This window comes from Paraburkholderia sp. BGA-UO-ETr-F12, from assembly GCF_059567945.1.
The window spans coordinates 113,290-169,008 of sequence record NZ_JCAQOZ010000024.1 but is presented as its reverse complement, the minus strand read 5'-3'; the positions used below and the strand labels follow the sequence as shown (position 1 = coordinate 169,008).

General features: G+C 61.1%; 54 protein-coding genes and 8 pseudogenes (1 of these 62 only partly in view). 45 read left to right on the top strand and 17 right to left on the bottom strand.

Features of this window, described 5'->3' with window-relative positions:
- The 5 genes from merA (AC57B6_RS09925) to bufA1 (AC57B6_RS09905) form a co-directional block, all read left to right on the top strand.
- Nucleotides 1–386: the 3' end of a mercury(II) reductase gene (merA, locus tag AC57B6_RS09925; protein ID WP_496421298.1), read on the top strand. Its footprint begins 1,312 nt before the window's first position; 386 of the gene's 1,698 nt are visible here — the last part of the coding sequence; the start codon falls outside the window, past its left edge; its stop codon occupies nt 384–386.
- Nucleotides 387–525: 139 nt separating this feature from the next.
- Complete coding sequence (gene merB, locus AC57B6_RS09920; RefSeq protein ID WP_496421154.1) at nt 526–1,164, top strand: organomercurial lyase MerB; 639 nt, start codon at nt 526–528, stop codon at nt 1,162–1,164.
- A gap of 663 nt (nt 1,165–1,827) precedes the next feature.
- Nucleotides 1,828–2,262 (top strand): organomercurial transporter MerC, encoded by a 435-nt coding sequence (merC, locus tag AC57B6_RS09915; RefSeq protein WP_496421153.1) that lies wholly within the window; start codon nt 1,828–1,830, stop codon nt 2,260–2,262.
- A gap of 35 nt (nt 2,263–2,297) precedes the next feature.
- A complete protein-coding gene (locus AC57B6_RS09910) occupies nt 2,298–3,266 on the top strand; it encodes a LysR family transcriptional regulator (RefSeq protein ID WP_496421152.1) in 969 nt (322 codons plus the stop codon).
- Nucleotides 3,267–3,558: 292 nt separating this feature from the next.
- Nucleotides 3,559–4,263, top strand: a complete 705-nt coding sequence (gene bufA1, locus AC57B6_RS09905; protein ID WP_496421151.1) for a BufA1 family periplasmic bufferin-type metallophore — start codon at nt 3,559–3,561, stop codon at nt 4,261–4,263.
- Between the two features lie 216 nt (nt 4,264–4,479).
- On the opposite strand, the gene merR is transcribed toward bufA1 (AC57B6_RS09905), so the two are convergent.
- A complete protein-coding gene (gene merR / locus AC57B6_RS09900) occupies nt 4,480–4,893 on the bottom strand; it encodes a mercury resistance transcriptional regulator MerR (RefSeq protein WP_496421150.1) in 414 nt (137 codons plus the stop codon).
- Nucleotides 4,894–5,079: 186 nt separating this feature from the next.
- Between merR and merP (AC57B6_RS09895) the strand changes: the two genes are divergently transcribed.
- Nucleotides 5,080–5,367 (top strand): mercury resistance system periplasmic binding protein MerP, encoded by a 288-nt coding sequence (gene merP / locus AC57B6_RS09895; RefSeq protein ID WP_496421149.1) that lies wholly within the window; start codon nt 5,080–5,082, stop codon nt 5,365–5,367.
- A complete protein-coding gene (locus AC57B6_RS09890) occupies nt 5,364–5,588 on the top strand; it encodes a heavy-metal-associated domain-containing protein (RefSeq protein ID WP_496421148.1) in 225 nt (74 codons plus the stop codon). The genes merP (AC57B6_RS09895) and AC57B6_RS09890 overlap by 4 nt, the downstream gene beginning before the upstream one ends.
- Nucleotides 5,589–5,644: 56 nt before the next feature.
- On the opposite strand, the gene AC57B6_RS09885 is transcribed toward AC57B6_RS09890, so the two are convergent.
- A complete protein-coding gene (locus AC57B6_RS09885; protein WP_496421147.1) occupies nt 5,645–5,803 on the bottom strand; it encodes a hypothetical protein in 159 nt (52 codons plus the stop codon).
- An 86-nt stretch (nt 5,804–5,889) separates the two neighbouring features.
- On the opposite strand from AC57B6_RS09885, the gene AC57B6_RS09880 reads away from it, so the two are divergent.
- Both AC57B6_RS09880 and AC57B6_RS09875 read left to right on the top strand, forming a co-directional pair.
- On the top strand, nt 5,890–6,522 hold the full coding sequence (locus AC57B6_RS09880) for a hypothetical protein (RefSeq protein WP_496421146.1): 633 nt from the start codon (nt 5,890–5,892) through the stop codon (nt 6,520–6,522).
- A 3-nt stretch (nt 6,523–6,525) separates the two neighbouring features.
- Nucleotides 6,526–7,551, top strand: coding sequence for a Vgb family protein (locus tag AC57B6_RS09875; RefSeq protein ID WP_496421145.1), 1,026 nt, complete (start codon nt 6,526–6,528; stop codon nt 7,549–7,551).
- A gap of 1,392 nt (nt 7,552–8,943) precedes the next feature.
- Here AC57B6_RS09875 and AC57B6_RS09870 read toward each other — a convergent pair.
- Both AC57B6_RS09870 and AC57B6_RS09865 read right to left on the bottom strand, forming a co-directional pair.
- Nucleotides 8,944–9,138 carry a MerR family transcriptional regulator gene (locus tag AC57B6_RS09870; protein ID WP_496421144.1) on the bottom strand — a complete coding sequence of 65 codons (195 nt, stop codon included), beginning with the start codon at nt 9,136–9,138 and terminating at the stop codon, nt 8,944–8,946.
- 61 nt (nt 9,139–9,199) lie between these two features.
- A pseudogene (locus AC57B6_RS09865) lies at nt 9,200–9,277 on the bottom strand (hypothetical protein); the annotation flags it as partial.
- A gap of 78 nt (nt 9,278–9,355) precedes the next feature.
- Here AC57B6_RS09865 and AC57B6_RS09860 point away from each other — a divergent pair.
- From AC57B6_RS09860 to AC57B6_RS09845, 4 genes and pseudogenes are all read left to right on the top strand, one after another.
- Nucleotides 9,356–9,703, top strand: a complete 348-nt coding sequence (locus AC57B6_RS09860; protein ID WP_496421143.1) for a mercuric ion transporter MerT — start codon at nt 9,356–9,358, stop codon at nt 9,701–9,703.
- A 28-nt stretch (nt 9,704–9,731) separates the two neighbouring features.
- The gene (gene merP, locus AC57B6_RS09855; RefSeq protein WP_496421142.1) at nt 9,732–10,022 is read left to right on the top strand and encodes a mercury resistance system periplasmic binding protein MerP; all 291 of its coding nucleotides are present in this window, start codon (nt 9,732–9,734) and stop codon (nt 10,020–10,022) included.
- Nucleotides 10,015–11,715 (top strand): annotated as a pseudogene (gene merA / locus AC57B6_RS09850) (mercury(II) reductase). The gene merP (AC57B6_RS09855) and the pseudogene merA (AC57B6_RS09850) overlap by 8 nt, the downstream one beginning before the upstream one ends.
- Before the next feature lie 58 nt (nt 11,716–11,773).
- Nucleotides 11,774–12,184, top strand: a complete 411-nt coding sequence (locus AC57B6_RS09845) for a MerR family transcriptional regulator (RefSeq protein ID WP_496421141.1) — start codon at nt 11,774–11,776, stop codon at nt 12,182–12,184.
- A gap of 55 nt (nt 12,185–12,239) precedes the next feature.
- On the opposite strand, the gene AC57B6_RS09840 is transcribed toward AC57B6_RS09845, so the two are convergent.
- Nucleotides 12,240–12,695, bottom strand: a complete 456-nt coding sequence (locus AC57B6_RS09840) for a hypothetical protein (protein WP_496421140.1) — start codon at nt 12,693–12,695, stop codon at nt 12,240–12,242.
- Between the two features lie 103 nt (nt 12,696–12,798).
- Here AC57B6_RS09840 and AC57B6_RS09835 point away from each other — a divergent pair, with 103 nt between their 5' ends.
- From AC57B6_RS09835 to AC57B6_RS09735, 21 genes and pseudogenes are all read left to right on the top strand, one after another.
- Complete coding sequence (locus tag AC57B6_RS09835) at nt 12,799–13,827, top strand: patatin-like phospholipase family protein (RefSeq protein WP_496421139.1); 1,029 nt, start codon at nt 12,799–12,801, stop codon at nt 13,825–13,827.
- A gap of 85 nt (nt 13,828–13,912) precedes the next feature.
- Nucleotides 13,913–14,158 (top strand): broad-spectrum mercury transporter MerE, encoded by a 246-nt coding sequence (locus tag AC57B6_RS09830; protein WP_496421138.1) that lies wholly within the window; start codon nt 13,913–13,915, stop codon nt 14,156–14,158.
- Nucleotides 14,159–14,576: 418 nt separating this feature from the next.
- Nucleotides 14,577–16,214 (top strand): mercury(II) reductase, encoded by a 1,638-nt coding sequence (gene merA, locus AC57B6_RS09825; protein WP_496421137.1) that lies wholly within the window; start codon nt 14,577–14,579, stop codon nt 16,212–16,214.
- A 46-nt stretch (nt 16,215–16,260) separates the two neighbouring features.
- Nucleotides 16,261–16,365 (top strand): DUF3330 domain-containing protein, encoded by a 105-nt coding sequence (locus AC57B6_RS09820; RefSeq protein ID WP_496421136.1) that lies wholly within the window; start codon nt 16,261–16,263, stop codon nt 16,363–16,365.
- A 124-nt stretch (nt 16,366–16,489) separates the two neighbouring features.
- On the top strand, nt 16,490–16,903 hold the full coding sequence (locus tag AC57B6_RS09815) for a MerC domain-containing protein (RefSeq protein ID WP_496421135.1): 414 nt from the start codon (nt 16,490–16,492) through the stop codon (nt 16,901–16,903).
- A gap of 87 nt (nt 16,904–16,990) precedes the next feature.
- Nucleotides 16,991–17,650 carry an organomercurial lyase gene (gene merB / locus AC57B6_RS09810; protein ID WP_496421134.1) on the top strand — a complete coding sequence of 220 codons (660 nt, stop codon included), beginning with the start codon at nt 16,991–16,993 and terminating at the stop codon, nt 17,648–17,650.
- An 18-nt stretch (nt 17,651–17,668) separates the two neighbouring features.
- Entirely contained in the window at nt 17,669–18,562 is an 894-nt protein-coding gene (locus AC57B6_RS09805; protein ID WP_496421133.1) for a patatin-like phospholipase family protein, read from the top strand.
- 497 nt (nt 18,563–19,059) lie between these two features.
- Nucleotides 19,060–19,290, top strand: a pseudogene (locus AC57B6_RS09800) (hypothetical protein); the annotation flags it as partial.
- A gap of 511 nt (nt 19,291–19,801) precedes the next feature.
- Nucleotides 19,802–21,676 (top strand): glycoside hydrolase family 15 protein, encoded by a 1,875-nt coding sequence (locus AC57B6_RS09795; RefSeq protein WP_496421132.1) that lies wholly within the window; start codon nt 19,802–19,804, stop codon nt 21,674–21,676.
- Between the two features lie 26 nt (nt 21,677–21,702).
- Nucleotides 21,703–23,052 carry a dihydrolipoyl dehydrogenase family protein gene (locus tag AC57B6_RS09790; protein ID WP_496421131.1) on the top strand — a complete coding sequence of 450 codons (1,350 nt, stop codon included), beginning with the start codon at nt 21,703–21,705 and terminating at the stop codon, nt 23,050–23,052.
- Nucleotides 23,053–23,077: 25 nt separating this feature from the next.
- Entirely contained in the window at nt 23,078–23,245 is a 168-nt protein-coding gene (locus AC57B6_RS09785) for an SDR family NAD(P)-dependent oxidoreductase (protein ID WP_496421130.1), read from the top strand.
- Nucleotides 23,246–23,310: 65 nt separating this feature from the next.
- Complete coding sequence (locus tag AC57B6_RS09780; protein WP_496421129.1) at nt 23,311–23,448, top strand: sigma factor-like helix-turn-helix DNA-binding protein; 138 nt, start codon at nt 23,311–23,313, stop codon at nt 23,446–23,448.
- Between the two features lie 58 nt (nt 23,449–23,506).
- The gene (locus AC57B6_RS09775) at nt 23,507–24,166 is read left to right on the top strand and encodes an NrsF family protein (protein ID WP_496421128.1); all 660 of its coding nucleotides are present in this window, start codon (nt 23,507–23,509) and stop codon (nt 24,164–24,166) included.
- Nucleotides 24,167–24,328: 162 nt separating this feature from the next.
- Nucleotides 24,329–24,607 (top strand): annotated as a pseudogene (locus tag AC57B6_RS09770) (BufA1 family periplasmic bufferin-type metallophore).
- A gap of 164 nt (nt 24,608–24,771) precedes the next feature.
- Nucleotides 24,772–25,791 (top strand): IS110 family RNA-guided transposase, encoded by a 1,020-nt coding sequence (locus AC57B6_RS09765; RefSeq protein WP_496416442.1) that lies wholly within the window; start codon nt 24,772–24,774, stop codon nt 25,789–25,791.
- 279 nt (nt 25,792–26,070) lie between these two features.
- Nucleotides 26,071–26,274: pseudogene (locus tag AC57B6_RS09760) on the top strand (IS5/IS1182 family transposase); the annotation flags it as partial.
- Between the two features lie 220 nt (nt 26,275–26,494).
- Entirely contained in the window at nt 26,495–28,024 is a 1,530-nt protein-coding gene (gene istA, locus AC57B6_RS09755; protein ID WP_496421297.1) for an IS21 family transposase, read from the top strand.
- 5 nt (nt 28,025–28,029) lie between these two features.
- A complete protein-coding gene (gene istB, locus AC57B6_RS09750) occupies nt 28,030–28,818 on the top strand; it encodes an IS21-like element helper ATPase IstB (RefSeq protein WP_496421296.1) in 789 nt (262 codons plus the stop codon).
- 227 nt (nt 28,819–29,045) lie between these two features.
- Nucleotides 29,046–29,255, top strand: a pseudogene (locus AC57B6_RS09745) (IS5/IS1182 family transposase); the annotation flags it as partial.
- Between the two features lie 556 nt (nt 29,256–29,811).
- On the top strand, nt 29,812–30,009 hold the full coding sequence (locus AC57B6_RS09740; RefSeq protein WP_496421127.1) for a hypothetical protein: 198 nt from the start codon (nt 29,812–29,814) through the stop codon (nt 30,007–30,009).
- Nucleotides 30,010–30,106: 97 nt separating this feature from the next.
- Nucleotides 30,107–30,211 (top strand): annotated as a pseudogene (locus AC57B6_RS09735) (IS5/IS1182 family transposase); the annotation flags it as partial.
- A gap of 89 nt (nt 30,212–30,300) precedes the next feature.
- On the opposite strand, the gene AC57B6_RS09730 reads toward AC57B6_RS09735, so the two are convergent.
- The 7 genes from AC57B6_RS09730 to AC57B6_RS09700 all read right to left on the bottom strand — a co-directional run bounded on the left by AC57B6_RS09730 (nt 30,301) and on the right by AC57B6_RS09700 (nt 37,772).
- Nucleotides 30,301–31,449: a porin gene (locus AC57B6_RS09730; RefSeq protein WP_496421126.1), complete on the bottom strand. Its 1,149-nt coding sequence runs from the start codon at nt 31,447–31,449 to the stop codon at nt 30,301–30,303.
- A gap of 221 nt (nt 31,450–31,670) precedes the next feature.
- Nucleotides 31,671–32,573: a LysR family transcriptional regulator gene (locus AC57B6_RS09725; RefSeq protein ID WP_496421125.1), complete on the bottom strand. Its 903-nt coding sequence runs from the start codon at nt 32,571–32,573 to the stop codon at nt 31,671–31,673.
- A gap of 312 nt (nt 32,574–32,885) precedes the next feature.
- Nucleotides 32,886–33,452 carry a phasin family protein gene (locus AC57B6_RS09720; RefSeq protein WP_496421124.1) on the bottom strand — a complete coding sequence of 189 codons (567 nt, stop codon included), beginning with the start codon at nt 33,450–33,452 and terminating at the stop codon, nt 32,886–32,888.
- Between the two features lie 361 nt (nt 33,453–33,813).
- Entirely contained in the window at nt 33,814–34,620 is an 807-nt protein-coding gene (locus AC57B6_RS09715) for an HvfC/BufC N-terminal domain-containing protein (RefSeq protein ID WP_496421123.1), read from the bottom strand.
- The gene (gene bufB, locus AC57B6_RS09710) at nt 34,604–35,494 is read right to left on the bottom strand and encodes an MNIO family bufferin maturase (protein ID WP_496421122.1); all 891 of its coding nucleotides are present in this window, start codon (nt 35,492–35,494) and stop codon (nt 34,604–34,606) included. Before bufB (AC57B6_RS09710) ends, AC57B6_RS09715 begins: the two co-directional genes overlap by 17 nt.
- 18 nt (nt 35,495–35,512) lie before the next feature.
- On the bottom strand, nt 35,513–35,833 hold the full coding sequence (gene bufA1 / locus AC57B6_RS09705; RefSeq protein WP_496421121.1) for a BufA1 family periplasmic bufferin-type metallophore: 321 nt from the start codon (nt 35,831–35,833) through the stop codon (nt 35,513–35,515).
- A gap of 652 nt (nt 35,834–36,485) precedes the next feature.
- Nucleotides 36,486–37,772: an IS701 family transposase gene (locus AC57B6_RS09700; protein ID WP_496421120.1), complete on the bottom strand. Its 1,287-nt coding sequence runs from the start codon at nt 37,770–37,772 to the stop codon at nt 36,486–36,488.
- Nucleotides 37,773–37,966: 194 nt separating this feature from the next.
- Here AC57B6_RS09700 and AC57B6_RS09695 point away from each other — a divergent pair, with 194 nt between their 5' ends.
- Nucleotides 37,967–38,320 carry a DUF4148 domain-containing protein gene (locus tag AC57B6_RS09695; protein ID WP_496421119.1) on the top strand — a complete coding sequence of 118 codons (354 nt, stop codon included), beginning with the start codon at nt 37,967–37,969 and terminating at the stop codon, nt 38,318–38,320.
- 292 nt (nt 38,321–38,612) lie between these two features.
- On the opposite strand, the gene ku is transcribed toward AC57B6_RS09695, so the two are convergent.
- Nucleotides 38,613–39,416 carry a non-homologous end joining protein Ku gene (gene ku / locus AC57B6_RS09690; protein WP_496421118.1) on the bottom strand — a complete coding sequence of 268 codons (804 nt, stop codon included), beginning with the start codon at nt 39,414–39,416 and terminating at the stop codon, nt 38,613–38,615.
- A gap of 66 nt (nt 39,417–39,482) precedes the next feature.
- Nucleotides 39,483–41,996 (bottom strand): DNA ligase D, encoded by a 2,514-nt coding sequence (gene ligD / locus AC57B6_RS09685; protein WP_496421117.1) that lies wholly within the window; start codon nt 41,994–41,996, stop codon nt 39,483–39,485.
- A gap of 600 nt (nt 41,997–42,596) precedes the next feature.
- On the opposite strand from ligD, the pseudogene AC57B6_RS09680 reads away from it, so the two are divergent.
- The 6 genes and pseudogenes from AC57B6_RS09680 to AC57B6_RS09655 all read left to right on the top strand — a co-directional run.
- Nucleotides 42,597–43,097, top strand: a pseudogene (locus AC57B6_RS09680) (tyrosine-type recombinase/integrase); the annotation flags it as partial.
- Nucleotides 43,098–43,255: 158 nt separating this feature from the next.
- On the top strand, nt 43,256–44,500 hold the full coding sequence (locus tag AC57B6_RS09675) for a tyrosine-type recombinase/integrase (RefSeq protein WP_496421116.1): 1,245 nt from the start codon (nt 43,256–43,258) through the stop codon (nt 44,498–44,500).
- Nucleotides 44,497–45,432, top strand: a complete 936-nt coding sequence (locus tag AC57B6_RS09670; protein ID WP_496421115.1) for a tyrosine-type recombinase/integrase — start codon at nt 44,497–44,499, stop codon at nt 45,430–45,432. Before AC57B6_RS09675 ends, AC57B6_RS09670 begins: the two co-directional genes overlap by 4 nt.
- A 1-nt stretch (nt 45,433) precedes the next feature.
- Entirely contained in the window at nt 45,434–46,273 is an 840-nt protein-coding gene (locus AC57B6_RS09665; RefSeq protein WP_496421114.1) for a tyrosine-type recombinase/integrase, read from the top strand.
- A 711-nt stretch (nt 46,274–46,984) separates the two neighbouring features.
- Complete coding sequence (locus AC57B6_RS09660; protein WP_496421113.1) at nt 46,985–49,918, top strand: Tn3 family transposase; 2,934 nt, start codon at nt 46,985–46,987, stop codon at nt 49,916–49,918.
- A gap of 23 nt (nt 49,919–49,941) precedes the next feature.
- Nucleotides 49,942–50,199: a DUF6429 family protein gene (locus AC57B6_RS09655; RefSeq protein ID WP_496421112.1), complete on the top strand. Its 258-nt coding sequence runs from the start codon at nt 49,942–49,944 to the stop codon at nt 50,197–50,199.
- Here the strand turns inward: AC57B6_RS09655 and AC57B6_RS09650 are convergent, their stop codons facing one another.
- From AC57B6_RS09650 to AC57B6_RS09640, 3 genes are all read right to left on the bottom strand, one after another.
- Nucleotides 50,200–51,510 (bottom strand): site-specific integrase, encoded by a 1,311-nt coding sequence (locus AC57B6_RS09650; RefSeq protein ID WP_496421111.1) that lies wholly within the window; start codon nt 51,508–51,510, stop codon nt 50,200–50,202.
- A 147-nt stretch (nt 51,511–51,657) separates the two neighbouring features.
- Complete coding sequence (locus tag AC57B6_RS09645) at nt 51,658–51,963, bottom strand: hypothetical protein (RefSeq protein ID WP_496421110.1); 306 nt, start codon at nt 51,961–51,963, stop codon at nt 51,658–51,660.
- A gap of 100 nt (nt 51,964–52,063) precedes the next feature.
- Nucleotides 52,064–52,390 carry a DUF4148 domain-containing protein gene (locus tag AC57B6_RS09640; RefSeq protein ID WP_496421109.1) on the bottom strand — a complete coding sequence of 109 codons (327 nt, stop codon included), beginning with the start codon at nt 52,388–52,390 and terminating at the stop codon, nt 52,064–52,066.
- Nucleotides 52,391–52,884: 494 nt separating this feature from the next.
- Between AC57B6_RS09640 and bufA1 (AC57B6_RS09635) the strand changes: the two genes are divergently transcribed.
- From bufA1 (AC57B6_RS09635) to AC57B6_RS09620, 4 genes are all read left to right on the top strand, one after another.
- Nucleotides 52,885–53,202: a BufA1 family periplasmic bufferin-type metallophore gene (gene bufA1, locus AC57B6_RS09635; RefSeq protein WP_496421108.1), complete on the top strand. Its 318-nt coding sequence runs from the start codon at nt 52,885–52,887 to the stop codon at nt 53,200–53,202.
- An 18-nt stretch (nt 53,203–53,220) separates the two neighbouring features.
- Entirely contained in the window at nt 53,221–54,108 is an 888-nt protein-coding gene (bufB, locus tag AC57B6_RS09630) for an MNIO family bufferin maturase (protein ID WP_496421107.1), read from the top strand.
- A gap of 52 nt (nt 54,109–54,160) precedes the next feature.
- Nucleotides 54,161–54,895, top strand: coding sequence for an HvfC/BufC family peptide modification chaperone (locus tag AC57B6_RS09625; RefSeq protein ID WP_496421295.1), 735 nt, complete (start codon nt 54,161–54,163; stop codon nt 54,893–54,895).
- Nucleotides 54,896–55,111: 216 nt separating this feature from the next.
- Nucleotides 55,112–55,678: a phasin family protein gene (locus tag AC57B6_RS09620; protein ID WP_496421106.1), complete on the top strand. Its 567-nt coding sequence runs from the start codon at nt 55,112–55,114 to the stop codon at nt 55,676–55,678.
- The last annotated feature ends 41 nt before the right edge of the window (nt 55,679–55,719 follow it).

Genomic DNA, 55,719 nt, shown 5'->3' with positions numbered 1-55,719 from the left:
TCGATGCCATGCCGGCCGTGGTGTTCACCGATCCGCAGGTAGCCACGGTGGGATACACCGAAGCGCAAGCCCACCATGCCGGCATCGAGACCGACAGCCGCACGCTGACGCTGGACAACGTACCGCGCGCGCTGGCCAACTTCGACACGCGAGGTTTCATCAAGCTCGTCGCCGAGGCCGGTTCCGGTCGTTTGCTCGGTGTGCAAGCAGTCACGCCGGAAGCCGGCGAAATCATCCAGACCGCCGTGATCGCGATTCGTGCCCGGATGACCGTCAAGGACCTCGCCGACCAGCTCTTCCCCTACCTCACCATGGTGGAAGGCCTGAAGCTCGCCGCGCAAACCTTCGTGAAGGACGTGAAGCAGCTTTCTTGCTGTGCCGGTTGATCAATCGCGCAAGAATCGAGCAACCCGCAACACTCGTGACTTAGGGTACGGCAAGCTCGCGCGCCGGGCACGCCGGCGCGAGCGTTGCGATCCATGCCCGGTCACCGCTGTGATTAATTCGACGACGTATCGGTGAACTATGAAAGCCACCTCCTACATTACCGCAGTCGCGGAACGCCTTGCACCGACCAATCGGCCCGAAGGTTTTCCGGAGCTTTTTGTGGCACTCCTTCGGGAGCTCGCTATCGGAAGTCCCGTTTCACCGGACGCGCTCGCGGCCGTGCTCGGTTGGCCGGCCAAACGTGTCGCGGCGATACTGGAGCAGGCGCCCAATACCGAGTATGACGACGACGGAAACATCGTCGGCTATGGCCTCACGCTGCGCGAAACCCCGCATGTCCTGGAAGTCGACGGCCAACGTCTCTACACGTGGTGCGCGCTGGACGCCTTGATGTTCCCGGCTTTGCTCGACAAGAGCGCACGCGTCCTCTCGCGCTGCCCGGCAACGGGTGCGCCGGTATCGCTTACGGTTGCGCCGGATGGGCTGCATCAGCTCGACCCGGCAGGCGCGGTTGTGTCACTGGTGCGACCGGACGCGACATCCGATATTCGCGACGCCTTCTGCTGCCACGTTCACTTTTTCGCCAGTGCTGTTGCGGCAGACGGTTGGATCGCGCAGCACGAAGGCGCCGAGGTGGTGAGCGTCGAAAACGCGTTTCGCCTCGGGCAAGAACTCGTTCGACAGTTGTCACCGTCCAGCGAGTCAAAACCGACGTGACTCGATACTCGAATTTGAGCCCGGCGGCGCACGCCGGGCGTCAGCCCCCTGCGCACGTTGCCGGGGAAGCGAAGGTGACGCGAGATGCGTCATCAATGGCGAGCGCCGTTGGCTACTCGGCACCATCCGTTGCACAACGCGAACAAGCGCGCATACGCCATGCTCGACCAGCCGTGGCCACGTTGCGTAGGTCGCGGGCGTGGATTTGTCGGCCACGTCGCGCAGACGGCGACGCACATCGAAGAAGCGGTAACGCTCGGCGCCGTGAGCGTTCGTATGACCGAACACCGGTCGGCGCGGTTGGCGCGGTGCCGTCACTTAGTTTGAAAGTCGTACCGAGTGCTTGACCCCGTACCTTGGTACAGGTCTACACTTGATTTTGGGCGGTCCCCGCGCTTGCTTTTTTTTCGACGCGTCCGGGCGGACCGGTACCGCAGCCGTGACGCTGTCGGTGACAGGCAAGACCTGCGCGGTTGGTCCGGTTACGCCGAGAGCACGCTGTCCGCGAACTCGGGGGCGTCGACCGAACCGGGGTGGATTTCGAAAAGAGGCAAGTCTAGGCGGCATTTGACACGACGACAGGCGTGCAAGCCGTGACCACGGCTACGGAAAACGCCGGTTATCCGCCCCAGCGATAAACATTAACTGTCCACGGAGCATCACATGTCCTTTATTACACGAGTGGCCGACAAGAGCGGTGCGGTGGGTACCATCGTATCGGCGATGGGCTGCGCGATGTGCTTTCCCGCCCTCGCGAGCCTAGGCGCGGCGATCGGCCTCGGCTTTTTGAACCAGTACGAAGGGCTGCTGTTCAATACGCTGCTGCCCCTGTTTGCGGGCATCGCGCTGGTAGCCAATGCGCTCGGCTGGTTGAGCCACCGGCAATGGCATCGCACCGCGCTGGGCATGCTCGGCCCGGCGCTCGTATTGGTTGCCCGCTATCCGCTGTGGCACTTCGGCTGGCATAACGATGTGTTATACACCGGCCTGGCGATCATGCTTGCGGTGTCGGTTTGGGACATCGCGTCCCCGGCAAACCGGGTTTGCGCGACCGGGCCAGCCGGTGCTTCTGGCGCCCGTAACCGTTCGAAATGTTGACCGGACACGGGCGAGTCTGACCTCTCGACGCCATCATGGACCGCTTCGACAGCATGACCGCCTTCGCCAGAGTGGTGGAGTGCGGCACCTTCAGTAGCGCGGCGCGACGCCTGGATGTTGCGCCTGGGGCAGTCACCAGGCGCGTACAGGACCTGGAAACCCACCTGGGGGTCCGGCTGCTCAATCGCACGACTCGTAGGATCAGTCTCACCGAGGTGGGCCAGACGTTTTACGAGCGATGTACGCGCATTCTCGCCGAACTGGCGGACACCGAAAATGCCGCGAGCGCACAGCAGGCGGCCCCGCGCGGGGTGTTGCACGTCAACGCGTCGCCGTCTTTCGGGATGCGACACCTGGCGCCTGCGATAACCCGTTTCACCGCGCGCTATCCAGAGGTTTCGGTCGAACTCACGCTCACCGATCGCGTGGTCGATCTGATCGAGGAGGGGTTCGATCTCGCTGTGCGTGCCGAGTCGCTGCCGGATTCCAGCCTCATCGCCCGCCAGCTTGCCCCTTGCCGCTCGGTGGTGTGTGCCGCGCCGAGCTACCTTGCCGAGCGAGACATACCCCGAATGCCCGCGGAGCTGAGGAACCACAACTGCCTCACGCTCAGCACCTCACTGAACTCCAGTGAATGGGTTTTCATTAGCGCCGACGGTAGCCAGGAGCGGGTTCGCGTGGCCGGGAATCTGCGCGCGAACAGCTCGGGCGCACTGGTTGCCGCGGCAATCGAAGGGCAGGGGATGATTTTGGAGCAGACCTGTACCGTCGGCGAGGATCTGAAGGCGGGCCGTCTAGTTGCCGTGCTGACCGATTACACGCTACCGGAGGCGGCCATTCGCGCGGTCTTCCCCCACACGTTGCGCCTGTCTGCCAAGGTCCGCACATTTGTCGACTTCCTGGTTGCCCGCTTCGGTCACGATCCTGATTGGGACGACTGGCGTCGCGATGTGTCGCAACAGCGCGCGGTCGAAGCAACGTGTGATTGCGGTGCCGGCGATTGAGCCCTGGCCTGTGCCGCCAAGCCGGACACCGGGGCAATCAGATTGGCATGCTGCACGGCAAACGAGACAAAAATTCAGCTATGCGATGTTCTATTGCTAGCTAAAGACCAGTGGTAGCGATGAATATGTCGTGGTTGAACGCGTGTGGCGACGGTTGCAACGGGATCGGCAACAGTTCGCTACGTTCTCGGCGTTGGTCCTCGCGCGCAGGAGCACCGCTGACGGTGACTTGCATGGGCGCGCGGCGACATGATGACCGGGCTGTTCGATATGTGAAGAGGAGGCCAAGACGATGTGGAACCTGTTGAAGCAATTCGGCGGTATGTTCGGTGCCGGTGTGGCTGCGGCGTGCTGTCTGGGAATTCCAGCCGTCCTGGCAGCGATGGGGGCAGTTGGCCTCGGATTTCTGGTACGGGATGCCTATCTGTTCCCGCTCTTCGTTGGCTTCGAGACGGTGAGCCTGTGGCTTCTGTTCCGCTCGGCGCGCGGTCACGCCTTTTTGGCGCCCTTCTGGCTTGGTCTGGCGGGGGCCATCGTTGGCGCGGCAGGACTTTGGCTGCTTGTGACCGGCCTTTATCCGGTGCCCGCCCTCGTCTACGCGGGGTTAGTCGTGCTCGTTGCGAGTAGCGGCTGGGATGTTCTGAGGGGGCGCAAAGCCACGGCATGCGCAATTGAGCCCGCATGCGAGGCACCGCATAGGGTCCAGCAGATCGACCCCGTCAGGCGGATTACCACCGGTGCGGCCCTCAGCGTCACTGCGGCAGCCGCATTGTATGGCATGTACAAATTGGCCGAGGTGTATGCGCCAGCGCCAGCCGCGTCGGCGAGCGCAGGCGGTCAGACTGAGAAATGCTTTGGCGTGGCTCAGGCCGGCAAAAACGATTGCTCGACCGCCAGGCATGCTTGCAACAGTCAAGCCAAGGTCGACTTTGCGCCCGATGATTTCAAGCTCGTCCCCAGCGGAACCTGCTTGAAAATCGGCGGGAAGCTCAGCTAGGGCCCGCACCACACAGCGTGGAACGAGGATGACTTGCAACAACGCAACGGCCACTGCCGCTTCCTCAGTCCAGGCGTCCTGCCGGCGACACTCAATCCGCTGGTTGACGGTATGCGATCGGCTGCCCAATCAAAGAACGCGAGCGCTATACGCGGTGCGGCGGATCTGAACCGCCCTCAGCAAACGCCGAGCCCCCTGGAACATTGCGTACAGCCGCTATTCGTTAGCCACGAGCGCGGCGATGAGCGGACAGTGCTGTTCGTCGGAAGCGGTGTCGCACGCCACTGCGAACTCCGTCAAAGTGGTTTCAATGGCCTGCAGGTCCGCGAGCTTCTGGTGCACCAGCAGCAGCTTCTGCCCGGCGAGCGCTTTAGTCTCTGCGCAATGGGTGCCGTCGGCCAGTTGCAGCAGTGCCGCCACCTCATCCAACGTGAAGCCGAGCCCCTGGGCGCGTTTGATAAAGCGCAGGCGCTGAAGCTCCACGGCCGAATACCGTCGGATGCTGCCGAACTGCCGTTCCGGTACCGTTAATACGCCGATCCGGTGGTAGTAACGCACCGTTTCGACATTCACGCCAACCGCCTGCGCCAGTTGTCCGATCGTGTAGGTCGTTTCATGGTCCACGATCATCGAAATTCCTCCCCGCGTCCTTACCGGACTCCGTTTATAAGCTTAATACATCTTCCAACGTTGCTGGTCGGCGCGCGTTCCACAAAATCATTTTCGGGATCGGCGTCGCGCTCGTCGTTGCGTTGCGATTTTACTTTGTGCCTAAGCTTTTCTATTAACTTTCAGTCTCGGCGAAGGAGTCGCATCATGAAAAAACCGCTCGGCGCGTTGCTTGTCAGCCTTGCCTGTTCCGCACCGGTTTGGGCAGCCAATCAGACCGTCACGCTGGCGGTACCTGGCATGACCTGCTCCGCGTGTCCCATTACGGTCAAGCATGCACTGGGTAAGGTGCCCGGCGTCTCGAAGGTTGACGTCAGTTTCGAGCAAAAGCAGGCAGTGGTGACGTTCGACGACAGCAAAACCAACGTCAACACGCTGGTCAAGGCGACCGCCGACGCCGGTTACCCCTCGCAGCCGACGGGAGCCGCCCAATGAATGAACTACGGCTCGCAGTCAGCGGCATGCAGTGCGTTGATTGCGCAAGCAAGGTTGAGCGTGCGCTCAGGGCGATTGAAGGCGTGCGGCATGTGGCGGCGGACTATATCAAGAGAACGCCTATGTCGAGGCGACGCCTGCGCTTGACAGCCCGCGGCTGCTCGATGCAGTGCGCAACCAGGGTTACGGTGCGCGCCTGCTTGACACCAGCCCACCTATAGCGAGCCCTGCTGCGATAGCGATACACCCTCTGTCGCCCGAAACACCGCGCCCTGCCTTAAGTGCCAGCCTCACGCTTGAGCAGCGGCTCGACGTCGTTGAGGCTAAAAATCCAACCGTTGCGCTCCGATTCGAGCAGCCGCCGCCTGCTCAGATAGAGCCGGGTGGTTACCATGACGTTGACCTCGGCTGCCTTGGCAGGGGCGCCGATGCTCACATGCTCGGGACCATTTCCGATACCGCTTGCGTCCGTACCTGACTACGGAAGTATTTTACGCTTGTTGGACTCCTTGAGAGAAGACTATGCCTCAGTACGTTGGTTTCTATTTGGCACCGCTCGTGTGCGAGGCAGCGCCGCAAATTGGCTGTGGATGCCGGGCGAAGCCTGTCTTGGCGCGCCTGGAGGGTGAGCCTTCGATCGAGCGCGCTTGGTTGCACCGCTGCGGTAATGTGATCGCGATCGAATGGCAGCGCGAACTCGACGTCGGTCAGCAGTTCGATTTGCTGCGCGCCGCCTTCGGGGATGTCGGCGACATGGCTGCCCTTCACCCTGCGCAGTCGTCGGAACTGCTCGCCAACTTTCCGGATCCGCAGAACTGGTACTGCCGCGGGACCGTCGATCAGCTCAGCGAAGAGGAGGCGCACACCATCGCAGCGCGGTTGGTTCTGCGCCTCTCGCGAGAAGGAGTGCCGTTGCCGGACGGGGCCGCGCTGCAGTGCGATCTGGTGTGCGCACTGCGTGACGTCCTAGTGGCAGACGAGGCCATGTCGACCGAAGCCCGTCGAGCCAGACTAAAAACTGCCGCGCAGGACGTGCTCCTGCAACATCTCGGACCGCAAATGCTGCCGCTGCTGGAGGCGGTGTTGACTTCCGCCGCTCTGCTGCCCGAGGGCGCGGATCCAGCCTGCGCCGCCGCGTCTTGCCCGGAAGATTGACCGATGCTCAAACTCAGGCCATTTATAGCCGCGACCGTGCTGGCGTGCTGCGCATGCCGACCGATGCTTGCCGCGGCGGCCGCATGTCCCCCGGACGAAGCGGCCACCTCGTCTGCGGTCAAGATCTCATGGTCCTGGCACGGCTTAACCCTTCCGCGCGCCTATCCCGAAAGCCTCACCGTCGCCCCTGACGGGCAGGTCTGGTTCACGGAAAAGCTGGCCAACCGGATCGGACGCCTCGAGGCCAATGGCAAGGTCACCGAATTCCCGATACCCACGCCCGACAGCCACCCGGTGGGGATCCTTGTGGCCCCCGATAGCAGCGTCTGGTTCACCGAGAACGCCAGCGGGCGCCTCGGCCGGATCGGTGCTGACGGCACGCAGCGCGAATACCGTGTTTCGTCCGCCGACAGTTTTCCCTATGGGATCACCCTCGGCCCGGACAAGGCCATCTGGTTCACGCTCGCGGCCACGAACCAAATCGGGCGCATCGCTTTGGACGGGACCGGCCTGCGGATCTTCGATCTGCCCGCGACCCAGACCCCCTACGGAATCGCGGCCGGCCCAGACGGGCGCCTCTGGTTCACGGGGTTCAACAGCAACTCCATCGGTGCTTTGGCCCTCGACGGCAGGGTTTCGACTTGGACGTTGCCGACCACCGACAGCGCACCTTTCCAGATCGTCGCCGGCACCGGTGACGCGCTGTGGTTCACCGAAGCGGAAGCCAACCGTCTCGGGCGCATCGGGACGGACGGGAAGATCACTGAATTCCCGATCGACGCACCGGGCCAGCCCTATGGTCTGGTGGCCGATGCCGCCGGTGACCTCTGGTTCACCCTCCATATCGGCCGCCGGATCGGACGTCTGGATCCCCATACCGGGACGGTGACGAGTTTCGCGGTGGATCCCGCGACGACGCTGAATGGCATCACCCTTGGGCCGCGCGGAATGTTGTGGGTGGCCGCATCCGGCGCGAATGCGATCGTTCGCCTCATCCCGGCGGTGAAAGACAGCCACCGCCTGCCTTGAGCAGGACACGCTTGACTCCGTCCATGGGTAAGACGGTTGTACCCTGGTTGAGACCGATCGATCAGGACTTCTCGAAGGAACACCTCAAGAGAACAGACTTCAGCGACCCTGGTCGCCAGGTTCTTCGTCCGGCACCACCCGGCCGGCCGCAGCATGTGCGCCGTGCGAAGTCTGCGCTGAGCCGCGGGTGAAAACCATTTGCAAAGTGCTGTTTGGGATCGTCGCGGCGCTGGGGTGTTGCCGCCCCTCACAATCTTGCCTTATCTCGTATCGCTGTTCTACTGACACTCGCGGAGACTTCCTCATGAACAGATTTGCTGCCGTTCTCGCCCCTGAGTCACATGTTCACCGCGCCGGTCTGGGCCGCGATCAAGGCCGCCTCGCTCGCGGTACCGGCATGAACTGCCCGACTTGCCCGATCGCCGTGAAACAGGCGATGAACATCGCTGCTAACGGGCCACTGCGAAACGACCGATGGCTCTCGACTGCTCAACGGCAGCCAATTGGGGTGCTCTCCCAACGTTGCCCATGGTTGGAGCGTGGAACATGAAGGCATGGCTGGCTTCGAAGAAAGACGAGTTCGTCACGGGAGGACTCATCGTTGGGATCGTGCTATTGCTCGTCATCGCTGCGCCCTTTTGTTGCTGATCTGGGCGACGGCGCAGCCATGATTTCAATAGGCCCGACCACAAACTTGCCGGCGTGCGCCCTGCTCAAGACGGCGGCGACGACACGCCATCACTCGTCAGGAACGTCATGATCGAACAGACCCTAAGCGTGACGGTCATGACCTGCACCGATTGCGACCAGGCATATCTAACAAGCGCCCAGGGCGCTGCCGTGCGTCGAGCCGGCACGACCGGAAGTGCAGACACTGCAGGTCGAGCTACGCCACGCGCATGAAGCCGTGTCGACCAAAAACCATGAACTCGTGCAGTCCAATTGCGGCAACGGCAGACACGGTCCAAAGAGAGCAGATCGAAAACGAAATTGGTCAAGCCTGCCGGGTCATCAATGGCTCCAGCATGCAATCGACGAGCGCAAGGGCCGGTGCAAGAGCACTGGGCGCTGCAGGAAACGTGGTCGCGGGAGATGCAGGTAAGCGAGCGTCTGCACCCTCAAAGGCAGCCGTTGACGCACACGACAGGGCCGCAGACGATCCGAATCCAAGCATGCTGCGTGCGTGCGGCAGCTCGCAGGAGGCGCTGACCCGGGTGCAGATGGCAACAATGTCCGAGACTACGAAAACCGCTGAGGTATCGGCGGACCAAGCATTGAACCGCTGTTTTTTACACGAAGCCCTGCCCACCCTCCGATAAGCGGTGCGATTGGGTTAAACCTCGTTTAACCCGCCGCTGGAAAACGCGTGAGGCGGAACATTGGGTACACGCGCTATTCGTCCGCCGCGAGCGCGGCGATGAGTGGACAGTGCTGCTCGTCGGGAGCGGTGTCGCACGCGATCGCAAACGCGGTCAACGCGGTTTCAATGGCCTGCAGGTCCGCGAGTTTCTGGTGCACCAACAGCAGCTTCTGCCGGGCGAGCGTTTTGGTCTCGGCGCAATGGGTGCCGTCGCCCAGTTGCAGCAATACAGCAACCTCTGCCGAACTGTCGTTCCGGTGCCGGTAACACGCCGATTCGGTGATAGTAACGCACTGTTTCCACGTTTACGCCGCCTGCCTGCGCCAGTTGTCCGATCGTGTACGTCGTTTCATTGTCCGCGGCCATCAAAATTCCTCCTTGCATCCGTACCTGACTCCGTTCGTAAGCTTAATACATCTTCTACCGCACAAAGAGATTTCCAAGATGACCTCCGACAACCTAAAAAAATCGACGCCGATGCTGATCGGTGGGCTAGGCGCGATTCTCGCGTGTTGTCTGGGACCGCTGGTGCTGGTCGGACTTGGCTTTAGCGGGGCGTGGCTTGGCAACCTGACGCGGCTCGCGCCCTATCGCCCGTGGTTCCTTGGCGCGGCACTGCTTGCGCTCGTTTTCGCGGGTAAGCGAATTTACCGACCCGCAGACGTCTGCAAGCCAGGGGAGCTTTGCGCCGTTGCGCAACCGCGCCGGATCTCCAAGACCGTTTTCTGGATCGCCGTCGCGCTCGTCCTGCTCGCGTTGGGCTTTCCCTTTGTGGCCAAGCTTTTTTATTAACTTAAAGTCTCGCCTCAGGAGTCGCATCATGAAAAAACCGCTCGGCGCGTTGCTTGTCAGCCTTGCCTGTTCCGCACCGGTTTGGGCAGCCAATCAGACCGTCACGCTGGCGGTACCTGGCATGACCTGCTCCGCGTGTCCCATTACGGTCAAGCATGCACTGGGTAAGGTGCCCGGCGTCTCGAAGGTTGACGTCAGTTTCGAGCAAAAGCAGGCAGTGGTGACGTTCGATGACAGCAAAACCAACGTCAACACGCTGGTCAAGGCGACCGCCGACGCCGGGTACCCCTCGCAGCCGAAGGGGGGCCCCAATGAATGAACTACGGCTTGCAGTCAGCGGCATGCATTGCGCCGAGTGTGAGAGCAAGGCGGCGAACTATTCCAAGAAAACCGTCTATGTCGAGGCAGCGCCTGCACTCGACAGCCGGCGGCTGCTCGACGCGGTACGCGGCCAGGGCTACGGCGCGCGCCTGCTCGATGGCGGCCCATATCGCGAGCCGTGCCGCGAAAGCGACACACGCTGTCGTCCGGCGCACCGCGCCCGGACAGGCGGCTTGATGCCGGGGTCCGGCACGGTCGGTGGGCAACTTCAGCGCCAAGGTAGCGGCGAACCGGCGCTACACGCGTCCATCATCGGCAGTGGCGGCGCCGCGTTCGCCGCGGCGATGCGTCTCGCCAAAGAAGGCGTGCAGGTTACGCTCGTCGAGCGCGGCAGCACCGGCGGCACGTGCGCCAACATCGGCTGCGTACCGTCCAAAATCATGATTCGTGCGGCGCATATCGCGCATCTGCGCACGTTCAGTCCGCTTGACGCCGGGATTGGTGCAGACGACACGGTACGCGTCGAGCACCGTGCGTTGCTCGCCCAACAACAGGGACGAGTCGACGAACTGCGTCACGCGAAGTATGAAGGTATCGTCGCGAGCAATCTGAACATTTATTTGGTCCGCGGTGAAGCGAGCTTTTTGAACCGCCAGACCCTGCGGATCGTCAAAGACAGCGGCGATGAACAAACCCTGCGTTTCGATCGGGCGCTGATCGCGAGCGGCGCGAGCCCGCAGATTCCGCCTATTTCGGGATTGGCCGAGACGCCCTATTGGACGTCGACCGAAGCGTTGGCTGCGGAGGCGCTTCCGACGCGCTTGATCGTCATCGGTTCGTCTGTGGTTGCCGTTGAGTTGGCGCAGGCGTACGCGCGACTGGGAAGCCAAGTGACCGTTCTGGCCCGAAGCACGCTCCTGTTCAGGGAAGATCCCGATATCCGCGCGCACCTCACGCGGGCGTTCGAGGCCGAAGGCATCCGCGTACTGAATCACACTCAGGCGCAACGGATTACGCTCATGCGCCGCGAATTCGTGCTGGATACTCACCACGGCGAATTGCGGGCCGAACGGCCGCTCGTCGCAACCGGCCGCGCGCCCAACACCGAGGCGCTGAACCTCGACGCCGCTGGCGTCAGGACCGAAGGACGCGGCGCGGTCATGGCGGATGAGCATCTGCAGACCAGTGTGCCGACCATCTACGCGGCCGGTGACTGCACAAACCAGCCAGAGGTTCGTGTACGTGGCCGCAGCGGGAGGCACGCGCGCGGCGATCAACATGCTGGGCGGCGTCGCTGAACTCGATCTGTCTGCCATGCCTGCGGTGATTTACACGGCCCCGCAAGTGGCGACTGTCGGCTACAGCGAAGCCGAAGCGCACCTGGCCGATATCGACACCGAGACCCGCAGCTTGACGCTCGACAATGTGCTGCGGGCACTGTCGAACTTCGATACGCCCGGCTTCATCAAGCTGGTGGCTGCAGCCGGCACCGGACGGTTGATTGGGGCGCAGATCGTTGCCGCCGACGCGGAGAGATTGTCCAGACTGCGGCTGTCGCCGTGCGCGCTCGCATGACGGTGCCGGATCTCGTGGCCATGCTATTTCCGTATCTGACCATGGTCGAGGGCCTCAAGCTATGTGCGCAGACTTTTATGAAAGACGTGAAGCAGTTGTCCTGCTGCGCCGGCTGAGCACATCCCTGGGGGCGTTTGGCACGAGGCCGCACCACCCGGGCGAAAGGAGGTTTTCATGTATGCCCCTGAGGGACTCTTGACGATGTCGCAGCTGGCGCAGGCCAGCGGGGTGAGCGTGCATGCGATTCGCTGCTACGTCGCGGAAAAACTCGTCCCGCGCGCCGGCAAAACCGACGGCGGGCACGGCCTGTTCGATCGCGAAGCGGTAGAACGGCTTGCAATCATTCGCGCAGCGCGCGACGCTGGCCTGCCGTTACAAAGTATCCGCCCCTTGCTGCACGCGCTGAACAGGTGCGAGCCGGCTGCGGTAGCGGCCAGCATCGCAGAAGTCGATCTTACGTTGCAGCGCTGTCAACGACAGCTTGCTGCGTTGTCCGTACTGCTGCAACACCTGCGAGATGCTGGACCGGACACCGGCGGTCGGACACGAGAGAGCATGGCACCGCTTGGGCAGAGCTCCGCATGATGACGCGCCAGTCGTGCGGCGTTGCTGCGCTGAGGCTGGCTCCGGCAAACGGTGATCATTGCTCCGTGGTCTCCCCGAGTTCCTGCAGGCCAGGCTGCCAGCACAAGCTGCGATGGCGGCTTGCGCCACCGACACAGATCGAAGACGAAGCCAGACGATGCTCGAGGCCGCGCGTTTCACCCACCGCCGGGATGTCTGCGAGGCCAGCGTCACCAGGTGATCGTGCGACGGCCACGCGTTGGCTGGTCGGCATGCTGAGTGCAACGTAGCAGAGCACGATCGGGCAGTTGCACGGCAGGCCAGCGTCGCGGACGAAACCGTGAAGCCGCTCATCGACGATGGTGGCCCGGAAACGCAAGGATTTGCCGAGACAGGCGAGCTGCGCATGACGCCGTCTCGCTGGGGTGATCCGGCAGCAGCATTGGAAAAGACGCGCTGCCAGGGAATTGGCATCAGCGCGAGCCACGGTGGCGTTCCACTTGATCGCGCGCGAAGCAAGCTTCGGGTCCATTCGCATGTGTCGTGGCTTGGCGGCAGCGTCCTTGCCAGGAGCACACGAAAACGCTTATCCCGCTCGCGGATCCGCTCAGCGAGCGGGCATGACGGAGGCCCCCATGGCCGGCAGCACAACCAAACCGAAGAAAATCGCACTCGCCCTCCAAGGCGGTGGTGCTCACGGGGCTTTCACATGGGGGGTCCTGGATCGATTGCTTGCAGATGACCGACTTATGATCGACGCGATCAGCGGCACCAGCGCCGGCGCGATGAATGCCGCCGTGCTGGCCGATGGTTTCGAGAAAGGTGGAGCACAGGGCGCGAGGGATGGGCTCAATCGTTTCTGGGAAGCGATCGCGCGTGCTGGGGCGTTCAGCCCGTATCGATCGGCGCCGTGGAATCCCTTTGGCTTCAATCCGGTTGTGTTCCTGCCCTGGTACGAGTGGCTCGGGCAAATGTTCTCACCCTATCAGCTCAATCCATTCAACATTAACCCGCTGCGGACCTTCCTGACCGAAGCAATCGATTTTGATTGCGTGCGCACTTGCCAGAAGATCAGGTTATATATCTCGGCCACCAACGTACGAACCAACTGTCTGCGCATTTTTACCGGCAAGGAATTGTCCGTCGACGTGCTGCTGGCGTCGGCATGCTTGCCCCAGATTTATCAGGCGGTTCAGATTGACGCCGACTACTACTGGGATGGCGGCTATATCGGAAATCCGGTACTCGCGCCCCTCATCGACGAATGCCCGGATTTCACTGACCTTCTGATTGTTCAAGTCAACCCCGTCCAGCGGGACGAGGTGCCCCGTACGGCAGCGGAGATCGCGGACCGCGTCAACGAAGTGAGTTTCAACAGCAGTCTGATACGGGAACTCCACGCAATCGCCAATCTGACCCGTTTGATCAAGGCCGGCATCGTCAAGGATCCGCGCTACGAGTGCGTCTATCTTCACCGGATCACTGCCGAACGAGCGTTTCAACGTCTCGGCGGGCACAGTAAGTTCGATACGAGCCCGGCGTTTCTCCATGATCTTCGCGACCTCGGGCGCGAGCGGACCGGACGTTGGCTTGACAAACACTTCAATGATCTCGGCCGCGTGTCCACACTGGAGTTGCCGGCCTGTTTCGAACGAGCCGCCTAAGTCGGGGTTTGGCCTTACCTGCCGTAACGACGCTTCAGGCTCGCTCCCGAGGTGCACGAACCGGAAGCCTTCAAAGGAGAAACGTATGCAACGATCCATCGAACCCGGTTCGCCAAGTCAGCGCCGCATGGGCGGCTATGCGGCGGCGGTCCTGGCGGCGCTGACCTGTCCCTGCCATCTACCGCTGCTGCTCGTGCTGCTTTCCGGGACGGTGGCGGGCGGCTTCCTGAGCGCGCATATGGGCGTTGCGCTCGCGCTGTTCGGGCTGCTCTTTCTGTTATTTCTAGTCGTAGCCTGGCGTGCGCTGCGCGGTCGAGCAAACCAGAGCTAAGCCTTCCGTGACGTCGTCATGCTGCCGCGCCACGATCGGCGAGCGGCCCCGAGCGCCCGCAACGCGAGGCGTACCACACAGGCGGGGATAGCGCTTGACTCTGTACTAAGGTACGCATCTACGCTGTCAGTAAGTTCATCCCACCCATGGGGCCATGCTCATATCCCAAGTCATGCGCCGCGTGGGAATTATTGACGCAAAGGAGGAGTTCGTGAGCAAGCTGATCATAGTCGGCGCCATTGCGCTTTTGGTCGTGTGTTGCGTTTTGACGACCGCGTTCATCCATTGACTGCCGAGCTGGCCCAGCCCAATCCACCCCTCTGCGGCGGCGACCGCGTAACGCAGCAGCGGCAGGCCCAGAGCACAAGATGTATGGCCCCACGCCGCCATGGCGCCACTGACGAAGGAGGTAAGCGAGATGACGCAACGCACGTTCCGCATTACCGGCATGACCTGCGATCGCGGCGCGCACACCATCGAGCGCGCGCTGAATGCGGTGTCAGGTGTCGCCGCACGGGTTTCTTTCGAACAAGGCCTGGCTTCGGTAGACAGCCCCCCAGAGGTGGGGGTGGGCGATCTCATCGCAGCGGTCCCGGCGCCCTATGGTGTCAGTCTGCTTGACGAGTCAAGCGCGGTACCAGAGCACGTAAGGCGCGGCGCTCCCGGCCTGCATATCGCGATTGTCGGTGGCGGCTCAGCAGCCTTTGCCTGCGCGATCCGTGCGGCGAACGAGGGGGCGCGAGTGACGCTGATCGAAAGGGACGAGGTCGGCGGAACCTGTGTGAACGTCGGCTGCGTGCCCTCGAAGATCATGATCCGGGGCGCGGATATTGCCCATCTGCAAACGGCCCATCCCTTCGAGGGGATCGAGCACCACACGCCCGCCATCGATCGCGCCGCACTGGTCGCGCAACAGCAAGCGCGCGTGGAAGAGTTGCGCCAGGCGAAATACCAAAGCATTGTCGATGGCAATTCCAACATCACGCTGCTGCGAGGCAGCGCCCGGTTTATCGACCCCTCGACCCTGCTGATAAAACGCCCGGACGGGACGGAGACCCGGCTTGTTGCGGATCGCGTGCTGATCGCCAGCGGCGCCGCACCGGCGATCCCGCCTGTTCCTGGCCTGCAGGGGACGCCGTTCTGGACCTCGACTGAAGCCCTGGTCGCCGAGATCGTACCCGAGCATCTGATCGTGCTGGGAGGCTCCGTAGTCGGGCTGGAGATCGGCCAGGCGTTCCTGCACCTGGGTGCCAGGGTCACCGTGATTGAACTGTTCGCGCTGCTGCCGAAATTCGAACCGGAGATCGGCGCCGGCCTACGGCAGATCCTCGAACACGAGGGCGCACGAGTGCTGACTCAGACAGAAATCACGCACGCGCGTTTCGAACAGGGCAAGTTCATTCTGCAGGCCGGCGCGCAAACCGTCACGGGCGACCGGTTACTGGTGGCTACCGGACGCCGGCCCAACACCGCCGGTCTGGGCCTTGCGGATATTGGCGTAGCGACCGATCGCTCCGGCGCCGTCGTGACCGATGATCACCTGCGCACCTCGGTCGAACATATCTACGCCGCGGGCGACTGTACCGACCTGCCGCAGTTCGTGTACGTGGCGGCGGCGGCCGGGACCCGCGCAGCGGTCAACATGACGGGGGGCGAGGTGGCACTGGACCTGGCCACGATGCCCTCGGTCGTGTTCACCTCCCCGCAGGTGGCGTCGACGGGGCTCACCGAGCAGGAAGCAAAATATCGCGGACTTGACCCCGACACGCGCACCCTGTCGTTGGCCGATGTGCCGCGCGCCCTGGCGAATTTCGATACGCGCGGTTTCATCAAGCTCGTTGCCGACAGGAGTGCGGGGCGGCTGCTGGGCGTGCATATTCTGGCGGCCGAGGCCGGAGAGATGATTCAGTCGGCGGCACTCGCACTACGCAACCACATGAGTGTGCAGGATCTCGCGGATCAACTGTTCCCGTACCTGACGATGGTCGAAGGGCTGAAGTTGTGCGCCCAGACCTTCACCATGGATGTGAAGCAGCTGTCATGCTGCGCCGGATGATCGACCGGCGGGCTTAAGCAGGCCAAATGCAGGGAGGCAGGCAGGCATGGTGGACGAACAGCAACCAGCCGACCCTGCGCAGCTGAGCTGCGCCGTGTGCTGCGCGGAAGTGCCAATTTCTGCGGCACTCAGCGCGGAAGGAACAGAGTAAGTCCTGCATTTCTGCGGGTCGGCGTGCTACGCGAAGTTCTGCGCACGCGCCATCGACTCCGCGCAGATGTCGGCGCAATGATCTCGCGGGGCAGGCGAGCTGGGTATTAACCGGGAGTAAGCAAATGGCTTCATCACACAACGGCGGCGGCATCTGGGCCCATCATCTGGACAAGATCGGCGTGGGCGGCACGGTCCTGGCGGCGCTGTGTTGTCTGGGTTTCCCCGCCTTGCTGGCGGTCGTGTCGGCCATCGGGCTCGGCTTTCTCGTCAAGAACGCTATCCTCGTCCCCCTGCTTGTGGCGTTCCTGCTCATTGCGTTGGCGGGACTCTACCTCGGCACGCGCCGGCACGGCCAGTGGTGGGCGTTCGGGCTCGGCTTGGCGAGCGGTACTGATGTTCACAGCAGTGGCAATCATCCAAAACACCGTGCTGGCCGGCGTCGGCATCGCCGGGTTGATAGCGGCGAGCGTGCTCAATGTGTGGCTTCGGATCCGGCAAATTCAGCCACGCTGAGCCGCCGCTCGCAAAGACGCTGACATGTCTCCAGCACTGACACCGCGAAACGTGTGCAATAGGGTGACTCCGAGCCCTTGTGATCGGATCCCGCTCGGTATGGACAAACTATGGCGCCTCTGAGCGAAACCCGTCGCGAGCGCACGGCCTTGGTGCTGGGTGCGTTGCAAAAACTACGGGACAGCTTTCCATTGCAGGCACGCATCGAAAGCACGGATCCCGCGGTCCAGGCCGCGTATCTCCGCTTGCTGGACCATTGGGTGCATGAGGGCAGGCCCGATGCGATGCCGGATGTCTCGCCAACGCTGCTTCAGGCGTTGCTTGACATCGATGCGGTGGTGATCGACGCGCATGGCATCGGGTGTTACCCGTTTAGCGCCCGCGAAACAGGCATCCGCGTACAGTTCGCGGAAAGCAGCGTGCATGCCATGTGCGCGATCGACGCACTGGCGATTCCACGCCTGGTGCGGCACGCATCGCGCATCATGTCCCGATGCGCGTTGTGCCGTTGCCATCTCGACTGCGCGGTCGCAGCCAATGGGCACGTGGATGGCGGCAATCCGCAGGGGATTCGCGTGATGTGGCGTCCCCACACCGAAAGCCGCCCATGGGGCGACAGTCTGTGCACGAGCATCGCGTTCGTCTGTCGACATTGCGCGGTTCCTCCGGGTGTCGCACAGTTCACGTTGCCCGAAGCTGCGGCGATAGGCAACGCCACCTTCTCATTCCAGAAACGCTTGCTGGAACAGACGCGGCCGGAACCTGGCTAGCATCGGGGGAGCAAAGCCATGAGCGTTGCGACCGACATGAAAGCTCCCATAGCACTGGTTCTATGCGGCGGCGGGAGCGGCGGGGCGATGGAAGTGGGCTTTTACCGGGCCATCCGAGAGCTGGGGATAGTGGCCGACCTCGTCCTCGGCAGTTCGATTGGCGCGCTCAACGGGGCCTGCATTGCCGCCGGCATGCCTCATGCACAGATCGCCGACCTATGGTGCGCGTTCCGGCTGCGCAACGGCGTTTCCTTTAACTGGCAAGGGCTCCTTACCCCTCGGCATTACCCGGGTTGCTTCACGTTTGATCCGCTGCGCCAGCTGTTGCGCAACGTACTTCCGGCGACTCGGTTCGAGGATCTGCAGATCCCGTTGCACGTCGTGGGTACCGATCTTCAACTGGGGACCGCCGTCTACTGGAGCGGGAGTGGCGATCTGATCGAACCGGTTATCGCAAGCATGACGCTACCGGGTTTATTCCCGCCGGCAGAGATCGACGGTCATCAATTCGTGGATGGCAGCATCGCGAACAATGTACCGCTGGACCGGGCGATCGAACTGGGGGCGCGCACCATCCTGATGGTGTCGTGCGCGTGCTGTGAATTTACGTCGCGGCCATTTCAGGGGGCGCTGCGCATCCTCGCACGCAGCTTTTCCATCGCACTGGATCGCAAGTTTGCGGTGGAGCTCGAAAGCTGCGGCACACGGGTGCACATCCATCAGGTACGCCCGCGCTTTCCACATATGATCGATCTGCTGGACTTCAGTCATACCGCCGAACTGATGGAAACAGCGTACCGCCAGACGCTCGACTATTTCAATCAGCCGAACACCGGTGACAGCGCAGTGGATTCTCCTGACAGCACTGTCACCGAATTAGCCTTGGTGGCCCCTTCGGCCAAGACCTGCTGAAACGGTCTGCTTCTCCGAGTTGCATCGCCAACCTCGCCAGGCCCAATACGCATACGTCTGGCCGTCAAGCCGATACTTGGCATCCGGCTCGCCGTTCGTCGCTTCGCGTCATGGACGTGCAGAGCGGTACCCGACACACAGTGCGCTCGTCAACACGCGTCGCGCCGACGGTTATTCTGCTTGCCCGTCGTATCAGTTGCGGTGCGTCGCGTCGTAACGTTCGCGATTGCGCCGAAGCGTTTCTGTACTGGGGGGTAGGCGGTATTGTGGTTGATGAGAAACACGCCTTGTCGCTGAGCTTCAATGAGCTCCAGATAGACCTGTTGACGTGTCTTTCCGCCGTTGACCCCAGCCGGCGCAGAGGACGTTTGCGCGCCACCTCGTCGGGCTCACCGAGGATGAAGCGGGGGAGCAAGGGCCTTCACTTCAGACTGAACCACCGGGCCATGGCGGATTAGAAGGTTGTTCGTCATGTCCAGGAGGATACGGCGGCCTACAAGGGGTTGATCGATGAGGGTACCGAACGGATCCTTGGCGCACCCATCCTCGGTCCGAACGCGGAGCATACGATCAACATTTTCGCGCTGGCGATGCTGCTCGGATTAAGTGGACGATATGGAGCGATTCACGTCTGCTTTCCCCGCGGCAGAATCCAATGTCTTCCGCATGCTGGTTTAAGAACCACCTTTTCTGAAAAAGGAAGGGCGCTTTTCAAAGATGTAGCATAACACCGGATTTAAGGTTTAGAGCCTTGGTGCGACTAACGAATCGGCATGCGAAGAATACGGTCAGCGCTCCGGCGCCATTACGATCGCAGTTCGGCTCTCTTCTTAAGGGGTTAGACCTAGCTTTTTATGTCTCGCTTGACCCCGTACCTGACTCCGCACTTATGGTCAATCAAGTCATAGCGTTTGCACGACCATAGCATTAGTAGGCCTGCGCGTTCCGCCCCTAAGGTTGTCCACGTGGCGCCGGCTAGAGCTCGTAACGTGCTCAGCCGTGATCGGTCGTTTGCGATGTATCTTTTGCGAAAGCTGGCCGAATACTTTCAAAATCGTCACTTTCACTCCACCACTGGCGAGGATAAGTGGACTGTAAAGGAGCGGAACGCGCATCAATAGACGTCCCTTATACGTTGCCGGAAGCAAACAGCGCCACCCTTCTTATCTCCCGATCATTGGGCGTACTGATAGCAACGTCAGGCCTCGTTATTGCGTCACGGTCATCTCAGGAGAAAAGGTGTCGACACCAAAACTCATTCTTGAAGAACGCAGAACCGGGCCTTACGTACCGATCCGAGACTACGCGCTGATCGGTGATTGTCACGGCGCGGCGCTTGTCAGTCTCGATGGCAGCGTCGACTGGTGCGCGTTAGGACGGTTCGATCAAGCACCGATTTGCTGGCGCATTCTTGATGCCTCTCAAGGTGGGCTGTTTCAAATTCGACCCGAAGAGAAGACCTATGCCACGCGTGAGTACCTGCCCCGCACCAACGTGTTGCGCACGACGTTCACTACGGAACAGGGCTGCGCAACGTTAACGGATTTTATGCCCATCAGCAGTAAGGCAGATTCATCGCTCCACGATACGAAGATTCCCGCTGCGCCAGGTTGGCTTATTCGCATCGTCGAAGCAACGGCGGGAGAACTCGTCTTACGTATCAGATTTGAGTCGAATGCCCGTGGCTTTGCCCCTGCCGCGCAGAACGGCAGCAGTGTTCGCGAAGCGGCGCTCTACAGCGACTGCGGGTTGTCCGGTAGCGATGTTGACAATCTAATAACATTGACCGCCGGGCAACGTTACGCGTTTATCGTGGCCACCGAGCCGCCCGCTGATTGTTCGGTGAGCCATGTCGATCAGCTCCTTTCGAACACACGATCCTTCTGGGAAAACTGGGTGAGCCAATGTTGCTATAACGGCCCCCATAACGATGAGGTCTACCGTAGCGCATTGGTTATCAAGCTTCTGACTTACGCGCCGACTGGGGCGATTGTGGCCGCACCCACCACCTCCCTGCCCGAGGAAATCGGCGGGGAGCGCAATTGGGACTATCGTTTCAGCTGGCTACGCGACTCGAGCCTGATGCTCAATGCGCTGGCTGCGTTGGGGTACAGCGCGGATGCAGCCCGCTTCTGCGATTTTCAGCGGTCATGTTGTGTCGCGACATTACCTGCGCTGCAGATCATGTTCGGCATCGACGGGGCGACGGATTTGACCGAGTACACACTTGATCATCTTGACGGCTATGGTCAGAGCCGCCCGGTGCGGGTTGGCAATGCAGCTCATGCGCAACAACAAGCTGATATCTATGGTGAAGTACTTGAGTGGCTCGCCGTCATGCGCGAATTACGGGGCGAACCCGATAGCACCCAGCAGGAGCTCGTGACTCGCATTGCCGACCACGTTGCGGACCATTGGCAGGATCGGGATCAGGGGTTATGGGAAATGCGCTCTGAGCCGCGTCACCACGTTCACAGTAAGTTGATGTCGTGGGTCGCGCTGGACCGGGCGATCCAGTTGGGCGGAGATCATTCGCGCTGGCGCGCGGCACGGGATGCCGTATTCGCGGCAATACTTGAACATGGCATGGATTCAAACAAGCAGTTCTTAGTACAAGCCTTCGGCTTCGATGTCATGGACGCGGCGCTGCTGCTGGCTCCAACGCTCGGCACGCCGCTGGACCACGAAATTCTTGTTCGCACGGTCGCAGCCGTGCGTACAGAACTGGGCTTTGGCGATTACGTGCGCCGGTACATCCCGAACGATGGCGTGTCCGGTTCCGAAGGCGCCTTCCTGATGTGCAGTTTCTGGTTGGTCGATGCGCTGCTTTTTACAGACCAGGCTGACGAAGCGCGAGCCTTGTTCGAGCGGCTTATCGAGAAAAGCAATGATGTCGGCCTTTATTCAGAGGAGATTGATCCGCAGACTGACGCGTTCCTTGGCAACTTTCCCCAGGGCTTTACCCATCTCGGATTGATCAACTCCGCCATAAATCTTGCGCTGTATGAGCGCGGCGGCGTCGAGGCCCTGCACGGCACGCAGGCGCAACGTACACGCCGAGCCACCGCCGGAATTCCGGCCGCTAAACTTGCTTCATCCTCCACCCATCCTTGACACGCCGAGACGGCGAAGGAGCTTCTATGACTAAGAACTACGATCTCGTAATCGTCGGAACGGGAACTGCCGCATCGGTGGCCGCGTCGCGGTGTCGCCACGCAAGTTGGAGTGTGGCGGTGATGGATTACCTGCCATTTGGTGGCACCTGCGCGCTACGAGGGTGTGACCCAAAAAAAGTGCTCGTCGGCGCGGTGGACGCGGTCGATCACGCCAATCGGATGCGTGATAAAGGCGTTGAGGGCGGCACACCGTCCATCGCGTGGCAGGAACTCATTGCGTTCAAGCGTACTTTCACGGATCCGGTACCGCCGATGAAGGAGAAGAGTTTTGCAAAAAACGGCATCGATTTCTACCATGGTCGTGGTGAATTCTGTGGGCCGCGCTCGATCAAAATAGGCGACGAAATTCTCGAGGCGCGTTTTGTGTTGCTCGCCGCTGGCGCGGTACCCAGAGCGCTCGGCATCCCCGGCGAGGAATACGCCATCACAAGCACGGAGTTCCTTGAGTTGGATAGCCTGCCGAAACGCATCGTCCTGATCGGCGGAGGCTACATTGCGGCTGAATTCGCCCATACCGCGGCTCGCTCCGGGGCGAAAGTCACTATTGTGCAGCGGCGCGACCGGCTTTTGCCACCCTTTGACGCCGAAGTCGTTGGCTGGCTGATGAAAAAATTCGATCAGATCGGCGTCGACCTCCGTTTCAACATGAAGATCGAGCGTATCGAGCGTAGCGGCGACGAGTTCAGAGTCGCGGTATCCTCGGGCGGTAAAAATGAACTCTTGTCGGCCGATCTCGTGGTTCAGGCGGCGGGCCGCGTTCCGGATCTCGCCCCGCTGAAACTTGATGTGGCCGGTGTGGACACGGAGGATGGCCGGATCAAGCTAAATGATTACCTTCAGAGCGTATCTAACCCGGCAGTTTATGCAGCCGGCGATTTTGCCCAAAAAGGGCCGCCGCTCACGCCGGTTGCCAGTCACGATGCCAAAGTCGCCGCCGAAAACATGCTCCACGGCAATCGGCGCAAGCCGAACTATGAAGGTGTGCCCAGCGTCGCTTTTACGCTCCCACCGCTGGCGTCAGTCGGTTTGACCGAAGAGGCCGCGCGCAAGCGCGGACTGAAATTCCGCATGCAGCATCAGGAAGCCGATGGCTGGTATACGGCGCAGCATGTTGCGGAAACGGTATACGGCTTTAAGGTTCTGGTAGAAGAAGGCAGCGACAAAATTCTCGGCGCCCATCTCGTGGGGCCCGGTGTCGACGAGGTCATCAACGTTTTCGCGCTGGCAATTCGTCAGGGAGTCACGGCCGAAGAACTCAAGGCGACGATTTTTGCTTATCCGACTGGCGCCTCCGACATCAGCTACATGCTGTAACGCTTGCTAATCAGGGAGTAACCTAATGCAGGATCAAACGAAACCGTTGGAGGGGCAGACGGCGCTCGTTACCGGCATGAGTTCGGGCATCGGTGCCGAAATCGCCCGAAAAATGGCACAGGCGGGTGTTGCGGTAGGCGTCACTACCGGGGGCACCGCGAGGCCGCTGAAGAAGTTGTTAGGGAATAGCTGACCAAAACGTAAAAATAAGATTGGAAATTATCAGAGGCACGCAGTTAATCGTAACGGGAGACCCCGGTGGACGGGGCAACGCTGAAAAAGGCCATCGCCGCGCTGCCACCGGGCCGGCGACAGGCGATCGAACTTCTGAAGCAGAAGGAAATGTCGCTGAAGGAGGCCTCGGCGACGACCGGGATGAGCATTGCGGCGTTATAGGTGGCAACTCATCGAGCGCTGAAGACCCTGCGCGCCATGCTGGCCGGGACCAAGTGACATGAATACCGAGGAACTCATCGACGCGCTCGCCGCGGACCTGAAGCCGGTCCGACGCCTGTTGCCCCCAGTCTGGCGTCTGATCGGTTGGCTCGCCGTATCGCTCCCGGTCACGGCCCTCCTGGTCGTAGCGATGGGCGTACGCCCCGATATCGATGCAAAGCTCGCTGATCCTGTCTTCCTGACTCAGGAACTGGCATTGCTGGTCACGGCGTTATTGGCTGGCTGGGCCGCGCTCGTCAGTTGCGTTCCGGGCGAGCGACGCTGGAAGCTGTGGGCACCTGTGGCCCCACTGGCCCTCTGGATGGCGACCTTGGGTCGTCAGTGCTGGGACGAATGGGTGCGTCTGGGGTTGAGCGGAATGGAGTTTCATTCCGACCTCATGTGCCTGCCGGCCATCGCCATGACCGGCGCAGTTCCGGCACTGGCGATCGTGCTCGCGGTCCGGCGTGGCTCGCGTTTGTACACTCCCTATGCCGTGTTGTGGGGGAGCCTCGCGGCCGCAGCGCTCGCCAATGTGGGACTGCGGCTCTTCCATATGGAAGATGCGGCGTTGATGGTAATCGTCTGGCAATTCGGCAGCGTGCTGCTGTTCACGGCTATCCTCACGCTTTGCCAGCGCTATCTGGTGCCGGTGCGCATAGCGCGCAGTCTTCGCTGATCGGGTTCGCCGCGTGGCAGGCGATGTGCCGTCCTTGATCGCCCGGTAACCTTTTTCCGCCTCCGACAAGTCTTGGGTATCGGTCACGCATCGAGGTCGTCAACGTCACGAGGTTTGGCTAGGGACCATCGACTTTTCGCCGCCACCACGCTGTCCGCAGCAATGGGGCTGGCGCTCGCAATGCAGGGTGTGTCGGCCAGCGCACAGGAAATGAAAGACATGTCTAATGCGCCGCCGATCGTGAAAGAAAACATGGCGAGAATGCAGAAGAATCACCTCGAAAAATGCTACGGAATCAATGCGGTCGCGAAGAACGACTGTGCCGAAGGCGCCCATTCCTGCGCCGGACAGGCCACCTAGGCACGCGACACCAAATCGTTCGTGCTGCTGCCGGCAGGGGTGTGCGGCAAGATTGCGGGTGGGGAGATGACCCCGGCCTGATCGACGATTGACCCGGCCATGTGTGGGCAGCGACAAATGGAATGAACGCCCCCACCTATCGGACGTTAGGAGCTGAAAAAGTGGACCCTCACGGGCCGACGGCATCAAAAGTGCCCAAATTGGAAGATCATGAAGGTCTTCACAGGCTAACCGGAGGGTCCGAGATGAAGTATACGACGGTCGGGGTCGACATCGCGAAGACGGTGTTCCAGCTTCACTGGGTAGATGCTGACACGGGGGAGATCGTCAGCCGGCAGCTCAAACGGGCGCTGTTTCTTGAGCACTTCGCGAACCGGGCTCCTTGCCTGATAGGGATGGAGGCGTGCGGCGGAGCTCAGCATTGGGCACGGCGGTTAATTGAGATGGGTCACCAGGTAAAACTGATGCCGGCGAAGTTCGTCAAAGCCTTCGTGATTGGCAATAAGAATGATCCGGCAGATGCACGCGCGATCTGGATGGCTGCCCAGATGCCAAGTAAAGCGGTCGCGGTGAAGACCGAGGCGCAGCAGGCAGTGTTAGCGCTGCACCGGATGCGGCAACAGAAAGTCAAGTTCCGGACCGCACAGATGAACGGTCTGCGCGGGCTGCTCACTGAATACGGCGAAGTGATGAGCAAGAGCCGGGCAGCGCTCGACAAAGCGATTCCCGCGGTACTTGCGAGACTTGCCGAGCGTCTGCCGGCGATGCTGATCGAGTCGTTGCGTGAGATGTGGAATGACCTCGAGCGCCTCGATAAGCAGATCGCCGACATCGAACGACGCTTGCAGACGTGGATGAAAGAAGACAAAGCGTGTCATGCGATCGCGGCGATACCCGGGGTGGGTTTGCTCACTGCGACCGCAGTGGTTTCGACTATGGGCGATCCGAAAGCGTTCAAATCCGGACGCGAGTTCGCGGCCTGGCTCGGTCTCGTTCCCGGACAAACGGGCACGGGCGGAAAGATTCAGTTGTTGGGCATCTCCAAGCGTGGCGACACGTATGTACGTACCTTGCTGATCCACGGTGCACGCAGTGTGCTCTTCCACGCGAAGGAGCCAGGTCCGTGGGTCGAGCAGATGAAAAAACGAAGACCGCCGAACGTGATCACCGTGGCACTGGCGAACAAGATGGCTCGGACGATCTGGGCAATCCTTGCACATGGCAAGCCGTATCAGAAGGAGCACGTGAGTACCAGGCTGGCCTGATGGTCAGAGCAGAAACAGAACATTTAAACTTTGCAGGGTGACGTCAAAGGTTGCGTTGGCAACGAGTGTGATGACAAGACAGGTCGGACCGGAACTCGCTAAACCTGAAAGATGATTCGAGCTTGGAGCTGTCACGATGTCGTGCTTGACGGTATCCACATGAGCATCGCTCACGTCCCTGTTTGCACTGGTCCCGACCCGATCCCGCCCGCGGCCGGGCTCGGGCTGCGCTTTACTCATCACCAGGCGTTCGTAGGCAGACGTCGGACGATCGGGTAACGCGTGATTGTTGATACAACGGTGCAGGAGAAAGCCATTGCTTACCCGAGCGACAGCCGCCTGCTCGAGATAGCGCGTGCCAAGCTTGTGCAACTGGCGCAACGAGCCGGGCGCACACTCAGACAGACCTATGCTCGCGAAGGCCGTCAATTGCGACGCCGCGCTGGCGGCTATGCGCATGCGAAACAATTCAATCGTCTACGCGTGTCACTGACCGGCGTTATGGAGCCATTCCGGGATCGGCGTATTGGCGCCACCGGATGATCGGCGCATAGGCGCCAGCGCAGGATCGGCGTTATGGCGCCAGTCGATGATCGGCGTATAGGCGCCACCGGCCCCGGGTGTTGAACGCGATTCGAACTTTCCAGATGGGTACGCTCCGTTCTTTCTGAACGGAGTGTCCATGACCAACCGGAGGTTCGAATTGTTTGAGTACCGTCAAGTCCTTGTCCGCATGCGGCAAGGCGATTCCGATCGCGACATCGCGCGTAGCGGCCTGATGGGTCGCAAGAAGTTGACCGCTGTTCGTCGTATGGCCGGCGAACGCGGCTGGCTGAATTCCGGGCAGCCGTTGCCTGACGATACCGTGATCGCCGGCGTGTTCGGTCGCACTCCACACTTGCCGAGCACATGCGTGTCCACGCTCGAACCGTTTCGTGAACAGATCCGTGACTGGCATGACGCCGGTGTTCAGGGTACGACGATCCACCACGCGCTCAAACGCAATCATGGCTACACCGGCAGCTACTCGGCGGTGCGCCGTATCCTGCTGGGCCTGAGGGCCGAACGCGGCGTACCGGCCACAACGGTCCTCGAGTTTGCGCCAGCGGAGGCCGCACAGGTCGACTTCGGCGCCGGGCCGGTACTGGCACATGAATCGGGTGCACAGATCAAGACGTGGTTCTTCGTCATGACCCTCTGCTGGTCCCGGCACCAGTATGTCGAGCTCGTGCTCGACCAGGCCGTCGAGACATGGCTGGCCTGCCACCGTCGCGCCTTCGAGTGGCTCGGTGGCTGCCCGGGTCGCATCATCATCGACAACGCGAAGTGCGCGATCACCAGAGCCTGCACGTACAGCCCGGAGGTCCAACGCTCGTACGCCGCGCTCGCGGAGGGATACGGCTTCCGGATCGACGCATGTCCGCCGCACGACCCGCAGAAGAAGGGAATCGTTGAGTCGGGCGTCAAGTATGTTAAGAAATCCTTTGTGCCGCTGCGCACGTTCCGCGACCTGACCGATGCCAACCGGCAGTTGCGCGAATGGATCATGCAGCAGGCCAGCATGCGCGAACATGGCACGACACGCGAGCAGCCGCTGGCGCGCTTTGCCATCGAGAAGCCGCTGCTCACGACGCTGCCAGACGTTGCGCCGGTGCTGGCTGTATGGAGCGAAGTCAAGGTGCATACCGACGGACACATCGTCTACAAGAAAGCGCTGTACTCCGTGCCGTTCACGCTGGTTGGCAAGAGCCTGTGGCTCAAATCCACCGATACGATCGTACAGCTGTTCCACCAGCACGAACTCATTGCAACCCATCCGCGACTGCGCAAGCCCGGCGATCGCCATACGGTGCGTGACCACCAGCCGCCGGCGGCGCAGGCGTGGCTCGAACACGATCCACAGTGGTGCCTGGCTCGCGCGAAGGAGATCGGGCCTTCCTGTCACGCGCTGGTTCTCGCGATGTTCAACGACACCGTGCTGGTGAACCTGCGTGGCGCGCAGGGCGTCGTCCGCATGCGCGAGAAGTTCGGCGATCAACGACTGGACGCCGCATGCGAGCGTGCGCTTGCATTCGCGAGCCCGAAGTACCGCACCGTCAAGACCATCCTCGACAAGGGACTGGACAGCCAGCCCGCCGTCGCAGCAGCGGCGCAAACGTCAACAGCGCCTGCTGACACCTATCTGAACGGCGGCCGCTTCGGTCGTGACCTCCACTCCCTTCTCCTGCATTGAACATCATGAATCCCAGTCCCGAACTGAGTGCGATCCTCAAGCAGCTGCGCCTGTCGGGCGTGCTCGACTCGCTCGAGCAGCGCAACCGTCAGGCGATCGACGGACAGCTCGCCTACACCGAATTCCTCGCCATGCTCCTGCATGATGAAGTCGCGCGGCGCGACCAGAAGAAGCTCGGCGCGCGTCTCGTGCGCGCGGGCTTCGGGCTAGGCAAAACACTGGAGACCTTCGACTTCGACCGGCTGCCGAAGCTCAACCGCGCGCACATCCACGATCTCGCCACCGGTCGTTACATCGACGAGAAGGTGGCCATCCTGATGGTCGGTCAAACCGGCGTCGGCAAGTCCCACATTGCGCAGGCGCTGGGCCACTGTGCTGCGCGTCAGGGGCGCGACGTGTTGTTCGTCACGCAAACCGATCTGATCAAAAAGCTGCATGCGGCCCGCGCCACGGGCCTCTACGAACGCAAGTTCCAGCAGTTCGTTCGCGTGCCGCTGCTGATCGTTGACGACTTCGCGCTCAAACCCCTGCGTGCGCCACACGACGAAGACTTCCACGATCTGGTGGCGGCAAGGTATGAGCGGGCGGCTACCATCCTGACATCCAATCTCGATCTCAGCGAATGGGGCGACGCCTTCCCCGACAACCGGGTTCTCGGCGCCGCGACACTCGACCGGCTACGCCACGGCGCCTACCGCATCGTCATCGAGGGCGAGAGCTTCCGCAAGCCCAAACCGATGCTTGAAAACGGCGAAAACGCCGTTGCAAAATCCAGTAAAAAACCGCATTCTTGAGGCCGTTCGAATCCGCGTTTGACACCCCTTCCAACTGGCGCCATTACGGCGATCATCCCCGGCGCCTTTACGCCGATCCGTGACAACGCGGCGCGCTCAAGCGCCAGCGAACGGTACTGGGGCGGGTGCTGCGCGACATTGAGCGCAAGCTGCACAGCGCGTCGGATGAACGACAGGCACAGCTGCTCGTCTGGCTCGAGAAAGCGTGGGCCATCTGCCGTCAACGTCCCAAACATAAGAACAAGCTGTAGCACTGCACGCACCGGAAGTCGAGGGTACCGGCAAAGTGCAAGACACGCCAGCCCTACGAGTTCGGCGTCAAGGTCAGCTTGGCGATCACCGACAAACGCGAGCTGATCGTGGGCGCCCGGTCGATAGCCGGCAACCCATACGACGGCCACATGCTGGCGGAACAGATCGAACGGACGGGCATTCTGTTAGAGAACGTTGGCACGTGGTTCGCCGCCCTACCGCTTGGCTTCACGGATGTGCAAAGCGATCCTCGCCACGCGCGGCGCTAGTCCACGAGAGCGGCGCGGTCCGCCACGCTGCTCGTCGGCGGGATCAGTTCGGATGCGTCGCGTCGTAGCGTTCGCGACCGCGCCGAAGCGTCTGCGCGCTCGCTGTTGTAAAGTTGACTGCGGCGGAGCCGGAGGCTGGAGCAGTCGCGACAGGTTCTTTCCGCGCTAGCTAACGAAGCGACGTCGGAAGAAGTCGTTCCCTCATCAACGCATTTCGCGGAGGCCGTGATGTGACGTTTTCTCTTGACTCCGTACCCCAGTCCGGATCTACGGTACTTTGTGAGTAGCCGATGTCCTGCAGTACATCGGCTACTCACTTGAGATGACTGTACCCAGGCGTTCGGAGCACGCCTGTCGGCAAAGATCTCGCATGCAAAGTCGTGGCGCCCGTCGCGCGGGCCACGCTCAACCGGCGCGACGGTTGCAACTCACGTTACCAGCGAACGTAACACCTATAGCCCAGGAGACGCAGATGCTGAGCCCTCACGAATTCGCAACTCTGATGCTGGTCAAGGACGCCCCGCATCCGACTGAACTGGATTACGCCGATCTCGACGCGCTCCTTGAACACCAGCTTGTCAGCCTGGTAGATCTGGCGTCCGGGTCCCAGGCTCCCCGCATCACAACCAAGGGGTATTCCGTCCTCAAGGCGTTCGAGCGAATTCAATAGGGGATTGCAAGTGGCCTGCGGTGGGCTCGGATGACAGGCGCACGTGCCCCACTAGCATCAGACGAAAACGGAAACGGCACTATTCCTGAGCACACCTCATTTTCGTCGCGTCTACACTCGCTACGACAAGCTTGCCAGCAACTGCTATCTTGCCTTCGCATCGCTGGCATTTGCCATCGGGTCTTTGGCGAAAATGGGAACAGGGCGTCGAGGATGCGCGCGTCATTGCTGCGTGCGCCGCTATCGGCGCACGCGCGATGTTGTCCGCTTAACGACGCGGTCGACGCTCGATTAAAACGAATGTCGAATGGCGAGCCGGGCAAGGAACTGATTCGCAGTCGACGAGGGTGTGTCCGCACCTGTGATGATGGCAGTATTGAGCGGTGCTGCGCTCGCCACGCCGCCCGACACGTGCTGATACATCCCTTGCACGTAGACGTCGGTCCGGTTTGACAGCTTGTAGTCGCCCATCAGGCCGACCTGATTCCACTTGGGCTTCGAGTTGCCCGCCGCGCTGTTGAAGCGACCGAGCGTGTAGTTGTACATCGCGCCGACGAAGATGTTTGGCGTGATCTGGTATTTGACGTTCAGTTCGAAGTTATCGAACTTCAGCGAACTCGCCTCATTGGCAAAATTGCCGACGTAGACCGATCCGGTCGCGTCCGTCAGGTCGGTGTGCGAGTAGACGAAGCCGACCGTCGTCGCTTGCCCGATCGTGTAGTTGATGCCTGCACCCCACACCCGTTCGCGGCCTGCGAAGAAGCCGGTATCGTCTGTGGCAAGTGAGCCGGTATTGTTTCCGCCCGGGTTGTTGATCTGCATGTACGCCGCGGCGATCGCAACCGGACCGCCGATGTACTGCGCGCCCAGGCTATACGAGCGGTTGTTCGCGAAGCCGCCTGCCTGATTGCTGAATCCGTAAAGGCCACCGAAGGTGAATCCGTTGTATGTATTGCTCGTGTACTTGACCGAATTGTTCAGGCGGAACGAGTTGTCGGTGTTGTCGTTGTCGAACGGATGCGATAACAGGTATCCCGCCCAGTTACCGTTGGCGGTGAGCGGCGCGAGATAGTCGAGAACGGAGTCGTATTGCCGCCCGAGCGTCACCGTGCCGAGCGTGGCCGAACTCAGGCCGACATAGGCTTGCCGCCCGAACATCCGATGGGCCTGGTTCAACGAACCCGAATTGACGTCGAAGCCGTTTTCCAGTTGAAAGATCGCCTTGATCCCGCCGCCAAGGTCTTCTCTACCCTTCAAACCCCAGCGGCTTCCCTGTGCGAAGCCGCTTTGCAACTCCACGTTGCTGTGACCGCCGACGTTGTTCGTGTAGTTCAAGCCTTCGTCGATGACCCCATACAGCGTCACGCTGCTTTGCGCCAGTGCGTACAGCGGAAAAACGACCGCACCCAGCGAGGCGCCTGAGACAAGCAATCTTTTCATATTTTTCATATCTACCGGTCCCGTGTGTGTGTGTGTGTGTGTGTTGGAATATCCGCACCGCGCCGCGCATGTTTGCGTCCTCGAACCGCCGGATCGACGCGAAGCGCGCGCGGGCCAGCACACTTTAGGGCGGCAGAAATGCGGCTCCGCTGCAATTCAGTATTGAAGAAAAGGCGTTGCGTTCAACCCACTCGAATCTTTCGCGAAGACTCCGATTGGTGTTACGACATCTCCGGTTGCCGATAACGGGCAACGGCGAAATCGACGAAACTGCGCACGCATTGCGTCATGTAGCGACGCCCCGCATAAAGCATCCACACGGTGCGTTCGTCGCCTTCGACGTCGAAGTCGTTCAGCAGCGGCTTGAGTGTGCCGGCATGAAGTTCCGGCTGGATGAGCAACCTGGGCAGGCGCGCGATGCCAAGGCCCGCCTGCACGGCTCGCTTCACCGCAAGCAGATTGGACGAAATGAAGATCGGATGCAGGGCGACCCGATGCGAGCCGTGAGCGTCGCAGAATTCCCAGTGGCGGCTCAGTGTATCCGACGCGAGTAGAACGTCGTGGTCTGACAGATCCTGCGGGATACTCGGCGAATTGCGCCGCGCAAGGTACGCCGGTGACGCTACGATCACGTCGCGAAGCTGCCCTAACGATCGGCACACGAGCGACGAATCGCGCAGCCGGCGTTTCACGCTAAAACACACGTCATAGCTGTTGGCAACGAGATCCTGCGCGCTTTCGAAGACCGTCACTTCGAAGCTCACGCGCGGTTCGGCCGCATGGTAAGCCGCCAGCAAATCGCTGAGGTCGGTTGCGGCAAAGGACTCGGGTGCGGCGATCTTCAACGAGCCGACCGACTTCCGCGTCGCGGACGAGATATTCGCTTCCAGGATGTCGAGTTGCTTGAGCAACTCCGTGCATCCTTGCCAGTATGCGTGGCCCGCGTCGGTCAGCGACACGTGCCTGGTCGTCCGGTTGAACAAGCGTATGTTGAGGTGTGTTTCCAGCATGGCGATGCCACGTGTGACGACCGCACTCGATACGCCGAGTTGCTTGGCCGCGGCCGCAAAGTTCAGCGACTCGGCGGCTTTCGCGAACACACGCATGGCGGTAAGCTGGTTCATGGCGACTTTGGAGACAAACGTCACAGGAGCTTGCCACACGCATGACGCCATCCGAACTGTACGGGGGTACCGTCAAGATTCGGATGGACGCGTAAGCTAGCGGTCGGCAAAATCTCGCTGCACAAGGGTTTCGCGTTGGCGTAAGCTCGCCGAACTGATGTCAAGGGCCGACGTTGCTAAACTTATTTAATGAGTTGTGCAGTCCAGCTATCATGCGCAAAAAACCGAATACTGAAGCCACCCTCACATTGGCAGACACACAGTCCGATCTTGCATCCCGAATGCGCTTCAGAGGCAGCAAACGATTCGTCGCTACTTCTTCGTGGCGCGCGAGGCTTGTTCTATAGCGCGCTGAGTGGCCTCGGACGCAGCAGTAGCCGCGACATTGAAGTTGCTTTCGCTGACTTCGACCGCGCCCACGGTGGCCTTGCGTATCGTTTCATTCGAGGCATTGGTAGCGCCGAGCGCCGACTTCCACGCAGCGGCCACGGCTTCGGAACCCGTTGGAGCATTCTTTGCAAGGTTATCGACGAGCGTTTGGACCCTGCGACTCTGCGCTTCGTATTGCGCCTCGGTGACCTTCTTGAATTCCGCTTGTGCGGCCGACGCAATGTCAAACAGACGACGGCTGTACGAAAGGAGCTTCTCGGCCGCTGGCTGCATCAGGCTGGCCTGCAGCGCGAGCAGTTCCTGCGGATCCTTGACGGCCAGCACTTTCTGGGTGTTTTGCTGCGTTTCCGCCAGCGCCGATTGGATTACCTGCAGATTCAGTTCGAGCAGTTTCTGGAGGCCGTCGAAGGCCTTATTGGTCAAGCCGAACAGGATCTCGAGGTGAGCGTTCTGGGCGGCGGCGATTTGCTCGAGGGGTAACAGATTCATGATCTACTCCTGAAATTTGACCCACCGCGTACCGGAGGAAAAACCGGATAGCAATGTGCGAGCGACCGGGTCAGTGTTGAGGGGACGTACCGAACCGACCCGTGTCCGTTGCATGGGTCGGCAGACCAGGAACCCGCGACATAGGCACCGCTGGTTCGATCGTTACCGCCGCAGAGTCTGGATCTTCCGGCGGTTGAGCGGGGCGCCGGTAGGCGTCGGCGAACAGGGTAATGCCTAATCGCTGCGTTCGCCCACCCCGACGCCATCGAGAGGAACGCGCGAGGCATGCGACTGAGTCGGCGCAAGAAGTGCACGACCAGGGGGACGAATAGCTTCCGCTCGCCGCAGCCAGCCATTTCACTCATGAAGACCTCAGTGACTGCCGACGCACACCGGTGCGCGAAGCCACACTGAACCCGGTAAAGCACCCTCGTGCCAGGAGACCTGCCAATACAGCCGTGGCGTCGATGCCTGGATGATCGTCAAGAGCAGACCCCAGCGGGCATCGCGAGCAAAGCGCACCGGCAAAGCGCCAGACCGTCTCGTCGACGCGGTCAACCTCAACGCCGCCCGATGCCCCCCTCTGAACCACTAGGCAAGCTGGACCGCTCGACAAGTCCATCGCGGCAAGCGCTGCGTCGTCGTCATTGAGTACCGCGCGCCAGATCGTGTCCGCGGGATACCCGGTTCGAATGACGCTGACGGACGGGTGAGGCACAAAGCAGATCCGTGCGTAGTCCGCGGCGTGGACCGAACCCAGCGATGCAATCGTCAGCGGCGCCGCGTCGGGCGCGTGAATGGCGCGACAAACCAGCCATTCGAGCCGCGCGACGTCTGGCAGATAAGGCACCGATGCGGCCGGCGCAAACCGTTCGACAAAGGCGGCGAAATCGCCACCGAACTCGTCGAGGTAGCTACTGTGAGGCGGGTGCTGCACGACGAACACGCGCGCGGTGGCGTCGAAGAATTCGGCGCCGACCAGGTGGTCGACCGCGGGGTAGGTCAGCCGCAGCGCCTGGATCAGGGTTTGCGCGAAGGTGTTCCGGTAGACCGACAGCCGGTCCTCCGCGGCGATCCCATCGGCGACAATGTGCGCGATGGCACCTTCGTCGTCGCGCTCGACGATGCCGCGCCGCATCGCGGCCTGTAGCTCACGCAAGGACGGCATGGTCGTTCCTGTGCGTCAAGCGTGCGAGGCAGTGCGCGGCGTAAGCAGCCTCCTCGAGCAACACGTCCAGCGAAGGGATGTTGGTGTCCCATTCGATCAGCGTCGGGACAGGGCCGAAGCATGCCAGCGCGTACGCATACAACTCCCAGACGGCGGGATCGACACGTGAACCGTGATCGTCGATCCGCAGCGTCACGCCCGAGTCGAGCGTTGTCTGCGAATGGCCCGCCAGATGGATCTCACCGATCAGCGAGGGTGGAAGGGCATTGAGATAAGTCCGCGCATCCCAGCCGTGATTCTGCGCGCTCACGTAGATGTTATTGACGTCGCACAGGATCCCGCAGCCGGTACGCGCTGCGACGCTCGACAGGAACGCCCATTCTGGAATCGTCGAATGTCCGAATTGCAGGTAGGTCGACGGATTCTCGATGAGGATTTGCCGTTTCAGCCGCGCCTGGGTCTGGTCGACGTGACGGCAGACGATGTCGAGCGCTTCCTCGGTCATCGGCAGCGGCAACAGGTCTGCGAGGTACGTTTGCCCGACGACGCTCCAGGACAGATGCTCCGAAATAAGCTGCGGCTCAAGCCGCTCGACGGCGCGCGCAAGCCGGTCGAGATGGGCGGCATCCAGTCCGTCCGCGCTGCCGAGCGACAGGCCGACGCCGTGCAGCGACACCGGATAGTCGCAGCGCAACGCATCCAGATAGCGCAGCGGTGTGCCGCCGCCCATGTAGTTCTCGGTGTGGACTTCGATCCATCCGACCGGCGGACGCGTGTCAACGAACGCCTGATGGTGCGCAAAGCGCAGCCCGACCCCTGCCGCAGCCGGGATCGAACTGACGGGCACGCAGGAGGGGTTGTGGGCCAGACTCATAGCCGCATCCATCGCCGATCAGGCCGGCTTCAGGGCCCCGCCCGCGATCTTGCTGCACACCCCGGCCGGCACCAGAACGAACGATTTCGGGTCGCGCGCCTGCGTCGCCTGGCCGGAGCAGGAATGAGCACCGCCGCCGCAGTCGTTTTTCGAAACGTCATTGATCCCGTAACATTTCTCGAGATGATTCTTCGCCATTTTCCGCATGGTTTCCTTCATCATCGGTGACGCCTTCGACATGTCTCCCATCCCCTGGGCGCTTGCGGGCACGCCCTGCATAGTGAGTGCCAGTCCCATGGCCGCGGACAGCGCGGTGGTGGCGAAAAGTCGCTTGCTCATAGCAAGATCTCCTGGAGTGGTTATCGGTTTTGAGTGATGCCAGATGGCAGCTGGCCGTATCGGTCGCACAACCATCATCGAGCCGATCGCGACGCGTCGGGCACCGCTCGCCGAGTCAGGGTGGCGGGACGAGGGTCGAACACCCCGGTCGCCCCGCCTTCATTCAAGCGAGCGGAACGGAAAACGCAAAGCAACGATAAGCCCGTAGTCCGGTACGGTATCAAGTATTTTGTCGCGTTCTTTCAACGTGATCGGTGGCGGGCGGTCACTGCACGCGCGACCCGTCGGCAACCGGCAATGGCTTATCTGCGGCGCTCATGCTTTCCGGTGTTGGCCACTCGATTTGAACAATGAATGCGTGGCGGGTCGTTCTCTGCGACTTTCCCTCCCAGGGCAATATCAGCAACATTATTCTCGCGTGAGCAACAATCTATGGCGCAAACAATGCTTTTGCCCGGAATGGGGCGTGACTATATTGAAGACACCCGCTTCAGACTTCACCGTTTGTTGCGAACTAATCCAAACCAATGTAAAGGAGACTCAACTTTAGACACCGGCATCGCTCCCTCACCAGCCCCAACGCGGGCGGCGATCAAGCAATACTGACGACGAAACGGCGATGAAAGTTGAACAGCGGCGGACAGATGCAGGGCTAAAGCCTCAAGCGGGGGTCGTTGCGCTGTTCCGGGAACACGAATTTCTGGGACTTGCGGTCGAAGCCGTCGCGAAAGGCAAGTCCGGTAAATTCCATGCGCAGCCATTGCGCCACCAGACCGGCGGTGAGCGGGTGCTTCATGCGCCAGGGTGCCACCGCCTCCATCGGGAAGGCATCGCGGGCCGCCAGACTCAGCAGTTGGGCCAAGGTCCAGGCTGTCGAGCGAATCTGCATCCACAGCTCCAGCGCGGTGCGCGACTGCTGCCAGAGGTTGCTGATACCCCACCAGCGCTTCAGATTGTGAAACAGCGGCTCGATGCCCCAGCGGCGCGCGTACAGGCGCACGATGGCTTCGGCCGTCAGCTCGGTCTCCGTGGCCAGCAACAGACGGGGTTGGGTCCAGGTCTGCTTCTTGGCATCGAAGAACTGGCACCAGACGGCGCGCACGGGCGTGCCCTTGAGGAAGCGCGCCAACGCTACCACCGAGCGCAGGCGGAGCAACTGGTCCTGACCATAGAGCGACAGGCACAGCTCGGTAACCGGCAAGTGCGCTACCGCCTCGGCGCTCAGCCGCTCGCCATAGATGCGCTTGCGCCCGCGCTTGGGGGTCGTCGGTGTCACCGGTGGCAGAAACAGTGCGGTGTCGATGCGTGCCTGACCGATCACCCGCATCTGTCGGCGCAGCAAAGGCAACACCAGCCGGGCGCGCATAAACCAGGAATCGAACAGCACCCGCACCGGCTTGTCGGCCACCCCCGCCAGTGCGCGCAGCAGCGCCAGCGCAATCACGAGCTTGTTGCGGTTGCCGGTCGTCGGCACCAGGCGGGAGAGAATCGGCAGCACCAGGTTGGCTCCGCCATGGCCGAGCACGCTCACCCCGACGGTAACCCAGCACTGCGCGAGCAGGAACGGTGGCCGGTTGGTCTTGCGACTGTGGTCGTGGCGATACGCGCAACCGGGCGCCGACGCCGAGGAACGCGGCACCAGCGTGTCGTCGAGGACCAGGGTCAGCACGTCGAAGGGCAGCACCGACAGCACCAGGCGAAACAGCGCGCGGGCCAGGCGCACGGTGCGTACACTGCCGCGCTCGATCAGCTTGTAATAAGTGGTCCAGTGTTTGCGGCGCGAGATGGCGACGATGGAGCGCGTGACCCAGCCTTCTGGCGAGACGAGGCAGCCGCAGAGCAGTTCGACGAAGGTCGCGCGCGAGCGGATCGGGACGGCGGCAAGCAGGAAGCTGATCCATTCGGACAGGCACAGACGGACGAGGTTGGACAGGGACATGAGCAATCGCATGGGGATCGAAAACGATCCTCATTGGCCGCCGCGCTGCTTGCGCTAAACCCGCGCAAGCAGCGCGGCGGCCTCTCGATTCACGCCTCATGTCAAGTGCTATTTAGGATTTCATAAGAAATTTTTCCACCCCGTGCGGTCTGGCGAGGGGCGCGAATGTCTAAAGTTGAGTAAAGGAGATAATCATGAAATCGCTCATCTATGGCGCTATTGCAGCTTCCGTATTAGCTGCGCCGATGGTCTCGTTCGCTCAGCAGGCAAATGCGCCGGTGACTCGCGCGCAGGTTCGCGCCGAACTCGAAGAGCTGGTACGCGCCGGATTCAACCCGTCCGACCGCATCCACTATCCAGACAACCTTTGGGCGGCGCAACGACGGGTGCAAGAGCAGCATGCACTGGCGCAAAACGCCCCGACGAGCGCGCCTGTCACCGCCGCACAGAGCGAAAGCGCGTCCTATGGCCCTTCGACAAGCGGTTCGTCGCAGTCGGCGCCCAGCGCCGCACCCGAAGGCCTGCGGTCGATCTATTTTCACCACTAGAAAAATTTGACACGGAAGGGACGAGCCTCGCTAGGCACGCCGTAGCAAACGGCGATGCGGTTCAGCAGGTGGCCATCGGCAGCTTCGGTTCGGGCAGCGCGATGGCATGCACCGGGCGCGATCCGAAAACGGCGAACGATTAGGATTCCTGCCTCGAAGATCGCTCACCGCTGGCATCGCGCTTAAGGATGCCGTGAACAACGCCAAGAAAAAAATTAGCCCGGGCTCGGCGTGGCCGGATCACGCCGAGCGCCGTCCACGGACGCTCGGAATGCCTATCAGAGGTGCCCTTCTATGAGCAGGGAGTTTTTCGTACGACAAGCCGACGCAAAGTCCAATTTGACCACGCGTTGGATGATAGCCGCTCTTGGCGCGGAGACCAGACGAACGTGTCGTAATGCTCTGAACCGCCCGGGAGCTTTTCTGAAAAACTGACATTCACCCGAATGGTCGGTAGCGAAACCAACCTGAACTGCGGTCTCTTCGATTGAAAGTGAAGTGTGTTCGGCAACTCTCGGGCGTGCGAAATGCACTCAGGGTCAGAAATCTCGGCTTGCTCGATGTGCAAGTCCTTCAATGAACGCACCTCATCGGCAAAGAGCAGCTGCTGAAAGACCAGGCCGTCTTCCGTGGGACGAACCTGCACCATATGCGTTTTGCCCCTGGAGGCCCATCTGGCCACCGCGCAGCGACCGCTCTTGAGCATGGCTTCCCTGAGCAGGTTGTACGGCTTTCCGCCTCGCTTGTCCGGAGCCACGAAGTAGGCCTTGTCGTAGTAAAGAGGGTCGACGGTTTTCTCAGGAATGAAGGCCACGATTTCAACCACGTGACTTGCGCCCTCTTCGAGCGCCTTCAGTTCGTCTGACGAAAACACGACAAACCGGTCCTTCTCGAACTCATATCCCTTCTGCAAGTCCGCACGCTCCACGACCTGCCCGGTCTTCTCCGAGATGTACTGCTGTTTTGCGCGGGAGCCGTCCTTGCACATGTAGTTGAACTTGACGGCGGTTTCGCTCTCGGTGGCGCTGTAAAGCTTGACTGGAATGGACACCAGACCGAAGGAAAGCGACAGCGATGCGATAGAACGTCCAGGCATGACATCCTCCACACAACAGGTGGTGGGCGGGGCCGCAACCGGGGCAGGCACTCGTGCTTGTGCGACTCAGCTTAGCCTTTTCATCGCTGGCGTCAACAGCTGCCGGGTCAACCAGTAATCATGCCAGGGGTCTTCGGTCTGGAAGCTGAGGTGCTCGCGCGCTGTGGCCACGGTCCACTGCGATCCACTTTTCAGCGACATAAGTTGCTCCCAGGTCACGGGCATGGACACCCCCATGCCCGGCCGGGCCCGGGCAGAAAATGCGGCCACGGTCGTCTGGCCCATCCCGTTGCGCAGGTAGTCGACAAACACCTTTCCCTGACGATTTGATGAGCCCGACTTTGCAGTGAATCGCTCGGGAATGGTGCGGACCAGGTGCTGTACAAAGGTCTTGGAGAAACCCTTCACGGTCGCATAGTCGAGCCGCGGCGCCAGCGGCACCACAATGTGCAGGCCCTTGCCGCCGCTGGTCTTCAGCCAGGCCTTAAGCCCGAGTTCGGTCAGCAGCGTGTGGACAAGGAGTGCGGCCTCCTGCACCTCGAGCCACTTCAAATCTTCGCCGGGGTCCAGGTCGAAGATGACCCGGTCAGGCTTGTCGAGGCGCTTTACCGTTGAATTCCATACGTGGAATTCAACGACGTTCATCTGGGCGGCCGACACGAGTGCGTCCAGCGTGTCGACGGTCAGCAGCGCACCGTGTCCTGGCCACAGGTCTGGTTCGTGTGCCCTGAGCCCGGGCATCCTGGTCTCCGGATGTTTTTGAAAAAACAGTTCTTCGGTGATGCCGTTGGGCGCACGCACCATCGAGAGTGGGCGGTCCTTCAGATGGGGCAGCATCCAGTCGGCTACGCTTTCGTAGTACCGGACCAAATCGAGTTTGGTGGTGCCGGCCACCGGGTCGACGACTCGCTCCGGGTTCGTTACCTTGACCGAACTTGCCGCTGGCGCCGCGGCTGCCGTCCTGGCGGCCTCCCGGGTGATATCGCCTGCCGGCTTGTCGGTGCGCAAACCCTTGAACGAGGCGTGTCGCACGTGACCGTCAGGCGTCCACTCGGCGAACTCGACCTCTGCCACCAGCAATGGCTGGACCCAATGCGCGTTGCCCGCAGTGCGCGTGGTCCGCCGCCCTGGTTTGACCGCCTTGGCGTCGAATGGCGCGGACGCCACTTCAAGTGCGGTCAGGCGGGTCCACAGGTCCCGGGCAGTCCTGGCATCCCAGCCAGTGCCGACGCTTCCAGCGTAGCGGAGCCTGCCATCCACGTGGTATCCCAGCAGCAGGCTTCCGACCTCCTGTGATGCCGCACTTCGACTGGTGAAGCCACAGATGACGAACTCCTGGCGGAGCCTGCATTTTGCCTTTAGCCAGGTCTGAGTCCGCGTCGAAACGTAAGGCGCGTCGCGCCGCTTGAACATCAGGCCCTCCAGGCCCAGGTCACACGCGGCCTGAAACACCTGCGTCGGCGGTGCGTCGAAATGCTGGCTGATTCGAATCCGCTCGGTGGGCTCGCCGATGAGCTGCTCGAGGAGTGCTTGCCGGGAGGTCAGGGGCACCTTCCGAAGGTCCTGGCCGTCCCAGTAAGGGACGTCGAAAAGAAAGTACACGATGTTTTCATTCCCGGGCCCGGTGATGGCATTCTGGAGCGCATTGAAGTCAGGGAGTCCGTCCTTGAGTACCACCAGCTCCCCATCAAGCCAGGCCTCCGTGATTCCCAGCGTTTCGACTTCCGAGGCAAGACTCTTCAGCTTATTCGTCCAGTCGTGGCCGCCTCTCGTGAACAGGCGGGCGCGTCCCCTGTCGATGCGCGCCATCATGCGATAGCCGTCGAACTTCGTCTCCACTACCCAGCCGTCATCTTTCGGTAGGGATGTCGCCAGGGTGGCAAGCTGGGGCTCCAGCTTCGCGGGCAGGTCGGCGTTGACAGCAAGTGACAGGTCGATCTCTGGTTCCGTCACGGGTGACATCCCGGCAGTCGCTCGAGGCGCGCGCTCCTCGACGAGGCCAAGCGGCTTGCCGACGACGCTGTCGGGCAGCGCTTTGATGACATCGTATTGCGCGAGCGGTTGGGCCCATTCGTCACGCTTCTTGAAGAGCATCCATTGGTCCTGCCTGTCTTCAGGCTTGGAGATGCGCACCAGCTCCCACAGCCCCGCGAGCTTTTGCCCGTGGAGCCTGAAAATGAGCTTTCCGGCCGTCATCGCTTCATGCGGGTCTTCGACCGGCTCCCAGGTGCCGCGGTCCCAGACAATGACGGTGCCAGCGCCGTATTGCTTCGGCGGGATGGTGCCTTCAAAGTCTGCGTAACTGACGGGGTGGTCCTCCACGTGAATCGCCATCCGCTTTTCCTTGGGGTCGTAGCTCGGCCCCTTGGGGACAGCCCAGCTGAGCAGGACACCGTCGAGTTCGAGACGAAAGTCGTAGTGAAGCCGGCGTGCCCAGTGCTTCTGGATAACGAAGGAGAGACCTTTGACGGGCGTTGAGGGGCTGGGAACCTGAGGAGCAGGCTCGGGCGTGACCTTGAAGTCACGTTTCCGTTGGTAGCGGGCGAGCGGAGGGCGGGTCCTGTCGGAGCGGGCAGCCATGGCCTAGTCTACGGCGGGTCCAGCCGATCCGCCAACGACTCAAGGGTGTGGGATGCACGCGATACCTCCCACCCTGAGACGGGAAGAATATTTTTGCAGTGTGCCGCAATCATATTTTTGCACCCGTCAGGTGGCGCGATAAGGGCGCGCCTCAAAAGCGAAAGCTTGTTTGCAGGCATATGGTGGCCCCGGAGGGCCTTGTTACGCTGGCCCCGGAGGCGGCAATACTGACAAATGGAACCGCCCAACCGCCTACTGCAAGTGAAAAAGAACAAATACGGAATGTCTCTACTCGATGAGTAGAGTGAAGTTCAAGATTTCTGGTCCGTCGTTGCCGCCCCTCGATATTCCAAGGACAATTTCCAACTAACGGAAGCTGCTGGTTGGGCGAGGGGCGTCGTCGTTGAGCGGACTACAAAGTCCCTTTGACGAGAGTCCGTACAGACGCGCTATGGTGATCGGCTGGAACCGGCCAAGGGACTAAACCGCTCGCGCGGTATGCGCTCCGTTTGAAGGTGGTGGTTTTTCGTAGGAAACCAGCTCTGTTTCCTATGTTGATTGATGAGGCAATCCGCCTCATTACTCGACAGGAGCCGAGCCATGACCACCCTCAGCCAAGACATCAGTCCGCTACGCCAGCGCATGATGGACGACATGCGCATGCGCCGCCTCGCGCCCACAACGCAAGCCAACTATCTTCGTGTGGTTCGAGAGTTCTCTCTCTTTCTCGGGCGCTCTCCCGACACCGCCACAGTCGAGGACTTGCGACGCTACCAGTTGTATCTGGTTGACCGCGGAGTGTCGCCAGTTTCCCTGAACGCCGCGATCACCGGGCTGAAGTTCTTTTTCGGCACGACGCTCGGTCAAGAGGAGTTGATGGCCAAGATGCGTCCGATTTATCTTCCGCGCACTTTGCCCGTCATACTCAGCCGCGACGAAGTGGGCCGACTGATCGCGGCAGCCACTAATCTCAAGCATCAGACGGCACTCGCAGTTGCCTATGGCACAGGATTGCGCGCCAGCGAAGTGGCGGCTTTGAAGGTCGGTGACATCGACAGCCAGCGCATGACGCTGCGCGTTGAACAGGGTAAAGGCCGTAAATGTTCTCGATGACATTTACGGCCAAATGTGTTGCCGAAACTTATGTTGTGAAGCCGCCAACGTGTGCCGTGAGCGCTCCTTTTTCCCTCGCATTGACAACACATAACTTTTGGTCGTTGACTGGAGGAGTCATCTCATGTTCTGACGGAGGGTCGGCCATGTTTGATCAACTTTTCAAGCGTGCTTCAGCGGTGGCCCGTCACTCGGCGGCGCCTTTTGCTGAAGAGCGGATTCGCTATCTGGATTACTGCGTGCATCGGGGCGACTCCTACTGGTCGATACGACGCAAAGCCCATGACCTGCTATGGATCTCACAAAGGCTCCGGCGTCGAAGCAAACTTTGTGTGACGGTCGATCAGGTACGATCACTCGTTGTCGGTCGCGTCGATCGCGAGGTTACCAGTGGACCTCATCTCGACTTTCCCTCAACGCGGAGGAGACTGATCGCCAACGCTTGCACATGGCTCCGATTCCTCGGCAGCCTGCGTGAACCTGTCGAACACATACCGTTCGGCTCGCGGCTGGATGAATATGCCGAGTGGGCAAAGCAGGAGCGCGGACTCAGCAACGCCACGATTGACAGATTCGGCCGAAATGTCAGGCAGTTCTTGAAGTGGTACGGTCCCCTCGGTCGACCACTATCGCGCGTTCAGGCCACGGATATCGATGGCTATCTTGCTTTCGGGAGGAGCCGCGGGTGGTCCCGCGTTACTGTGAGCAATACAGTGGACGCCCTGCGGGCGTTCTTTCGCTTCGGTGGCCAGCAAGGGTGGTGCAAGGCGCATCTGGCAGATTCCATCCCGAGGCCCCGAATTTACGCATTGGAGGGATTGCCAACGGGACCCTCGTGGCCAGACGTACAACGGCTTCTCGCCGCTTTGAATACACTTCGCCCCGCCGACGTACGTGACAGGGCGATCCTGATGCTGTTTGCGATTTACGCTCTGCGCGAAAGCGAAGTGGCGAATCTTCGCCTCGATGATATCGATTGGCAGCATGATCAACTGCATATCCATCGCGCCAAAAGGGGTAAGGCGCAGGTCTACCCGCTTTTGCCTTCAGTCGGCAACGCTCTTGTACGTTATCTGCAGTCAGTACGCCGGAATAACAAACATCGAGAGGTATTTCTGACTCTCGTGTCACCGTTTCGCCCGCTTTCGCTGAGCGGCCTCTACGACATAGTCTCCTACAGACTGAAGTCGTTGAATATCGAGTCCCCCCATTACGGCCCACACTGTCTGAGACATGCCTGCGGAACCAGATTGGTTACAGAAGGGTTGACCCTCAAGGAGATTGGCGATCATCTTGGACATCGCCGCACCTCGTCGACCCGTACTTATGCAAAGGTTAATCTGCCCGGTTTGCGTGAAGTGGCGGCCTTCGATTTGGGAGAACTAGCATGAAACTTCAAGAACTCGTCGAGACCTACATCGCGTTCAAGGGTTCATTGGGTATGCGCTATCGGTCACAATCCGCCGTGCTCCGGGCCTATTGCCGAGCCATGGGTGATATAGACATCGAGGAGGTCAGGCCGGGCGCAGTCCTGGCGTTTACCACCGGCACTGGGCCGGTAACCAATCGCTGGCTGGAATGCTACAGGGTCCTGGATGGCTTCTACCGTTATGCAATTGGACGCGGCTTTACGAAGAGGTCTCCGCTCCCTACGGATACTCCGAGGCATCCACCGCCGTTTGTCCCATACGTATATACAGTTGATGAGCTGAAGCGGTTAGTCGCGGCAACTGACATACTTCAAACACCGTTGTCTCCAATGTTGGCTCAAACCATGCGCAGCTTGCTTCTGCTGCTTTATGGCACAGGAATGCGCATTGGCGAGGCACTATCGATCACACTGCGGGATGTCGACTTGAAGGACAGGATGATAACAGTTCGTGATGCTAAGTTCTTTAAGACCCGTGTGATTCCTATCGGCCCGCGGCTGGCAATCGTTTTGAGCGACTATCTATCATGTCGTTGTCATCTCCCCATGCCAGATGGTGACAACTCAGCGTTTCTTGCTACGCGCACCGGCCTTCACCTGGATTACAAGCGTGTGAATAAGCTGTTTTGTCGGCTTCGCCGGGCTGCACAGATTCAGCGCGAGTCTACGGCGCGTTACCAGCCTCGTATTCACGACATTCGACACGCGAGCGCCGTTCATCGGGTCATCGCGTGGTATCGCGTCGGCGCCGAAGTACAACGCCTGTTGCCGCAATTGGCGACTTACCTGGGGCACGTTGACTTGAGGTCCACCCAGCAGTACCTCAGCATGACCCCAGAGCTGCTGCGGGAAGCCAGTATGCGCTTTGACCGCTACGCGCAATCGGAGGTGTGAGATGCGTGACAATAATTCGATCGGACCATGGATACGCAGGTTCCTGCTGGAACATGTTGCCACAGACCGCAATCTCGCTCGCAATACCCAACTCAGTTACCGCGACACGCTGGTCCTCCTGCTTCCGTTTCTGAGCAAGGCACTAGACAAGCCGGTTGATCGCCTTTCGATCGATGATCTCTCGCCAGCCAGTGTGCGTTCGTTTTTGCGGTATCTGGAAAAGGAACGCGGCTGCAGCGGACCTACTCGCAATCTGCGTCTGGCGACGATCCATTCGCTTGCGAAGTTCATCGGCATGCATAGCCCCGAGCATGTGGCATGGTGTGCAGCAATACGGGGCGTTCCTTTCAAAAAGACGGCATCATCAACTCTGACGTACTTGGACAAGCCGGAAATGGAGGCGTTACTGCATACGCCTGACCTGCATACGGATCTGGGAATGCGGGACCACGCCTTGTTGCTGTTTATCTATAACACCGGTGCGCGAGCTGACGAGGCTGCACACCTGTCAGTGGGCGATATCACCTGGGGCGCCTCTCCTGCAGTACGCCTGTTCGGCAAGGGTAACAAGATGCGCTGGTGCCCCATCTGGCCGCGGACCGCAGGCGTCTTAAAGCCGCTTGTTGCCGGACGTGCGTGCGAAGAATTCGTGTTTCTTAACCGGCTCAATGAACCGCTGACACGGTTCGGTATCTATGCTGTCGTCCGTCGAACGGTTGCCCAAGCGAGTCAGACTTTGCCGTCGCTCGTGGCAAAGACCATTAGCCCCCATTGCCTGAGGCATTATCTAACCTTCCTGATTATGTCTTGTAACCGCGCGAGAGCCTGCTTTTTTGGGTAAATGCGTGACGCCGGGTAGAGATAATCTTGATTCCTTCAGCCAGCCGTCGGAGTCGGTGAAAGAGTCCATCATTACGTACGGCATCCTATCTATGCCACTCTCTCACGACCGACTGAAAGTCCTCTCGCGCCCTTGAATAGACACTTGCGATGAAGGTGCAGGCCCTTGCGAAGGAATCCCCCCACTCTGCAAACCAGGATGCTATCAACCGGCAAACCAGCTCTTGGGCTTTGTCGAACAGAGAAAATTATGTCGGGCTCCTGTCGAGTAACGAGGCGGATCGCCTCATCAATCAACATAGGAAACCGAGCGGGTTTCCTATGAAGAACCACCATGTTCAAACGGAGTGCATACCGCGCGAGCGGTTTAGTCCTTCGACCCGAAGCAGCCGGTGGCAGCGCCAAGTTGATTGTCCGCTAAGGATACCGAACCAGACGAACTGATGCCGACCGGGCGATTCTTGAAACGTCGATGCACCCAGTAGTACTGGTCGGGTATCGCTGTTTCTTTCCTTGGCCGCACGCTATTTCGCCCGCCGCTCGGCTTAGGGGTAATCGTCCTTTTCGTGCAAAATCTGGCGGTTTCTCCTAAGCGCCTTTATTTATAAGGCTCTCCGGGCAATTCGGACTATCGTCAGCAGACTTTGGCAAAGTCCGCGGTAAGATATTTGCCCGCGATTTCGGATCGCGCCACCTTGACGGGAGGCAGGAGATGCCGGGCCTGGAGTTTCGCTATGTGGGACAGGGCCGCCTGCCCACCCGGTTGTCGGAATTTGATGTGGAGCGCTACTTCGCGCTGACCGACAACGATATCGCCGCGATCAACGAATGCTTCCGGCGCGATCGCCGGGCTGGCGCCGCCATCCAACTGGTCTTTCTGCGTGCCTGCGGTCACACGCTTGACCATGTCGGCACCTTGCCGCGCCAGCTGCTGCGGTACGTCGGCGAACGGCTCGGTCTGTCCACACCAACGATCGCCTCGCTGCGTACGCTCTACCAGCGCTATAAGACGCAGTACGAACATCAGGTCTGGGCTTGCGAATACCTCGGCCTGACGTCGGTCAGCCCCGACCAGCGGGCCGGACTGGAAGCCTGGATGCGGCAGGATGCCGCCGAATCGCTCACGCTCGACGAACTGATCCAGCACGCGCACTACTGGCTGTACGAGCGCCGACTCCTGATACCCGCCGAGCGGACGCTGAGGGATATCGGCCGGGCGATCTGGTCGGACATTGAGCGGGGCCTACTCGCGATGATCGAGACAGCCGTTCCGCAAACACAGCTGGTGCACGCCGACGCCGTCCTGTCCACCCAGCACGGCACGTCAGGCATGACCGTTCTCGAATGGCTCAAAACACCGCCGGCACGGCACAGCCCGACGACCATCACCGAAACCCTTGCGAAAATCCGTTTCCTCAAGGAACTCGGGGCACATACGTGGGCACTGGATGCTGTAACGATCGAGAAGCAGCGTGCCTATGCGCAACGCATTCAGGCCCGGCGGCCTGCAAAGATCCGTGAACTCAAGACGTTCACGCGCACGATGGAGCTGATCTTTTTCCTGCGCGTCACCTTGCTGGAGCTGACGGACGCGCTGCTCTATCAAACGGGGCGCCGCGTTTCGGATCTCGTTCGGCAGGCCTATGATCGAACCACAGTCAGGCAGGCCCGCTCGGCAGTCGAGTACCGGCAGCAACTGATCGCGATCAAGGCACTCGTCAACGATACCGGGCGCTCCGCGGAAGAACGTCTTGCCGACATCGGCAAGCTGCTTGTGGATCTGCCGGACAAGCCATCGGCCAGTCATGCAGCCAGCGTACGCGAAACGCTGACGGACGATCATCACCGCATCCGCAATCTGCTGGTGCCGTTGCGCGAGCTGGAATTCGCAGGCCGGGACGCAGAGCCGAGCCTGAAGCAGCTCGAACTCATTGGCGCGCTGCATGACAGCGGCGCAACCGAATTGCCGGCTGACTGCGATGTGCCGGTGAGTGCCAGCTGGCGCGACATGGTCAACGGTGAAGACCGCGCGCGGGCGCTGCGTGCGCTGGAAGCGTCTGCGGTTACGGGGTTGCGCAAGGGGCTGCGCCGCGGTTCCGTCTGGATCAGCCACAGCCTGTCATTTCGCGAGCGCGACCAGTTGCTGATTCCGCCTGCACAATGGGAAAGCGAACGCGACAGGTACCTGTCCTCACTCGGTTTGCCGCGTACGGCCGAGCCGTTCCTCGAGAAGCTGACCGGTCACCTGAAGGCGGGCCTTGCCGCACTGGATGAAGCCCGTGAGTCCGGGCGCGTGACGATTGGCACTGATGGCGCGCTGCACCTGTCCGCGATTGAGGCCCTGCCGACGGACGGAGTACCGAAACGCACACGGGATCTGATGTTCAGGGAGATAGGCACCACGCAGTTTGCCGACATGATCATGGAGATGGATGCCCGCACGGGCTTCAGCGAAGTGCTGCTGTCGCGCAAGGCGCGTGACGCAAACGAACTTGTTTCGCTGTACGCCGCACTGATTGCACACGGCACCGAACTTGATGCCAAGAACGTCGCCACGATGATTCCGCAACTGGACCCGGCGCACATCTCAACGGCGATGCGCTCGCTCGAAATGCCCGGGAGGTTGCCTCGTGCGAATGAGCGTGTGGTGGAGTTCCAGCGTACGCACCAGATCACAGAACTCTGGGGAACCGGGCAGCAGGCGTCCAGTGATTCGATGAGTCTGGATACCTCGCCGCACCTCTTTTACGCGCGGGTCGATCCGCGACGTCGTACCCACGCGGTGGGCATGTACACGCACGTACTGGACCAGCACGGCATCGTCTACAACCTGCCGATCGTATTGAACGAACGGCAGGCGGGCGTGGCGATCGAAGGCGTGATCCGTCATAACGCGAATCGCGACGACGGCGGGCTGCTGCGGCTTTCCGTGGATACCCACGGGTACACGAGCGTAGGCATGGCGGTGTCGAAATTACTTGGCTTCGACCTTTGCCCGCGCCTGCGCAACCTGTCCGAGCGAAAACTGTATCTGCCGAGAGGCCTGGCTGCGCCCGAGGGCCTTGCGTCGGTCATCGCCTATGACATATCGCTTAAGGCGATGCGCGACGGCTGGGATGAATTGCTGCGCCTCGTCGCCTCGATCCATTCGGGGCGGGTCAGCGCGATCGTCGCACTGCAGCGGTTCGGCAGCGCCGCACAGGGTGACCCGGTGCATCGGGCGGCCGATCATCTCGGCAAGCTGCTGCGTACGCTTTTCCTGTGCGATTATTTCAGCAACGCGGAGTTTCGTCGCGAAATGCACACGCTGCTCAATCGTGGCGAATCAGTTCACCAGCTCCAGCGTGCAATCTACACCGGCAAGGTTGCACCGGAGCGCGGACGGCGCCGTGACGAAATGATCGCGATTTCCGGCTCGTTGACGCTGCTGACCAATCTGGTGATTGCATGGAACACGCAGCGTATGCAGGCGACCGTCGACACGTGGCGCAGCAAGGGACAACAGATCGACGACGACTGGCTGCGTCGCATGGGACCCGCGCATTTCGCGCACGTGAACTTCCGGGGGACGCTGAGCTTTCCCATCGACGTGTACCGCGAAATGCTGCTGGATGCAGCACGGTGGCAGCGCGGAACGGGATCGTGAAGCGCGCCGGAAAAGGAGAGGTGATGGATATCGACACAGAGGCTATTGACGAGGTGGTGCTCGCACTATTTCACCTGAATCTGTGCGACCGTGATTGTGCCTGGAAAAGCTTCGACTGGGCCACGATGAACCGGCTGCACGAAAAGGGATTCATCCGCGATCCGGTCAATCAGGCGAAGTCTGTGGGCTTGACCGAAGAAGGTCTGCGCGAGGCCGAGCGGTTGTTCACGAAGTACTTTGTGCGCCGAGGCGGCCTGCAGCCAAAGGGCAGACTGGAGTAGTCAACGCCAGTACGTGTTGGTGAGCGGGTCGTGTAGCACCGCTTCGGCCATACAGTCGCATAGCTCCGCCGTCGAGTGAATTTCACCAAGCAGTTCTTCGATTGCGTCTTCCAGTTCCGGGCCGTGCGCGAAGGGCATGGCGATTTCGTAGCGTGTGCGCTGCCTGTTGATGCTGCGCATCGGGTAGTGGGACATGCAGAAGTCTTCGATCCAGCGCCGGGCCTTCGACATGCCGCGCACGAATTTACTGTTGCGCTCGATGACCAGATGGAGGTTCAGGCGCGTTTGCGGCGTCGGGGGTAACGAAATCGCCTCGTCGGGTGGCGGCGTTCGCGCAGGCACGGCGATCGCCGGCGGCGTTTCGGGTGTTGGCGCCGCCGCGAGCGCTGATTCGATCCGGTGCTGCGCGAACGGGTCGGCCGCGTCGATGTAGCGCATTGCCGAGCGCACGTCCTTCCAGCCGACGTACTCCATCAGCATCTTGAGATCCCATTGGTTCGAATTGGCCCAGGTCGCAAAGCCACGCCGCAGCGAGTGACTGCTGTAACTGTCGGGCGCCGCCACCCCGGCCGCACGGAGCAGTGCGCGCAGCAGCGGCACGAAGCTGCCGGCGTGCAGGCCTTCGTCGCTGACGTGCCCCCAGCGATCGATGCTTCGAAACACCGGTCCTGCAGTGAGGCCGGACGCCGCGACCCACGCCTCGTAGGCGGCTACCGGGCACAGGCGTGAGAGCGCCGGCGCCCTGAAGGTCGTGCCCAACTGCGCGCGATCACCCTTGGTGCGCGGCAGGAACATCGTCATGCCGCGCCCGGGCTCAACCACGACGTGCCCGATGCTCAGGCGGCTCAGCTCGTCGGAGCGGAAGCCCCGCCAGAAGCCAAGCAGCACGAGCGCCTTGTTGCGGATATGCGTGGTGCCGGTTCGCGTATCGCCCACCCTGGATGCCTGCGCGATCTGCGCGTCGAGCCACGCGACCAGCCTCTCGAGCTGGGCGAGTTGCAGCGGCTTCGCCCGTTTCTCTGTTACGGGGTGCAGCGCCGCGATGCCCTTGAGCACCTTGCGCACATGCGGCGTCTTCGTTGGATCCGGAAAGCCCTGCGTCTGATGCCACTGCGCAAGCGCCGCAAGCCGCGCACGCAAAGTATTGACCGACAGGGACTGCGCATGGTCGGCGAGATACCGCGCGACGGCATCGGTGCTCGCCGGCAGAAAGCCGCCCCATTCGACCTCGAAATGGCGAATCGCGGACTGATAGCTGCGCCGTGTATTTTCGCGTGTGGCGGCTTCGATGTAACGGTCGATGTCAGACATGGGTACCAAAGCGGGGCATCGAATGCAGAAGCATTCAGTTATCCAGCGCACTGCCAATCAGCAAGACAGCAAATGTTACAGTCATTGACAAGAATTTCATTTTCGTTTTCCTGACAACGCATATTCGCCGTTCACGCCTCGCAGGCACTAACCACCTTCGGATGATCCGCACGCGACGGACGGCGCGGTATAAGGCGTTGGATACTCCGAGTTTGGCCCGCTAAGCAAACGCAGGGGCTGTGTCGCCAGCACGTCCGCTTGGGTCCGCTCGCGCACGGTCAGAGGCGACACGGATATCCCGGCGACGTGCGGGTCTTCGTTGACCGCGCACCGCAACGTGATGCCGTCCGACAAGCGCACGTCCGTCACATACGCGTAGGGTGGCTGGCCCGAGGCGTAAGCCACATTGGCTACCGCAGCCGCGGTCAGCATGACCACCTTCAGATGGTTCATTTCCGGCTCCTTCGAGCGCCGATGAGCGGCGCTCGGCGTGACCCAGTCAGGCTCGGGTGCGGGTTTTTCCCAGCCCGCTCACATCACAGCACCGAAACTTCTAGTGCCCAAAATAGATTGACATCGGGCTCTCGGGCGCGGCGCCGCCTGACTGTGATGAGCCACGGACCTCCGGACCATAGCCGCTGGTTGGGGCTTGCGCTTGCGCCATCCCGTTTCGGGCGGCCACGCGTGCCTCCGCGGCCTGGATATCGGCCGGGTAATGCGGATCATTGGCGCGGCCCGGGTAATAGCCAGCCTGTTCGATCTGGATGAGTTCGGCGCGGACCTGGGCGCGCGTCACCGGCGCATTGACCTGCTGAGCGAACGAGACCACTGGTGCAGCTAACACCGAGATGGCCAGAACGCCATAAATGAGCGATTTCATGATTACCTCCTTCACATTGTTGTCCATTGGTCAGTCTGCGACCAACGCCATAAGCCGGTGATTCCAATATAGTCACACCGGACTTTCGGGAAAACCGTTGTTTGAACTATAGATTCTTGCGCAAATGCAAATAATCTGGGGGGATCGCAGTCCCGGAGACACGTGCAGAAAAGAAATCAGGAGACCTTGATTGAATCGAGCACAGAACCGCGGAAACCATGCTTGGCACCCGAGGCGGGTCGTCGCTCACGGTCAGGTTGGGTCGCAATAGAAATGCTTGATACCGTACCGGGCTACGGACTTATTGTTGCTATGCATTTGTGGTTTGTTTGAACGAGGGCGAGACACGGGGCGTTGAACCGACACCCTGCGCACTTGCTCGCGGCTGTCGCTATCGTGCCTGATCAGATCGCCATCGATCGCAGGACCGGCGCAGTCGGTCGCCATTCCTAATCATTTGCAGTCCGCCAATAACCACTTCAGGAGATTTTGCCATGAGCAACCGACTCTTCGCCGCCACCGCCCTGTCCGCCGCCATGGGACTGGCGCTCGCCATGCAGGGCACACCGGCAAGTGCCCAGGGAATGGACATATCAAAGGCGTCGCCGATGATGAAAGAAACCATGCAGAAGATGAAGAAGAACCATCTCGAACAATGCTATGGGATCAATGAGATTGCGAAAAACGACTGCGGCGGAGGTGCCCATTCGTGCGCCGGACAGGCGACCCAGGCACGCGACCCGAAGTCATTCGTTCTGGTGCCAGCCGGCGTGTGCAGCAAGATCGCTGGCGGAAGCGTGAAGCCGGTCTGATCGACGATGGATGCGGATATGAGCTTGCCACGCAGCCGCCGCGTGCCGGCCGGCTCGATCCCGGCTGCGGCAGGGGTTGGGCTGCGCTTTGCGCACCATCAGGCGTTCGTCGACACGCGTCCTTCGGTTGGATGGCTGGAGGTCCACACCGAGAACTACATGGGCGGCGGCACGCCCCTGCGTTATCTGGACGCGTTGCGCGGCGACTACCCGGTGTCGCTGCATGGGGTCGGTCTGTCGCTCGGCAGTGCGGACGGACTGGACGCCGCGCATCTCGACCGGCTTCTACGCGCAGTCGAACGGATCGAGCCGCACCTGATTTCCGAGCATCTGTCGTGGAGCGTTGTCGGGCAAACGTATCTCGCCGACCTGTTGCCGCTCCCAATGACCGAGGAAGCACTCGATATCGTCTGCCGTCACGTCGACCAGGCGCAGGCGCGGCTGGGTCGGCAGATACTCATCGAGAATCCGTCGACTTACCTGCAGTTCAGCCATTCGACGATTCCCGAATGGGAGTTTCTATCCAGCGTCGCCACGCGCACCGGATGCGGGATTCTGTGTGACGTCAATAACATCTATGTGAGCGCCCAGAATCACGGCTGGGATGCGCTGACCTATCTCCAGGCGCTTCCCCCAGCCGCGATCGGCGAGATCCATCTTGCGGGTCATTCCGTGACGACGCTCGATTCGGGCGCCACCCTGCGGATTGACGACCACGGCTCGCGTGTCGCCCCAGCGGTCTGGACGCTCTATGAAGCAGCGCTGGCCCGCTTCGGCGCGGTCCCGACGCTGATCGAGTGGGACACCAACATCCCGTCACTGGACGTGTTGCTCGACGAGGCTGCACACGCCGGACGCTACCTCGCACGCTTGACGCAAGGGAGCGATCATGCCGTCCCTGCGTGAGCTACAGGACGCCATGCGGCGCGGTATCGTCGACCACGTCTAAGCCGGCGCCATCGCACATATCGTTGCCGGTGGGGTCGCCCCGCAGGACCGCCTGGCGGTCTACCGGAACACCTTCGCGCAAACCCTGATCCGGGCGCTGCGTCTATCCTACCCTGCGGTCGACCGTCTGGTCGGCGCCGAATTCTTCGACGCCACAGCCCATGAGTTTATCGTGCGGCACCCGTCCCGCAGTAGCTACCTTGATGAGTTCGGTGGCGATTTTGCCACCTTCCTCGACCAGTTCGCGCCAGCCGCGTCGGTGCCTTATCTGCCCGACGTAGCGCGGCTCGAATGGGCCGTTAGCGGCACCATTCACGCCCCCGATGCGCCGGCGCTGACGATCGCGTCCCTGACGGCGGTTGACGCCGACGATTACGCGCGGATCTGTTTCGAGCCACACCCGTCCGTCAGCCTGGTTCGAACCGGATATCCTGCCGACACGATCTGGCACGCCGTACTGAATGACGATGACGCAGCGCTCGCCGCGATCGACTTGTCGAGCGGTCCGGTTTGCCTGGTGGTTCAGAGGAGGACATCGGGTGTCGCGGTCGACCGCGCCGACGAGACGGTTTGGCGCTTTGCCTGCGCGCTGTGCTCGCGATGCCCGCTGGGGTCTGCGCTCGACGATCATCCAGGCATCGACGCCACCGCTGTATTGGCCGATCTCTTGGCACACGGGTACTTTGCCGGGTTCAGTGTGGCTTCATCAACCGATCCGCATCGGCAGTCACTGAGGTTTTCATGAATCGAATGCCTATTTGCAGCGAGCGGAAGCTGTTCGGCCCCTTGGTTGTGCGCATTTGCACCGACGCAATCGCGTCCCTCACGCATTCCTCGCGACTGCGTTTGGAAGGGCGATCGCAGCGGTCATCCATCACCGTGTTCGCCGACGGAAACCGGCGCTCGGTATAACCGCCGGAAGCGCTCCGGCATGCGGTGAGTCAACTTTCAGGAGCCGATCATGAATCAGTTTTCCGCCGAACACGTCACTACCGTCCAAAACGCTCAGCTCGAGGTCCTCTTCGGCCTGACGAACAGCGCCTTCGACGGCGTCCAGAAACTGTTCGTCCTGAATCTGCAGGTGTTCCAGTCGGTGCTGGCGGAAACGCACCAAAACGCCCAGAAAGCCCTGATCGCTAAAGACGCGCACGAACTGCTCGCGCTTCAGGCCGGCCTGATGCAGCCAGCCGCCGAGCAGGTCCTGTCGTACAGCCGCCGTGTGCTGGAGATCGCCTCGGCCACTCAAGCCGAATTCACCAAGGTCGCGGGGGTGCAATGCGACGCGCAGAATCGCAGGGTCCAGGCGTTCGTCGATAAGTTGGCAGGGAACGCGCCAACGGGTTCCGACGCTGCAGTCGCCGCGTGGAAGTCGGCGCTCGCCACCACCCATGACTTGAATGAGACCGTACGCAAGGCCACCGAGCACGCGGTTCAGGTCGCCGGGAGCAACTTCAATGTTGCGGCTGCGGCTGCGTCCGAGGCCACTCAACGCGTTATCGAACACGCCTTGCGCGGCACGAAAAAGTAGCGACGTGACATCTGCTGCCTCCGACGCTGCAGATACATTGT

What these genes read in the sequence shown, in the direction of transcription:
- merB (WP_496421154.1), top strand. Translation starts at nt 526, where the DNA reads ATGAAAGCCACCTCCTACATTACCGCAGTCGCGGAACGCCTTGCACCG.
- merC (WP_496421153.1), top strand. Translation starts at nt 1,828, where the DNA reads ATGTCCTTTATTACACGAGTGGCCGACAAGAGCGGTGCGGTGGGTACC.
- AC57B6_RS09910 (WP_496421152.1), top strand. Translation starts at nt 2,298, where the DNA reads ATGGACCGCTTCGACAGCATGACCGCCTTCGCCAGAGTGGTGGAGTGC.
- bufA1 (WP_496421151.1), top strand. Translation starts at nt 3,559, where the DNA reads ATGTGGAACCTGTTGAAGCAATTCGGCGGTATGTTCGGTGCCGGTGTG.
- merR (WP_496421150.1), bottom strand. Translation starts at nt 4,893, where the DNA reads ATGATCGTGGACCATGAAACGACCTACACGATCGGACAACTGGCGCAG.
- merP (WP_496421149.1), top strand. Translation starts at nt 5,080, where the DNA reads ATGAAAAAACCGCTCGGCGCGTTGCTTGTCAGCCTTGCCTGTTCCGCA.
- AC57B6_RS09890 (WP_496421148.1), top strand. Translation starts at nt 5,364, where the DNA reads ATGAATGAACTACGGCTCGCAGTCAGCGGCATGCAGTGCGTTGATTGC.
- AC57B6_RS09880 (WP_496421146.1), top strand. Translation starts at nt 5,890, where the DNA reads ATGCCTCAGTACGTTGGTTTCTATTTGGCACCGCTCGTGTGCGAGGCA.
- AC57B6_RS09875 (WP_496421145.1), top strand. Translation starts at nt 6,526, where the DNA reads ATGCTCAAACTCAGGCCATTTATAGCCGCGACCGTGCTGGCGTGCTGC.
- AC57B6_RS09860 (WP_496421143.1), top strand. Translation starts at nt 9,356, where the DNA reads ATGACCTCCGACAACCTAAAAAAATCGACGCCGATGCTGATCGGTGGG.
- merP (WP_496421142.1), top strand. Translation starts at nt 9,732, where the DNA reads ATGAAAAAACCGCTCGGCGCGTTGCTTGTCAGCCTTGCCTGTTCCGCA.
- AC57B6_RS09845 (WP_496421141.1), top strand. Translation starts at nt 11,774, where the DNA reads ATGTATGCCCCTGAGGGACTCTTGACGATGTCGCAGCTGGCGCAGGCC.
- AC57B6_RS09840 (WP_496421140.1), bottom strand. Translation starts at nt 12,695, where the DNA reads ATGGACCCGAAGCTTGCTTCGCGCGCGATCAAGTGGAACGCCACCGTG.
- AC57B6_RS09835 (WP_496421139.1), top strand. Translation starts at nt 12,799, where the DNA reads ATGGCCGGCAGCACAACCAAACCGAAGAAAATCGCACTCGCCCTCCAA.
- AC57B6_RS09830 (WP_496421138.1), top strand. Translation starts at nt 13,913, where the DNA reads ATGCAACGATCCATCGAACCCGGTTCGCCAAGTCAGCGCCGCATGGGC.
- merA (WP_496421137.1), top strand. Translation starts at nt 14,577, where the DNA reads ATGACGCAACGCACGTTCCGCATTACCGGCATGACCTGCGATCGCGGC.
- AC57B6_RS09820 (WP_496421136.1), top strand. Translation starts at nt 16,261, where the DNA reads ATGGTGGACGAACAGCAACCAGCCGACCCTGCGCAGCTGAGCTGCGCC.
- AC57B6_RS09815 (WP_496421135.1), top strand. Translation starts at nt 16,490, where the DNA reads ATGGCTTCATCACACAACGGCGGCGGCATCTGGGCCCATCATCTGGAC.
- merB (WP_496421134.1), top strand. Translation starts at nt 16,991, where the DNA reads ATGGCGCCTCTGAGCGAAACCCGTCGCGAGCGCACGGCCTTGGTGCTG.
- AC57B6_RS09805 (WP_496421133.1), top strand. Translation starts at nt 17,669, where the DNA reads ATGAGCGTTGCGACCGACATGAAAGCTCCCATAGCACTGGTTCTATGC.
- AC57B6_RS09790 (WP_496421131.1), top strand. Translation starts at nt 21,703, where the DNA reads ATGACTAAGAACTACGATCTCGTAATCGTCGGAACGGGAACTGCCGCA.
- AC57B6_RS09785 (WP_496421130.1), top strand. Translation starts at nt 23,078, where the DNA reads ATGCAGGATCAAACGAAACCGTTGGAGGGGCAGACGGCGCTCGTTACC.
- AC57B6_RS09775 (WP_496421128.1), top strand. Translation starts at nt 23,507, where the DNA reads ATGAATACCGAGGAACTCATCGACGCGCTCGCCGCGGACCTGAAGCCG.
- AC57B6_RS09765 (WP_496416442.1), top strand. Translation starts at nt 24,772, where the DNA reads ATGAAGTATACGACGGTCGGGGTCGACATCGCGAAGACGGTGTTCCAG.
- istB (WP_496421296.1), top strand. Translation starts at nt 28,030, where the DNA reads ATGAATCCCAGTCCCGAACTGAGTGCGATCCTCAAGCAGCTGCGCCTG.
- AC57B6_RS09740 (WP_496421127.1), top strand. Translation starts at nt 29,812, where the DNA reads ATGCTGAGCCCTCACGAATTCGCAACTCTGATGCTGGTCAAGGACGCC.
- AC57B6_RS09730 (WP_496421126.1), bottom strand. Translation starts at nt 31,449, where the DNA reads ATGAAAAGATTGCTTGTCTCAGGCGCCTCGCTGGGTGCGGTCGTTTTT.
- AC57B6_RS09725 (WP_496421125.1), bottom strand. Translation starts at nt 32,573, where the DNA reads ATGAACCAGCTTACCGCCATGCGTGTGTTCGCGAAAGCCGCCGAGTCG.
- AC57B6_RS09720 (WP_496421124.1), bottom strand. Translation starts at nt 33,452, where the DNA reads ATGAATCTGTTACCCCTCGAGCAAATCGCCGCCGCCCAGAACGCTCAC.
- AC57B6_RS09715 (WP_496421123.1), bottom strand. Translation starts at nt 34,620, where the DNA reads ATGCCGTCCTTGCGTGAGCTACAGGCCGCGATGCGGCGCGGCATCGTC.
- bufB (WP_496421122.1), bottom strand. Translation starts at nt 35,494, where the DNA reads ATGAGTCTGGCCCACAACCCCTCCTGCGTGCCCGTCAGTTCGATCCCG.
- bufA1 (WP_496421121.1), bottom strand. Translation starts at nt 35,833, where the DNA reads ATGAGCAAGCGACTTTTCGCCACCACCGCGCTGTCCGCGGCCATGGGA.
- AC57B6_RS09700 (WP_496421120.1), bottom strand. Translation starts at nt 37,772, where the DNA reads ATGTCCCTGTCCAACCTCGTCCGTCTGTGCCTGTCCGAATGGATCAGC.
- AC57B6_RS09695 (WP_496421119.1), top strand. Translation starts at nt 37,967, where the DNA reads ATGAAATCGCTCATCTATGGCGCTATTGCAGCTTCCGTATTAGCTGCG.
- ku (WP_496421118.1), bottom strand. Translation starts at nt 39,416, where the DNA reads ATGCCTGGACGTTCTATCGCATCGCTGTCGCTTTCCTTCGGTCTGGTG.
- ligD (WP_496421117.1), bottom strand. Translation starts at nt 41,996, where the DNA reads ATGGCTGCCCGCTCCGACAGGACCCGCCCTCCGCTCGCCCGCTACCAA.
- AC57B6_RS09675 (WP_496421116.1), top strand. Translation starts at nt 43,256, where the DNA reads ATGTTTGATCAACTTTTCAAGCGTGCTTCAGCGGTGGCCCGTCACTCG.
- AC57B6_RS09670 (WP_496421115.1), top strand. Translation starts at nt 44,497, where the DNA reads ATGAAACTTCAAGAACTCGTCGAGACCTACATCGCGTTCAAGGGTTCA.
- AC57B6_RS09665 (WP_496421114.1), top strand. Translation starts at nt 45,434, where the DNA reads ATGCGTGACAATAATTCGATCGGACCATGGATACGCAGGTTCCTGCTG.
- AC57B6_RS09660 (WP_496421113.1), top strand. Translation starts at nt 46,985, where the DNA reads ATGCCGGGCCTGGAGTTTCGCTATGTGGGACAGGGCCGCCTGCCCACC.
- AC57B6_RS09655 (WP_496421112.1), top strand. Translation starts at nt 49,942, where the DNA reads ATGGATATCGACACAGAGGCTATTGACGAGGTGGTGCTCGCACTATTT.
- AC57B6_RS09650 (WP_496421111.1), bottom strand. Translation starts at nt 51,510, where the DNA reads ATGTCTGACATCGACCGTTACATCGAAGCCGCCACACGCGAAAATACA.
- AC57B6_RS09645 (WP_496421110.1), bottom strand. Translation starts at nt 51,963, where the DNA reads ATGAACCATCTGAAGGTGGTCATGCTGACCGCGGCTGCGGTAGCCAAT.
- AC57B6_RS09640 (WP_496421109.1), bottom strand. Translation starts at nt 52,390, where the DNA reads ATGAAATCGCTCATTTATGGCGTTCTGGCCATCTCGGTGTTAGCTGCA.
- bufA1 (WP_496421108.1), top strand. Translation starts at nt 52,885, where the DNA reads ATGAGCAACCGACTCTTCGCCGCCACCGCCCTGTCCGCCGCCATGGGA.
- bufB (WP_496421107.1), top strand. Translation starts at nt 53,221, where the DNA reads ATGAGCTTGCCACGCAGCCGCCGCGTGCCGGCCGGCTCGATCCCGGCT.
- AC57B6_RS09620 (WP_496421106.1), top strand. Translation starts at nt 55,112, where the DNA reads ATGAATCAGTTTTCCGCCGAACACGTCACTACCGTCCAAAACGCTCAG.